The sequence below is a fragment of the Desnuesiella massiliensis genome, assembly GCF_001403615.1.
Classification (GTDB): Bacteria; Bacillota; Clostridia; order Clostridiales; family Clostridiaceae; genus Desnuesiella; species Desnuesiella massiliensis.
The window spans coordinates 747553-805223 of record NZ_LN879456.1 but is presented as its reverse complement, the minus strand read 5'-3'; the positions used below and the strand labels follow the sequence as shown (position 1 = coordinate 805223).

60 protein-coding genes and 1 pseudogene (2 of these 61 only partly in view) are annotated in these 57671 nt (G+C 31.2%); 53 read left to right on the top strand and 8 right to left on the bottom strand.

The genetic code is table 11. The annotated features are described in order from the left end of the window. The 11 genes from smc to BN2665_RS14600 form a co-directional block, all read left to right on the top strand. On the top strand, positions 1-1014 hold the final stretch of the coding sequence (gene smc / locus BN2665_RS14650) for a chromosome segregation protein SMC (protein ID WP_055667845.1). 2544 nt of this gene lie to the left of the window's left edge; the window shows 1014 of its 3558 coding nt (coding positions 2545-3558); the start codon falls outside the window, past its left edge; it ends in the stop codon at positions 1012-1014. A gap of 18 nt (positions 1015-1032) precedes the next feature. Next, positions 1033-1947, top strand: a complete 915-nt coding sequence (gene ftsY, locus BN2665_RS14645) for a signal recognition particle-docking protein FtsY (protein WP_055667844.1) — start codon at positions 1033-1035, stop codon at positions 1945-1947. 73 nt (positions 1948-2020) lie between these two features. Then, complete coding sequence (locus BN2665_RS14640; protein ID WP_055667843.1) at positions 2021-2368, top strand: putative DNA-binding protein; 348 nt, start codon at positions 2021-2023, stop codon at positions 2366-2368. Positions 2369-2386: 18 nt separating this feature from the next. Then, complete coding sequence (ffh, locus tag BN2665_RS14635; RefSeq protein WP_055667842.1) at positions 2387-3739, top strand: signal recognition particle protein; 1353 nt, start codon at positions 2387-2389, stop codon at positions 3737-3739. Positions 3740-3767: 28 nt separating this feature from the next. Continuing rightward, on the top strand, positions 3768-4025 hold the full coding sequence (rpsP, locus tag BN2665_RS14630; protein WP_055667841.1) for a 30S ribosomal protein S16: 258 nt from the start codon (positions 3768-3770) through the stop codon (positions 4023-4025). Between the two features lie 58 nt (positions 4026-4083). After that, complete coding sequence (locus BN2665_RS14625; protein ID WP_055667840.1) at positions 4084-4311, top strand: KH domain-containing protein; 228 nt, start codon at positions 4084-4086, stop codon at positions 4309-4311. A gap of 62 nt (positions 4312-4373) precedes the next feature. Further along, positions 4374-4871, top strand: a complete 498-nt coding sequence (gene rimM / locus BN2665_RS14620) for a ribosome maturation factor RimM (RefSeq protein WP_055667839.1) — start codon at positions 4374-4376, stop codon at positions 4869-4871. Then, positions 4861-5571, top strand: a complete 711-nt coding sequence (gene trmD / locus BN2665_RS14615; RefSeq protein ID WP_055667838.1) for a tRNA (guanosine(37)-N1)-methyltransferase TrmD — start codon at positions 4861-4863, stop codon at positions 5569-5571. The genes rimM and trmD overlap by 11 nt, the downstream gene beginning before the upstream one ends. A gap of 120 nt (positions 5572-5691) precedes the next feature. After that, a complete protein-coding gene (gene rplS / locus BN2665_RS14610) occupies positions 5692-6036 on the top strand; it encodes a 50S ribosomal protein L19 (RefSeq protein ID WP_055667837.1) in 345 nt (114 codons plus the stop codon). A 109-nt stretch (positions 6037-6145) separates the two neighbouring features. Further along, positions 6146-6988, top strand: a complete 843-nt coding sequence (gene ylqF, locus BN2665_RS14605; RefSeq protein WP_055667836.1) for a ribosome biogenesis GTPase YlqF — start codon at positions 6146-6148, stop codon at positions 6986-6988. A gap of 18 nt (positions 6989-7006) precedes the next feature. After that, the gene (locus BN2665_RS14600) at positions 7007-7831 is read left to right on the top strand and encodes a ribonuclease HII (RefSeq protein ID WP_423229859.1); all 825 of its coding nucleotides are present in this window, start codon (positions 7007-7009) and stop codon (positions 7829-7831) included. A gap of 99 nt (positions 7832-7930) precedes the next feature. On the opposite strand, the gene BN2665_RS14595 is transcribed toward BN2665_RS14600, so the two are convergent. After that, a complete protein-coding gene (locus BN2665_RS14595) occupies positions 7931-8299 on the bottom strand; it encodes a YraN family protein (protein WP_055667834.1) in 369 nt (122 codons plus the stop codon). A 164-nt stretch (positions 8300-8463) separates the two neighbouring features. Here BN2665_RS14595 and BN2665_RS14590 point away from each other — a divergent pair, with 164 nt between their 5' ends. The 39 genes and pseudogenes from BN2665_RS14590 (at position 8464) to BN2665_RS14400 (ending at position 48572) form a co-directional block, all read left to right on the top strand. Beyond that, positions 8464-9711 carry an MFS transporter gene (locus BN2665_RS14590; protein ID WP_055667833.1) on the top strand — a complete coding sequence of 416 codons (1248 nt, stop codon included), beginning with the start codon at positions 8464-8466 and terminating at the stop codon, positions 9709-9711. Positions 9712-9758: 47 nt separating this feature from the next. Next, on the top strand, positions 9759-11288 hold the full coding sequence (locus tag BN2665_RS14585) for a YifB family Mg chelatase-like AAA ATPase (RefSeq protein WP_055667832.1): 1530 nt from the start codon (positions 9759-9761) through the stop codon (positions 11286-11288). Positions 11289-11396: 108 nt separating this feature from the next. Further along, complete coding sequence (gene dprA / locus BN2665_RS14580; RefSeq protein ID WP_055667831.1) at positions 11397-12458, top strand: DNA-processing protein DprA; 1062 nt, start codon at positions 11397-11399, stop codon at positions 12456-12458. A gap of 56 nt (positions 12459-12514) precedes the next feature. Further along, a complete protein-coding gene (gene topA, locus BN2665_RS14575) occupies positions 12515-14590 on the top strand; it encodes a type I DNA topoisomerase (RefSeq protein ID WP_055667830.1) in 2076 nt (691 codons plus the stop codon). A 239-nt stretch (positions 14591-14829) separates the two neighbouring features. Beyond that, positions 14830-15606, top strand: coding sequence for a GTP-sensing pleiotropic transcriptional regulator CodY (codY, locus tag BN2665_RS14570; RefSeq protein WP_055667829.1), 777 nt, complete (start codon positions 14830-14832; stop codon positions 15604-15606). A gap of 211 nt (positions 15607-15817) precedes the next feature. Continuing rightward, entirely contained in the window at positions 15818-16519 is a 702-nt protein-coding gene (gene rpsB, locus BN2665_RS14565) for a 30S ribosomal protein S2 (RefSeq protein ID WP_055667828.1), read from the top strand. A 74-nt stretch (positions 16520-16593) separates the two neighbouring features. After that, positions 16594-17517: a translation elongation factor Ts gene (gene tsf / locus BN2665_RS14560; RefSeq protein ID WP_055667827.1), complete on the top strand. Its 924-nt coding sequence runs from the start codon at positions 16594-16596 to the stop codon at positions 17515-17517. Positions 17518-17590: 73 nt separating this feature from the next. Beyond that, on the top strand, positions 17591-18301 hold the full coding sequence (gene pyrH / locus BN2665_RS14555) for a UMP kinase (protein ID WP_055667826.1): 711 nt from the start codon (positions 17591-17593) through the stop codon (positions 18299-18301). Positions 18302-18320: 19 nt separating this feature from the next. Then, positions 18321-18878: a ribosome recycling factor gene (gene frr / locus BN2665_RS14550; RefSeq protein WP_055667825.1), complete on the top strand. Its 558-nt coding sequence runs from the start codon at positions 18321-18323 to the stop codon at positions 18876-18878. A gap of 71 nt (positions 18879-18949) precedes the next feature. Next, on the top strand, positions 18950-19711 hold the full coding sequence (locus tag BN2665_RS14545; protein WP_423229858.1) for an isoprenyl transferase: 762 nt from the start codon (positions 18950-18952) through the stop codon (positions 19709-19711). Positions 19712-19725: 14 nt separating this feature from the next. Then, the gene (locus BN2665_RS14540) at positions 19726-20520 is read left to right on the top strand and encodes a phosphatidate cytidylyltransferase (protein WP_055667823.1); all 795 of its coding nucleotides are present in this window, start codon (positions 19726-19728) and stop codon (positions 20518-20520) included. A gap of 325 nt (positions 20521-20845) precedes the next feature. Beyond that, positions 20846-22000: a 1-deoxy-D-xylulose-5-phosphate reductoisomerase gene (gene dxr, locus BN2665_RS14535; RefSeq protein WP_055667822.1), complete on the top strand. Its 1155-nt coding sequence runs from the start codon at positions 20846-20848 to the stop codon at positions 21998-22000. A gap of 16 nt (positions 22001-22016) precedes the next feature. Next, positions 22017-23027, top strand: a complete 1011-nt coding sequence (rseP, locus tag BN2665_RS14530; protein WP_055667821.1) for an RIP metalloprotease RseP — start codon at positions 22017-22019, stop codon at positions 23025-23027. Positions 23028-23038: 11 nt separating this feature from the next. Beyond that, positions 23039-24088, top strand: coding sequence for a flavodoxin-dependent (E)-4-hydroxy-3-methylbut-2-enyl-diphosphate synthase (ispG, locus tag BN2665_RS14525; RefSeq protein ID WP_055667820.1), 1050 nt, complete (start codon positions 23039-23041; stop codon positions 24086-24088). 22 nt (positions 24089-24110) lie between these two features. Next, positions 24111-24329 (top strand): annotated as a pseudogene (locus BN2665_RS14520) (helix-hairpin-helix domain-containing protein); the annotation flags it as partial. A 215-nt stretch (positions 24330-24544) separates the two neighbouring features. Further along, positions 24545-25003, top strand: coding sequence for a ribosome maturation factor RimP (gene rimP / locus BN2665_RS14515; RefSeq protein WP_055667818.1), 459 nt, complete (start codon positions 24545-24547; stop codon positions 25001-25003). A 26-nt stretch (positions 25004-25029) separates the two neighbouring features. After that, positions 25030-26076, top strand: a complete 1047-nt coding sequence (nusA, locus tag BN2665_RS14510; RefSeq protein ID WP_055667817.1) for a transcription termination factor NusA — start codon at positions 25030-25032, stop codon at positions 26074-26076. A gap of 24 nt (positions 26077-26100) precedes the next feature. Beyond that, on the top strand, positions 26101-26367 hold the full coding sequence (gene rnpM, locus BN2665_RS14505; RefSeq protein ID WP_055667816.1) for an RNase P modulator RnpM: 267 nt from the start codon (positions 26101-26103) through the stop codon (positions 26365-26367). After that, entirely contained in the window at positions 26360-26680 is a 321-nt protein-coding gene (locus tag BN2665_RS14500) for a ribosomal L7Ae/L30e/S12e/Gadd45 family protein (RefSeq protein ID WP_055667815.1), read from the top strand. Before rnpM ends, BN2665_RS14500 begins: the two co-directional genes overlap by 8 nt. A 15-nt stretch (positions 26681-26695) precedes the next feature. Continuing rightward, entirely contained in the window at positions 26696-28777 is a 2082-nt protein-coding gene (gene infB, locus BN2665_RS14495; RefSeq protein ID WP_055667814.1) for a translation initiation factor IF-2, read from the top strand. Positions 28778-28791: 14 nt separating this feature from the next. Beyond that, positions 28792-29154: a 30S ribosome-binding factor RbfA gene (gene rbfA / locus BN2665_RS14490; protein WP_055667813.1), complete on the top strand. Its 363-nt coding sequence runs from the start codon at positions 28792-28794 to the stop codon at positions 29152-29154. Further along, positions 29147-30106 (top strand): DHH family phosphoesterase, encoded by a 960-nt coding sequence (locus BN2665_RS14485; RefSeq protein ID WP_055667812.1) that lies wholly within the window; start codon positions 29147-29149, stop codon positions 30104-30106. The genes rbfA and BN2665_RS14485 overlap by 8 nt, the downstream gene beginning before the upstream one ends. Next, positions 30106-30978, top strand: coding sequence for a tRNA pseudouridine(55) synthase TruB (gene truB, locus BN2665_RS14480; protein WP_055667811.1), 873 nt, complete (start codon positions 30106-30108; stop codon positions 30976-30978). The genes BN2665_RS14485 and truB overlap by 1 nt, the downstream gene beginning before the upstream one ends. Positions 30979-30993: 15 nt before the next feature. After that, positions 30994-31923 carry a bifunctional riboflavin kinase/FAD synthetase gene (locus BN2665_RS14475; protein ID WP_055667810.1) on the top strand — a complete coding sequence of 310 codons (930 nt, stop codon included), beginning with the start codon at positions 30994-30996 and terminating at the stop codon, positions 31921-31923. 121 nt (positions 31924-32044) lie between these two features. Beyond that, positions 32045-32308 (top strand): 30S ribosomal protein S15, encoded by a 264-nt coding sequence (gene rpsO / locus BN2665_RS14470; protein WP_055667809.1) that lies wholly within the window; start codon positions 32045-32047, stop codon positions 32306-32308. Positions 32309-32404: 96 nt separating this feature from the next. Then, the gene (locus tag BN2665_RS14465) at positions 32405-34513 is read left to right on the top strand and encodes a polyribonucleotide nucleotidyltransferase (protein ID WP_055667808.1); all 2109 of its coding nucleotides are present in this window, start codon (positions 32405-32407) and stop codon (positions 34511-34513) included. A gap of 54 nt (positions 34514-34567) precedes the next feature. Further along, positions 34568-35866, top strand: a complete 1299-nt coding sequence (locus BN2665_RS14460; RefSeq protein WP_055667807.1) for a M16 family metallopeptidase — start codon at positions 34568-34570, stop codon at positions 35864-35866. A 90-nt stretch (positions 35867-35956) separates the two neighbouring features. Next, positions 35957-36232, top strand: a complete 276-nt coding sequence (locus tag BN2665_RS14455) for a YlmC/YmxH family sporulation protein (RefSeq protein WP_055667806.1) — start codon at positions 35957-35959, stop codon at positions 36230-36232. A gap of 40 nt (positions 36233-36272) precedes the next feature. Next, positions 36273-37472, top strand: coding sequence for an aspartate kinase (dapG, locus tag BN2665_RS14450; protein WP_055667805.1), 1200 nt, complete (start codon positions 36273-36275; stop codon positions 37470-37472). A 56-nt stretch (positions 37473-37528) separates the two neighbouring features. After that, positions 37529-38215 (top strand): ClpP family protease, encoded by a 687-nt coding sequence (locus BN2665_RS14445; RefSeq protein ID WP_055667804.1) that lies wholly within the window; start codon positions 37529-37531, stop codon positions 38213-38215. Positions 38216-38357: 142 nt separating this feature from the next. Next, on the top strand, positions 38358-40625 hold the full coding sequence (locus tag BN2665_RS14440; protein WP_055667803.1) for an FtsK/SpoIIIE family DNA translocase: 2268 nt from the start codon (positions 38358-38360) through the stop codon (positions 40623-40625). An 88-nt stretch (positions 40626-40713) separates the two neighbouring features. Next, positions 40714-42051, top strand: a complete 1338-nt coding sequence (gene rimO / locus BN2665_RS14435; RefSeq protein ID WP_055667802.1) for a 30S ribosomal protein S12 methylthiotransferase RimO — start codon at positions 40714-40716, stop codon at positions 42049-42051. Next, positions 42035-42625: a CDP-diacylglycerol--glycerol-3-phosphate 3-phosphatidyltransferase gene (gene pgsA / locus BN2665_RS14430; protein WP_055667801.1), complete on the top strand. Its 591-nt coding sequence runs from the start codon at positions 42035-42037 to the stop codon at positions 42623-42625. The genes rimO and pgsA overlap by 17 nt, the downstream gene beginning before the upstream one ends. 146 nt (positions 42626-42771) lie before the next feature. Further along, positions 42772-43833 (top strand): recombinase RecA, encoded by a 1062-nt coding sequence (gene recA, locus BN2665_RS14425; protein ID WP_055667800.1) that lies wholly within the window; start codon positions 42772-42774, stop codon positions 43831-43833. A 122-nt stretch (positions 43834-43955) separates the two neighbouring features. After that, on the top strand, positions 43956-45581 hold the full coding sequence (rny, locus tag BN2665_RS14420) for a ribonuclease Y (RefSeq protein WP_423229857.1): 1626 nt from the start codon (positions 43956-43958) through the stop codon (positions 45579-45581). A 168-nt stretch (positions 45582-45749) separates the two neighbouring features. Next, positions 45750-46010 (top strand): stage V sporulation protein S, encoded by a 261-nt coding sequence (locus BN2665_RS14415; RefSeq protein ID WP_055667798.1) that lies wholly within the window; start codon positions 45750-45752, stop codon positions 46008-46010. 131 nt (positions 46011-46141) lie between these two features. Further along, on the top strand, positions 46142-46987 hold the full coding sequence (locus tag BN2665_RS14410; RefSeq protein ID WP_055667797.1) for a PHP domain-containing protein: 846 nt from the start codon (positions 46142-46144) through the stop codon (positions 46985-46987). Next, positions 46984-48177: a pyridoxal phosphate-dependent aminotransferase gene (locus BN2665_RS14405; RefSeq protein WP_055667796.1), complete on the top strand. Its 1194-nt coding sequence runs from the start codon at positions 46984-46986 to the stop codon at positions 48175-48177. The genes BN2665_RS14410 and BN2665_RS14405 overlap by 4 nt, the downstream gene beginning before the upstream one ends. Positions 48178-48311: 134 nt before the next feature. Next, positions 48312-48572: an HPr family phosphocarrier protein gene (locus BN2665_RS14400; protein WP_055667795.1), complete on the top strand. Its 261-nt coding sequence runs from the start codon at positions 48312-48314 to the stop codon at positions 48570-48572. Between the two features lie 27 nt (positions 48573-48599). Here the strand turns inward: BN2665_RS14400 and BN2665_RS14395 are convergent, their stop codons facing one another. Then, positions 48600-48821 carry a DUF378 domain-containing protein gene (locus BN2665_RS14395; protein ID WP_055667794.1) on the bottom strand — a complete coding sequence of 74 codons (222 nt, stop codon included), beginning with the start codon at positions 48819-48821 and terminating at the stop codon, positions 48600-48602. Between the two features lie 146 nt (positions 48822-48967). Here BN2665_RS14395 and purB point away from each other — a divergent pair, with 146 nt between their 5' ends. Beyond that, on the top strand, positions 48968-50398 hold the full coding sequence (gene purB / locus BN2665_RS14390) for an adenylosuccinate lyase (protein WP_055667793.1): 1431 nt from the start codon (positions 48968-48970) through the stop codon (positions 50396-50398). Positions 50399-50894: 496 nt separating this feature from the next. Next, positions 50895-51884 (top strand): tyrosine recombinase XerC, encoded by a 990-nt coding sequence (locus BN2665_RS14385; protein WP_055667792.1) that lies wholly within the window; start codon positions 50895-50897, stop codon positions 51882-51884. 10 nt (positions 51885-51894) lie between these two features. On the opposite strand, the gene BN2665_RS14380 is transcribed toward BN2665_RS14385, so the two are convergent. Then, the gene (locus BN2665_RS14380) at positions 51895-52299 is read right to left on the bottom strand and encodes a hypothetical protein (protein ID WP_055667791.1); all 405 of its coding nucleotides are present in this window, start codon (positions 52297-52299) and stop codon (positions 51895-51897) included. Positions 52300-52437: 138 nt separating this feature from the next. Between BN2665_RS14380 and lexA the strand changes: the two genes are divergently transcribed. Continuing rightward, positions 52438-53046, top strand: coding sequence for a transcriptional repressor LexA (lexA, locus tag BN2665_RS14375; RefSeq protein WP_055667790.1), 609 nt, complete (start codon positions 52438-52440; stop codon positions 53044-53046). A 38-nt stretch (positions 53047-53084) separates the two neighbouring features. On the opposite strand, the gene BN2665_RS14370 is transcribed toward lexA, so the two are convergent. The 5 genes from BN2665_RS14370 to mutS all read right to left on the bottom strand — a co-directional run. Then, on the bottom strand, positions 53085-54368 hold the full coding sequence (locus tag BN2665_RS14370; protein WP_055667789.1) for a methionine gamma-lyase family protein: 1284 nt from the start codon (positions 54366-54368) through the stop codon (positions 53085-53087). A gap of 73 nt (positions 54369-54441) precedes the next feature. After that, complete coding sequence (gene hfq / locus BN2665_RS14365; protein WP_055667788.1) at positions 54442-54684, bottom strand: RNA chaperone Hfq; 243 nt, start codon at positions 54682-54684, stop codon at positions 54442-54444. 81 nt (positions 54685-54765) lie between these two features. Next, positions 54766-55698 carry a tRNA (adenosine(37)-N6)-dimethylallyltransferase MiaA gene (gene miaA / locus BN2665_RS14360; RefSeq protein WP_055667787.1) on the bottom strand — a complete coding sequence of 311 codons (933 nt, stop codon included), beginning with the start codon at positions 55696-55698 and terminating at the stop codon, positions 54766-54768. 45 nt (positions 55699-55743) lie between these two features. Then, positions 55744-57624 (bottom strand): DNA mismatch repair endonuclease MutL, encoded by a 1881-nt coding sequence (gene mutL, locus BN2665_RS14355; RefSeq protein ID WP_055667786.1) that lies wholly within the window; start codon positions 57622-57624, stop codon positions 55744-55746. A 12-nt stretch (positions 57625-57636) separates the two neighbouring features. Continuing rightward, positions 57637-57671, bottom strand: partial view of a DNA mismatch repair protein MutS gene (gene mutS / locus BN2665_RS14350; RefSeq protein WP_055667785.1) — the 3' portion only. The gene runs 2578 nt beyond the window's last position; 35 of the gene's 2613 nt are visible here — the last part of the coding sequence; its start codon lies beyond the right edge, outside the window; the stop codon is at positions 57637-57639.

Genomic DNA, 57671 nt, shown 5'->3' with positions numbered 1-57671 from the left:
ATTTTTACCTCAATTTCAACTACAGAAGAAAAAAATAATGCTGACATGTCTATGATAGAAGAATATACTATTAAAATAAAATCCAATGAAGAAGAAATGAAAAACATTGAAAAATTTATTGAAGACATAAAAATTAGTTTTGAAAAAAATGAGGTTATAAGGATAGCTTTGAAAGAAAGCGTAAAGAGCTTAGATAATGAAATTGAAAACTTGAGCTTGACTTCCCAGAAGAAGGATGAGGAGCTGCATAAACTCAATATTTTAAATACAAGATATGAACTGGAGAAGGAAAATAACTATGTTAAGCTAAATGAAGAGATTGGATTAACCTTTGCAGAGGCATTAGAGCTCGCTAAGCCTGTAGATAATCCAGATAAGCTTAGGCAGTATATTTCTTTACTAAAATCACAGATAAGTGCACTAGGCACTGTAAATCTAGGAGCTATAGAGGAATATAAAGAGGTTAAGGAAAAATATTATTTTATGTCTGCACAAAAGGAAGATCTTGAAAAGGCTAAGGAAGAGTTACTAGGTGTTATTGAGGAAATGACCGATAAGATGAAAAGAGTATTTAATGAAAACTTCAAGATACTTAGAGAGTACTTCAATGATACTTTTAAAGAATTATTTAAAGGAGGAAGTGCTGATTTAATTCTTTCTCAGGGAGATGAGTTAACTGCCAATATTGAAATAAATGTGCAGCCCCCTGGTAAAAAGCTTCAAAATATAAATTTGATGTCTGGTGGAGAAAAAGTTCTATCAGCTATAGCGTTGTTATTTGCTATATTAAAGATGAAGCCAACGCCCTTTTGCATACTGGATGAGATTGAGGCAGCACTAGATGATGCTAATGTATTTAGATATGCAGAATTTTTAAAGAAATTTTCTTCTAATATTCAATTTATTATAATCACTCATAGAAAAGGTACTATGGAAGCTAGTGATGTGTTATATGGAGTCACCATGGAAGAAAAAGGTGTTTCTAAAATAGTCTCTGTAGATCTTAGCGCTTAACATAAAGGGAGGTAAAAAATGTTTGGAGGATTATTTGAAAAATTAAAAAGTGGATTAGCAAAAACTAGAGATAATTTAACTGATAAGGTAAATGAAATTTTAAATTTAGCAGTTACCATTGATGAAGACCTCTATGAGGAGTTAGAGGAAATGCTGATAACCTCAGATATTGGAGTAGAGACCTCCATGGAAATCATTGAAGGATTGAGAAAGAAAATAAGAGAAGAAAAGATTAATGATCCATCTAAAATCAAGCCTGTATTAAAAAGTGTAATTACTGAAATGATGAAGGAAAATGAAAAAATTAATGAGAGAGAAGTAACCTTTCCTAAGGTTATGCTAATTATTGGAGTGAATGGTGTGGGGAAGACCACATCTATAGGTAAGATGGCTTCAAAATACAAGCAGGAGGGCCATAAGGTTCTATTAGCCGCAGCAGATACCTTTAGAGCGGCAGCCATAGATCAGTTAGAGGTATGGAGTAATAGAGCTAGCGTAGATATAGTTAGACATCAAGAGGGTTCAGACCCTGCTGCGGTGGTTTTTGATGCTATTCAAGCTTCAAAGGCTAGAAAGATAGATGTACTAATCTGCGATACTGCTGGAAGACTTCATAACAAAAAAAATCTTATGGATGAGCTAGGTAAGATTAATAGAATAATTGACAAAGAATATAATGAGGTTAAAAAGGAGACTCTTTTAGTCTTAGACGCAACTACAGGTCAAAATGCAGTGATTCAAGCAAAGCAATTTATGGAGGTATGTCCTGTAGATGGTATAATTTTAACTAAATTAGATGGCACAGCAAAAGGTGGAGTGGTTATATCTATTAACAAAGAGCTTAAAATTCCTGTAAAGTATATTGGAGTGGGAGAAGCTATTGAAGATTTACAGGAGTTTAATGCAGAAGAATTTGTTGAAGCACTTTTTTAAAAGTGTTAAGTAAAATTACTTGACAGGCTAAATTTTATTTGGTATTATAATTTTTGTAAGTCAGGTGATGATTATGGAAGAAAGAATTGAAATTTCTATTCTCCTTGATTATTATGGAGAATTACTTACTGATAAACAAATAGAAATAATGAATATGTATTATAATGAAGATCTATCTCTTGCTGAAATTGCTGAAATAAATAATACTAGTAGGCAGGCTATACATGATACTATTAAGCGATGTGGTAAAACACTTGCTTCCTATGAGTCAAAATTAAATTTATATAAAAAAGATTGTGAGTTTAATTTAATGAGGCATAGTCTATTAGAACGATTAACTAAGATAGATAGATCAAGTTTAGATAGTAAGAACAGAGATATAATAAATGACATAGAAAGTATATTAAATAAAGATATTTAATCATTTAGGAGGGTTAGCATGGCTTTCGAGGGATTAGCATCCAAACTTCAGGAAACCTTAAAAAAGTTAAAAGGCAAGGGAAAGCTTTCAGAAAAAGATATAAAAGAAGCCATGAGAGAAGTAAAGTTAGCGCTTCTAGAAGCAGACGTTAATTATAAGGTTGTAAAAGGCTTTATCAATAATGTAAGCGAAAAATGTGTGGGAAAAGAAGTGCTTGAGAGTTTGACCCCTGGTCAACAAGTCATAAAAATTGTAAATGATGAGCTAACTTCCCTTATGGGAGTGTCAGAAAGCAAACTAAACTTTTCAGATAGTGGTCTAACAGTTATTATGCTTACAGGATTGCAGGGAGCTGGAAAAACCACTATGGGAGGTAAATTAGCGCTGCAGTTAAGAAAGAAAAATAAAAAGCCGCTATTAGTAGCAGCAGATATATATAGGCCAGCGGCTATAAAGCAATTACAAGTGGTAGGGAAACAAATTGATGTACCTGTTTTTTCAATGGGAGATAAGGTGAGCCCTGTAGATATAGCTAAGGCATCCATTGAGCATGCAAAAAATGTAGGATGCAATGTAGTTATAATCGACACCGCAGGACGTTTACACATTGACGAAGAGCTTATGGAGGAATTGAGGAACATAAAAAGTTCCGTAAACCCTGAGGAAATTTTGCTGGTGGTTGATTCCATGACCGGTCAAGATGCCGTAAATGTAGCAGAAACCTTTAATAATGCTTTAGATGTAACAGGGGTTATTTTAACAAAATTAGATGGTGACACAAGAGGCGGAGCCGCTTTGTCTATAAGAGAAATCACAAAAAAGCCTATAAAGTTTGTAGGACTAGGCGAGAAAATGAGCGATTTAGAAGTATTCCACCCAGAGAGAATGGCTTCTAGAATTCTTGGTATGGGGGATATATTGTCTCTTATTGAGAAAGCTCAGCAAGCTATAGATGAAAAAGAAGCAAAAGAGCTAGGAAGCAGAATGCTTAACCAAGAGTTTAATTTTGAAGATTTTTTAGCGGCTATGAGCCAAATGAAAAAACTAGGACCTCTTAATAAGCTGTTAGAAATGTTTCCAGGAGGGAATTCCAAGGAGCTACAGGGTTTAGATCTAAGTCAAGGAGAAAAAGAACTATCCAAGACTGAAGCAATAATAAATTCTATGACCTTAAAGGAAAGAAGAAATCCTGCTCTTATAAGCGGATCTCCTTCAAGAAAACGTAGAATTGCTTTAGGTTCAGGCTGTAGTATACAAGATATTAATAAGTTAATGAAGAGTTTTGAAGGCATGAAAAAAATGATGAAACAGATGAAGGGTCTTCAAAAGAATAACAAAAAAGGTTTATTTGGAAAATTTCCATTTATGTAATAATAATTTTTTAAAGGAGGTGAAATAAATGGCAGTAAGAATAAGACTAAGAAGAATGGGTGCTAAGAAAGCTCCTTTCTACAGAGTTGTTGTAGCTGATTCAAGAAGTCCAAGAGACGGAAGATTCATAGAAGAAATAGGATACTACAATCCAGTAGCTGAGCCAGCTGTTATAAAAATAGATGAAGAAAAAGCAGCTAAATGGATGCAGAATGGAGCCCAACCATCAGATATAGTTAAAAAGCTTTTCGTTAAAGCTGGAGTATCTGAAAAACTTTCAAAGTAATATTGGGAGGTGAGTCTGCTGGAAGGCTAATATGTTTTAGTCCTTAAGCAGAAGGATTATGAAGGAATTAGTAGAAATAATAGCTAAGTCATTAGTAGATAATCCAGATTTAGTTCAAGTAAATGAAATTGCTGGAGAGCAGTCCATAATACTTGAGCTAAAAGTTGCTCCAGAAGATATGGGCAAGGTAATTGGTAAGCAAGGTAGAATTGCTAAAGCCATAAGAACTGTAGTAAAAGCGGCAGCAATTAAAGAAAATAAAAGAGTTGTTGTTGAAATACTTTAGTACATAGAGTTAGGAAACTTCCTAGCTCTTTTTAATTAAAATAATATAATGGTGGTGACATTATGAAAGAGTTTTTGACTGTTGGCCAAATAGTAAAGACTCATGGAGTTAAAGGTGAAGTTAAAGTATATCCACTAACTGATGACGTAAAGAGATTTAGAAAGCTAAAGAAGGTTTATATTGATGATGTCGAAAAAAATATTACTTGGTGTAAGCTTCAAGCAGATAGGGTTATATTAAAGATTGAGGGTATAGATACTGTAGAAGATGCTGAAAAATATAAAAACAAGTACATAAGAATAAATAGAGAAGACGCAGTAAAATTGCCTAAGGATTCCTATTTTATAACTGACCTAATAGGATGTACTGTAGTAGATTCTAATGGAAAAGATCTTGGTAAGGTGTTTGATGTAATAAAAACAGGAAGTAATGATGTATATTGGATAAAAAGTCCTAAGGAACTTCTTATCCCAGCATTAAAGGATATAGTTTTAAGTGTTGATGTGGAGAGTCAAAGTATAGTTATCAAACCTGTGGGAGAATGGCAAGATGAAGATTGATATTTTGACATTATTTCCTGAAATGTTTGATGTTTTTAATTATAGCATTATCGGAAAAGCCCAGAAAAATAATTTAGTTCAAATATCTCTTCATAATATAAGAGACTACTCATTGAACAAACATAAGAAAGTAGATGATTATCCCTATGGAGGAGGAGCTGGTATGGTGCTTTGCCCTCAGCCCATAGTGGATGCTATAAAAAGTATAAAAACAAATAATGAGGGCTTGGTGGTTTTCTTAGGACCAAGAGGAGAAACCTTTAATCAACAAAGAGCTAAAGAATTAAGTAAACATAAAGAGATCATATTTCTATGTGGTCATTATGAGGGCATAGATGAAAGAATTTATGATTATATAGATTTGGAGCTGTCTTTAGGTGATTTTGTTTTAACAGGGGGAGAAATGGCTTGTATACCTATGGTAGATAGTATTTGTAGGCTTATTCCTGGAGTGCTTTCCAGTGAAGAGAGTTTTACAGAAGAATCTTTTTATAGTGGATTATTAGAGTACCCTCAATACACAAGGCCTGAGGTTTTTGAGAATAGAAGAGTACCTGAGGTCTTACTTTCTGGTCATCACGAAAACGTGAGAAAATGGAGAAAGCAACAGTCTTTAAAGATTACTAAAGAAAGAAGATTGGATTTGTTTTCAAAATATACCTTAACAGAAGAAGACAAAAAATTGCTAAAAAATAAGTAAATAATAAATTTTTTATTGAATTAGTATAATAAATATGATAAAATATCATTTGTGCTAGTACGGGCGTTCCTCTATCATACTTTTGGTAAGAACGTCAATTTAATCGAGGAGGGAATGCACATGAACGAATTATTAAGAGCTATAGAAGCTGAACAAATCAGAAATGATTTACCTCAATTTAATGTTGGAGATACTGTAAAAGTACACGTTAAAGTTAAAGAAGGTAACAGAGAAAGAATTCAAGTTTTTGAAGGTACTGTTATTAAAAGACAAAACGGTGGATTAAGAGAAACTTTCACAGTAAGAAGAATAGCTTACAATGTTGGAGTTGAAAGAACTTTCCCAGTAAACGCGCCAATCATTGAAAAAATTGAAGTAACAAGAAGAGGTAAGGTAAGAAGAGCTAAATTATTCTACTTAAGAGATAGAGTAGGTAAGGCTGCTAAGGTTAAGGAATTAATCTAATATAACCTTACATAGAATTGAATTTAAATCCATTTATGTGGATGAAAACGGGGACTTTCTAAGTCCCATTTTTTATTATATAGGAAATTATTAAGAAGAGGTGATAGCCTTGAGTATAAATTGGTTTCCAGGTCATATGACTAAAACGAGAAGGGAAATAAAAGAAAGCTTAAAATTAGTTGATCTAGTTATTGAAATTAGAGATGCTAGAATAGTAAAGTCTAGTGCTAATCCAGAAATTGAATCTATCTGTAAGGATAAGCCAAGGATAATCTTACTAAATAAAAGTGATTTAAGTGAGCAAAGTATTACGAAAGCATGGATAAATAATTTAACTAATGAAAACATAAGGGTGCTTCAGATAAATAGCCTAAATGGAGAGGGTTTAAAAGATATTAAACCAATGATTGAAGATTTGCTTAGAGAAAAGATAGATAGATGGAAAGCAAAAGGACTGAAAAACTTTGTGATAAGAGGGATGGTAGTAGGTATCCCTAATGTAGGAAAATCTTCTTTTATAAATAAGATGGCTAAAAATAATATTGCTAAAACTGGAGATAGGCCTGGGGTTACTAAGAGTAAACAATGGATAAAGACAAAACTAGGTATAGAATTATTAGATACACCAGGAATTTTATGGCCAAAATTTGAAGATGAAGAGGTTGCTTTAAATTTAGCTTTTACTGGAGCTATTAAAGATGAAATAATGAATACTGAGGATCTTGCTTTGAAGTTAGTGGAGAGACTTCAAAAGGATTATGGCGACAGGATAAAAGAAAGATATAAAATAGACGACTTAGATGAAGAACCAATAAATAATTTGGACTTAATTGCTAAAAAAAGAGGTGCTATAGCTTCAGGAGGCAGTATTGACTATAATAGAGTATCTATCATGCTATTAGATGAGTTTAGAGGCGGAAAATTAGGAAAAATTTCTTTAGAAAAGCCTTAAGTTATTAGGAGGAAGATCTTGACTGATTCAGTGATAAAATTAAAGAATTTAGTTACTAAAGATAATAGTTTTAATGATATTAAAACTATTTTTGCAGGCTTAGATTTGTTTAATATTAATGAAGAAGAACTAATGGTAGCTTTAGATACCCTAAATAGGGATGCAAGAAAGAATGTAAATAGTTTAGGAGATAGAATTAAAAAAAGATATGAAAAAATTCAAATGGAAAAACATAGAGTAAGAAATATGTACTCCTTTGATAGAAGCTATTTAACCCAGGGGTTTTTGGCAGGAGTTGACGAGGTGGGAAGAGGTCCTTTAGCAGGCCCTATTGTAGGTGCTGCAGTGATTTTAAGCTTAGAGGATAAAGAAGATATTATCTGGGAGATAAATGATTCAAAAGCTCTTAGCCATGAAAAAAGAGAAGAACTAGCAAAAATTATAGAAAAAAAGGCATTAAGCATAAATATTTCTATATATAGTAATGATGACATAGATAAAAAGGGAATTTCTTATTGCAATAATCAAGTTTTAAAAGAAGCTAGTGAAAACTTAAAAGTTAAACCTAGCATTATTTTATCAGACGGTTATGCTATTAGAGGATCAAATATACATAACGAATTTGTAATTAAAGGAGATTCTAAGAGTGCTAGTATAGCATGTGCCTCTATAATTGCTAAGGTTTATAGAGATAACTTAATGAAAGTTTTTGGCGATGAATTTCCTCAATATGATTTTGAAAATAATGTGGGATATGGCACACAAAAACATGTAGAAGCTATAAAAACTTATGGAATAACCAAGATACATAGAAAAAGCTTTTTAAAAAGCATTTTAGAGTAGTATTTAATAGAGTTTTCATTAGCCTAAGGATATAGTGTATTTTATCTATATCCCTAGGCTATTTTATTTAATAAAAGTTAATTATTTTATTTATGATGTCTAAAGTCTAAAAGCATCTTGAAGTAAGTTTATTTTATAATTATGAATATCTTTTAAGAAGGTTATTTCAATAACATCATATCTTATGAAAAAGTTAAATAATCTATTTTTTTGTAAATAAAGTTTTGAGGCTTTAATAATTCTATTCTTTTTAATATAATTAATAGATTCTAAAGGTTTGCCAAAATAAGAGCTTAATCTACTTTTAACTTCAATGAATGCTAAAACTTCTCCTTGCTTTGCAATAATATCAATTTCTCCTACTGCGCATTTATAATTTTTATCTAGTACCTCATATCCTTTATGTAATATATGTTCTATAGCCAAACTCTCCCCGTATGTGCCCAAATCTCTATTATATTTTTTCATAAAACCCTCCTGTATAATAATATTCTTGACTTAAGGATAAAATATGATACAGATTTTAAGGCATAATAAATCACTTTTATTTAAAAAGTTAAGTTTATGTAAATTAAATATGATATATTATAAAGAGATTATTAAAAATGTGTTAAATAATAGGGGGAATTATTTTGAACTTGAAAAGTGTAAAATACAAAATGAACGATGCGTTTCCAGCTTTAACACATAGTAATTTTAGGTATTTTTGGACGGGACAATGTATTTCTTTAATTGGAAGCTGGATGCAGAATACAACTCAAGGGTGGCTTGTATTAAAAATTACACAAGAAAATTCATCCTTTCTACTAGGGCTAGTAAACGCAGTACAATTTACTCCCATCATGATTTTTTCTCTTTTTGCTGGAGTTATTATAGATAAACTCCCTAAAAAAAAGATACTGTTATTTACTCAAACCTCACTTATGATCATAGCTATCATTCAGAGCCTTTTGGTATGGACAAATTCCATTAAATATTGGCACCTAATTATTTTATCCTTATGTATTGGTATAATAAACACTATAGATCTTCCTACCAGGCAGTCTTTCGTAATTGAGATGGTAGGAAAAAAAGATTTAATGAATGCTATTGCTTTAAATTCCTCAATCTTTAATGCAGCTAGAGTGTTGGGGCCATCAATAGCTGGGGTGGTAATAGCATATTTTGGAATGGAATTTTGTTTCTTTGTAAATGCTATAAGTTTTATTCCTGTAATTTATGGCATTACTAAGATTAAAATAGAGAATAAAAATACGATTTTACAAAAGAAAAATGTATTTTTTGAGATAAAAGAGGGATTAACTTATATATCTAAGAGTTTTACTTTGATCAGTACTCTTACCCTAATAACCGTTCTTGGTATATTTGCTTTTAACTATAACATATTAATACCAGTTTTTTCAGTTAATGTTTTAGGACTATCTAGCAAAGAATATGGGCTTTTAATGTCTAGTTTAGGTATTGGTTCTTTAATTGGAGCACTTTCCATGGCTACTAAAAGTAAAAATGGTCCTAAAAAATTAATATTGTACATAAGCTCCTTTATGGTGTGCATATTACTTATGGTTATAGGTTTAACTAAAGTTTATTATACTACAGCTATTTTTTTGGCTATAATAGGAGCCTTTAACGTTATTTTTTCTACTACAGCAAACTCTACCATTCAACTTAATGCAAAAGATGAGTTTAGAGGCAGGGTAATGAGTGTGTACACTTTACTTTTTGCAGGGGTAACTCCTTTTGGTAGTCTTTTTACTGGCTTTATTGCAGAAAGCTTCGGAGCAGCAAAAGGTTTTATCTATAGTGGGATGTTAGCTTTGTTTTTGGTAATAAATATAATTTTGGTTCAGACTTATTTTTCTAAGAAAAGAAAGCTTTAATTATATTATATATTTTTATTGTCAATAATCTTTAATGAGGTGATAATATGACAATAAAAATAAAAAGTGCTACCTTTACTGGTATAAATGGATTTATTATAAATGTTGAAGTACATATATCTAGAGGACTACCTAGCTTTAGTATAGTTGGACTTCCTAATGCCTCTGTTAAAGAGTCAAAAGAGAGAGTAAGATCTGCTATTATTAATTCTGGTTATGAATTTCCTCTGGGAAGAATAACAGTGAATTTAGCCCCAGCAGATATTAGAAAAGAAGGGGCTCTCTTAGATTTACCAATAGCTATAGGTATATTAATGGCCTCAAATCAAATACAAATAGATGAATTAGACAGTTTCTTATTTATAGGAGAACTATCCTTAAATGGAGAAATAAAGCCAATAAAGGGTATTCTTCCAGTACTAATTGAAGCAGCCAATGAAAAAATTAAAAACTTGGTATTTCCATTAGAAAACATTAAGGAAGCTTCTTTGGTTAAAAATTGCTATTTATATCCTTTTGCTGACTTAAAAGAAGTAGTTTCATTTATATTATATAAAGACGTTTTACCTCATAGCAAAAGATACTTTAAGGATAATTGTAAACTCCAGTATAAGATTGATTTTTCAGAGGTGAATGGTCAACAAAGCTCTAAGAGAGCCTTAGAAGTAGCCGCTGCTGGGGGACATAATATAATACTCTACGGACCGCCAGGCTCAGGAAAGACCATGCTAGCTAATAGGTTAGCTACTATATTACCTTCTCTTACCTATGAAGAAGCTATTGAAGTAACCAAGATATATAGTGCTTCTGGATATTTAGACGGCAGCGAGCTTTTTAATCAGAGACCTTTTAGAAATCCTCATCATACAAGTTCAAAGACAGCATTAATTGGAGGAGGAAATGAGTTAAGAGCCGGAGAGATAACCTTAGCACATAACGGAGTATTGTTCTTAGATGAAATACTAGAGTTTAAAAAGCCGGTGTTAGAGGTTTTAAGACAACCTTTAGAGGATAAAAAAATTAAGATAAGTAGGGCTACAGGAAGTGTAGTTTATCCTGCTAATTTTATGCTAGTTGGAGCCCTTAATCCCTGTCCCTGCGGAAACTTTATGAACAATTCTAATATTAGAAATTGTATTTGTTCAGAATATGATAGGAGAAAGTACTTGAGTAAATTATCAGGACCTTTATTAGATAGAATTGATTTATTTTCTTATGTCCCCTCTATGACTTACAATGATTTTAATGATACTAAAGTTAAAGAATCTTCAAAAGAAGTACGAAATAGAGTAGAACAAGCAAGAACTATACAAAGATATCGCTATAAGAAAGAAGGTATCTACTGTAATAGTCAAATGACAAAAACCATGCTAAAGAAATATTGCAATTTAAATCAAAGCTGTAATAATTTAATGGAGAGGATATATAATAAATTTGAAATAAGCCCTAGAGTTTATGATAAAATACTTAAGTTAGCTAGAACTATTGCAGACTTAAACAATAGTGATTATATATATGAGCAGCATTTAATCGAAGCTATAAACTATAGAAAATTTATGGATAAAGAAATTATATAATTTTTAGAGAAAAGAATATTTATTCTTTTCTCTTTTTTAGTATAGTCATAGTATTTAGTGGATATAATTTTTAAATAATATTTAAAATATAAATATAAGGAGAGTTTTATGAATAACTATGAACTTTGGTTTATACTGAGTAATATACCCAATAAATTAAAAATAGAATTATTAAATTTATATGAAACTGAACATAATATATGGGAACACTGCATAAAAAATGATAAACTATTAGAAGTAAAGCCAGAATATAGTAATAAACTAAAGTGCTGTTGGAGTGAAGGTAACATAGAAAAATTTAATAACTTTATGGTAAAAAATAAAATAAACTTATGTAGATATGGAGATAAAGATTATCCAAAGGCTCTATTAGACATAGATGAGCCTCCCTTCAATTTATTCTATAAGGGTGATCTGGAGTGGATTAGCAAGAATAATATTGTAGCTATAGTAGGATCAAGGAATTGTACACCTTATGGAGTAGAAATGACAAAATTAATAGTTAAAGATCTATGCAAAAAAGGCATAGGCATAATAAGTGGAGGGGCTAGAGGTATAGATACTGTGGCTCATAAGGAAGCCTTAAACAATGATGGAAAAACCGTTTCAGTTCTAGGAAATGGCATTGATATAGTATATCCAAGAGAAAATTATAATTTATTCAATTTAATTAGTAATAAAGGGTGTTTAATGTCTGAATTTTTGCCTGGAACGCCTCCTAATAGCTATAATTTCCCTAGAAGAAATAGAATAATTAGTGCCTTAAGTGATTTAGTAATAGTTATTGAGGCTGGTGAAAAGAGTGGAAGTTTAATTACTGCAAACTGTGCTTTAAATCAAGGAAAAGATGTGGCAGTAGTTCCAGGAGCTATGCTATGGAAACAAAGTAAGGGATGTAACAAGCTCATAAAGGATGGAGCAACTCCTATCACAGATATGGGGGATATATATGAGCTGTTAAAGCTAAACTGGTCAAACAGCATTAAAGTTCATACAAATGAGATAAAAAATAATATTTTAAATAGAATTAGTGATACACCAATGCATATAGATGATATTATAAAACATACTAATATTGACATAAGGGCATTATATGAGTTATTATTTGAAATGCAACTGGAAGATGAAATAATTTGTCTTCCAGGTAATTTTTATGTTAAAGTGTGCTAATTATTTATATATTTAAGGGGGTGAATTCTCCGGTATATTTTTATTCGGAGTAATATATGGGTCAAAACTTAGTAATTGTTGAGTCACCAGCCAAAGCTAAAACCATAGGAAAGTATCTAGGCAAAAATTATGTAGTAGAAGCATCTATGGGACATGTAAGAGATCTACCTAAAAGCCAACTAGGAGTAAATATAGAAGATGATTATAAACCTAAATATATAACTATAAGGGGAAAAGGAGATCTTCTTGATAAATTAAAAAAGCTAGCTAAAAAGAGCGATAAAGTATTTTTAGCAACAGACCCTGATAGAGAGGGCGAAGCTATATCTTGGCATTTGGCAAATGTATTGAATATAGGTGAAGATGAAAATTGTAGAATTGAATTTAATGAAATTACAAAAAATGCAGTTAAAAATTCTATAAAGAATGCAAGGAAGATAAATAATTGTTTAGTAGATGCCCAACAAGCTAGAAGAATCCTCGATAGACTGGTAGGTTATGAAATAAGTCCTATATTATGGAAGAATGTAAAGTGGGGCTTAAGTGCTGGAAGGGTTCAATCTGCGGCCTTAAAAATAATCTGTGATAGGGAGCAAGAGATTGAAACCTTTAAACCAAAGGAATATTGGACTATTGAATGTATATTAGAAAAAAATAAGTCTAAATTTCTTGTTAAATTGTACAGCGTGGATGGTAAGAAGATAGAAGTTAGTACTGAGGAGCAAAGCAATGAAATAGTTGAGGAATTAAAGAATGGAGATTTTATAGTAAACAATATTAAAAAGTCTACAAAGAATAAAAATCCTCTTCCACCTTTTACAACAAGTACTCTTCAACAGGATGCTTACAAAAAATTAAATTTTCAAACTAAAAGGACTATGTCAATAGCACAACAGCTCTATGAAGGAGTAGATATTAAAGGACATGGTACAGTGGGTTTAATTACCTATATGAGAACGGATTCAGTTAGAATATCTGATGAGGCTCAAAATGCTGCAAAAGAGTTTTTGATCTCCTCCATGGGGAAGGAATATGTGCCTGAAAGCCCTAGAGTGTATAAAAGTAAAAAAAATATACAAGATGCTCATGAAGCTATAAGGCCTACCTATGTAGAATTAACGCCTGAAATAGTGAAAGCAAGTTTGAAAGATGAACAATATAAGTTGTATGAATTGATATGGAACAGATTTATTGCCAGTCAAATGACTTCTTGTGTGTTAAATACAAACACTATTGAAATAAAAAATGGTAAATATATGTTAAGAGCTAGCGGCTCAAGTATAAAGTTTGATGGGTTCATGAAAGTATATGATTATACCACAGAGGAAGAAGAAGATTCTATTAAAATACCAGAGCTTAGCAAAGAAGAAACACTTAAAGCTTCTAAAGTTGATGGAAAGCAGCATTTTACACAACCACCTGCAAGATTTTCAGAAGCTAGTTTTGTTAAAATTATGGAGGAAAATGGTATAGGAAGACCAAGTACTTATGTTCCTACCATAAGCACTTTACTAGATAGAAAATATATAGAACGTGAAAAAAAGACTTTAATACCTACGGAGCTAGGTAAAATTGTTAATGACATCATGGAAAAGTACTTTAATCAAATTGTGGATGTAGATTTCACCGCAGATATGGAATTAAAGCTAGACAATATAGAAGGTGGAGAGGAAAACTGGAGCAAAGTTGTGGATGAGTTTTTTAAACCTCTTAAAAGTGCTCTAGAAATTGCAGAAAAAGAAATTTCTAAAATAACTATAGAGGACAAAGTTAGTGATGTTCCTTGTGACAAGTGTGGAAGACTTATGGTGATTAAACACGGAAGGTTCGGAGATTTTCTAGCTTGCCCTGGATATCCAGATTGTAAAAATACAAAGCCTTTGGTAGAACAGATAGATGTACCTTGCCCAAACTGTGGTGGGAATGTGGTTGTTAAAAGAAGTAAAAAAGGAAGAAAATTCTACGGATGCTCTAACTATCCTCAGTGCAACTTTGTTAGCTGGTTTGAGCCTTCTAAAGAAAAATGTGATAAGTGTGGAGCTTTTATGGTAAAAAAATACAGTAAATCTAAAGGCGAATACTTACAATGTTCTAACAATGAATGTAAGAATATAGTGTCTTCCCAAAAATAAGACAAAGCAAATATTTGAAAATATAGACAATTGTTAATTTTATTTAAATAATAGAACAATATGTCGAAATTGATGAAAATATAGTTGAAATAACCAGTATGTTATGTTATTATAGTAAAGTGAGAAGAAACAATTCTAAATATTTATATTGTTTAAAAAATTTTGAATTATTTAATTAAATGACTATGCTAAAGCTGAGTTTATAATTTAAAAGTACAATTATTTAAGGAGGAAATTAAATGTCCACGTTATTAAACAAAACAAGAATGCTTAATAAAATATTACAAAAATCTGGTGCGGAGCCAGTAGTATTTGATGATATATGTAAATTGTTAAGCGATGTTCTTATGTGTAATGTATATATTGTAAGCAGAAAAGGTAAGATACTAGGTTTTAACTTTTCTAGCGGCTTTGAATGTGATACTGTAAAAAATAAAATATTAACCGATAAGAGATTCCCAGATGACTATAATACTAGATTATTAAATATCCATGATACATTAGCTAATATGCCTAATAAAGGACTATGTGTCTTTGAAGAAGAGTGTAGTTGTGACATGCCTGGAAAATTATCAACTATTGTGCCTATAGTTGGAAATAGGGAAAGGTTAGGAACCTTGCTATTAGCTAGATTTGGAGAACCTTTTGAAGATGAGGATTTAGTACTAGTGGAATATAGTGCTACTATAGTAGGAATGGAAATGCTAAGAGCTAAGCAAGATGAAATAGAAGAAGAAGCTAGAAAGAAAGCAGTGGTACAATTAGCTATAGGTACCCTATCTTATTCAGAACTAGAGGCTGTTGAACATATATTTAATGAACTAGATGGTAATGAAGGATTATTAGTTGCTTCTAAGATTGCTGATAAAGTCGGCATAACAAGATCAGTTATTGTTAATGCTTTAAGAAAATTCGAAAGTGCTGGTGTTATTGAATCCAGATCTTTAGGAATGAAAGGAACTCATATTAGAATTCTGAATGAGAAATTATTGGATGAACTTAAGAAGATAAAGTAAAAAGGATGGTTTCATCCTTTTTACTTTTTATGTAGAAAAATATGTATAAAAAATATGATAAAATATGAAAATAAATATTGATACATATTTCTCCTTGTGTTATACTACATAAGGAGAAAATACGCACACAATCTAATTTATAGAAAGGTGCCCAAATTGGGAGTTTTATAAATATGAAGATTGTGGAGGAAAAACCAAGGAGGTATATTAAATGTCAGTTATATCAATGAAACAATTATTAGAAGCAGGTGTTCACTTTGGACATCAAACAAGAAGATGGAATCCTAAAATGGCTCCATACATATTCACAGAAAGAAACGGGATCTATATAATAGATCTTCAAAAGACCGTTAAAAAAGTTGAGGAAGCTTATGACTTTGTAAAGAGTGTTGCAGCTGAAGGAAAAGATATATTATTCGTAGGAACTAAAAAGCAAGCTCAAGAAGCTATTGAAGAAGAATCAGTAAGAGCAGGAATGCATTTTGTAAACAATAGATGGTTAGGTGGAATGCTAACTAACTTCAAAACAATAAAAGCAAGAATCAGAAGATTAGAAGAGCTAGATCAAATGGAGCAAGACGGAACTTTTGATGTTTTACCTAAGAAAGAAGTAATTAAGTTAAGAAATGAAAGAGAAAAACTTCATAACAACCTAGGTGGAATTAGAGAGATGGATGCTACAAACATAGGAGCTTTATTTGTAGTAGACCCAAGAAAAGAAAAGAATGCAGTGTCAGAAGCTAAAATATTGGGTATTCCAGTAGTAGCTATAGTTGATACAAATTGCGACCCAGATGAAGTAGACTATGTAATCCCAGGAAACGATGATGCAATCAGAGCAGTAAAATTAATAACTGCTAAAATTTCTGATGCTATTATCGAAGCAAGACAAGGCGAACAATTAGCTGAATAAGTTTGCTATAAAAGGGTAGGTGAAGAACTTCTTCATTTACCTTTTAAATTAACTATCTTAAGGAGGAATAATCGATGATAACTGCACAATCAGTTAAAGAGCTAAGAGAAAGAACTGGAGCAGGCATGATGGACTGCAAAAAAGCTTTAAATGAAACTAATGGCGATATGGAAAAAGCTATTGAATTATTAAGAGAAAAAGGATTAGCAGCAGCAGCTAAGAAAGCTGGAAGAGTAGCAGCAGAAGGAATAATTGAAACTTATGTTTCTGAAGACAAGAAATCAGCAGGTATAATCGAGTTAAACTGTGAAACAGATTTCGTTGCCGCTAATGAAGATTTCGTAGCGTTAGCTAAAAACCTAGCAAAAATGGCTTCAACTACAACTGTTGATAGTGTTGAAGCTTTCTTAGAAGAAAAATACATAGATGATGAAGCATTAACAGTTAAAGAAGCTGTAACTGCTTTAATTGCTAAACTAGGCGAGAACATGAACTTTAGAAGATTTGAAAAATTTGCAGTTGAAAATGGTGTAATTGCAAGTTATATTCATGGAGGCGGAAGAATCGGTGTTCTTGCACAATTAGAATGTAGTACTGAGAATTCTGTAGTAGCAGAAGTAGCTAAAGATGTAGCTATGCACGTAGCAGCTGCAAATCCACTATTCTTAAACAAAGAAAGTGTTGATAATGAAGCTGTTGAAAAAGAAAAAGAAATATACAGAGTTCAAGCTTTAAATGAAGGCAAACCAGAAAAAATAGTTGATAAAATGGTAGAGGGTAGAGTTCAAAAGTACTATAAAGAAGTATGCTTAGTTGAACAAGTATGGGTTAGAAATCCAGACTATACTATTACTAAATATCTACAAGAAAAATCAAAAGAAGTTGGAGCTCCAATAACTATAACTAAGTTTGCTAGATTTGAAAGAGGAGAAGGAATAGAAAAGAAAGAAGAGAACTTTGCTGAAGAAGTACAAAAACAAATGCAGCAGGGAAAATAGAAAAAGAGAACACTGCGTGTTCTCTTTTTTTAAAGGAATAATTTAAATAAAATTAAATTTTGGAGGTTTTTATATGGAAGTTTGCAAATATAAGAGAATTATCCTTAAACTATCAGGTGAGGCTCTATGCGGAGAAAATGGATTTGGTATAGACTTTAATGTTGCTAAGAGAATTGCAATAGAGATAAAAGAATTGGTAGATATGGGCATTGAAATAGGAGCAGTAGTTGGTGGAGGCAATATTTGGAGAGGCAGAAGTGGTGAAGGCATGGATAGGACCACTGCTGATTACATGGGCATGTTAGCTACATGTATTAATGCTTTAGCTCTTCAAGATTCACTTGAGAGTGTTGGGGTAAATACTAGAGTGCAAACAGCTATAGAAATGAGAGAAATCGCAGAACCTTTCATAAGAAGAAGGGCTATGAGACATTTAGAAAAAGGTCGTGTTGTAATTTTTGCAGCAGGTACAGGTAATCCATACTTCTCTACAGATACAACAGCAGCTCTAAGAGCAGCGGAAATCGAAGCAGATGTCATATTATTAGCTAAAAAAGTTGATGGAGTTTATGATAAAGATCCTCATAAATTTACGGATGCTAAAAAGTATGATAAACTATCATACATAGAGGTGTTAGAGCAAGGATTACAAGTTATGGATTCTACTGCCACTTCTTTATGCATGGATAATAATATTCCTATATTAGTTTTTGGACTTGATGAACCAGGAAATATAAGAAAAGCTATTATGGGAAGCGAAATAGGAACTTTGGTATCAAAATAATTTTTAAGGAGGTTTTTTTATGATTAAGGACATAATTTTAAAAGCAGAGGAAAAAATGAAGAAGACTATAGCAGTATTAAAGAGTGATTTAGCTACCATGAAAGCAGGAAGAGCCAATCCTACTATGTTAGATAGGATAGAGGTTGAATATTATGGAAGCATGGTTCCAATTAGTCAAGTAGCTAATGTATCCGCTCCTGAACCTAGAATTTTATTAATACAACCTTGGGAGAAAAGTTCACTAAAGACTATAGAAAAAGCTATATTAAAATCAGATTTAGGAATAAATCCTTCTAATGATGGCTCTGTTATCAGACTAGTAGTTCCGGAATTGACGGAGGAAACAAGAAAAAATTTAGTTAAAAACATTAAGAAGACTGGTGAGGACGCAAAAGTAGCTATAAGATCCATTAGAAGAGAAGCCAATGATAAAATAAAAACCTTAAAAAAAGAAAATGAAGTTTCTGAAGATCAAATTAAAAAAGGCGAAGAGGATATTCAAAAGAAAACAGACAACTTTATAAAAGAAGTTGATGCTATGGTTGAAGCAAAAGAAAAAGAAATAATGTCAATTTAATTCCTTAGATTATTATAAAACCTGCATTAGCAGGTTTTATTTAATAAAATAAAATGGAGGTTAGATTACAATTGATATTTTTTAATAAGAAGAAAAAGATTGAAAAAGAACAGAAAATTAATATAGATAGAAGTAGAGTGCCTCAACATGTAGCTATTATTATGGACGGTAATGGTAGATGGGCCAAGGAAAGAAATCTGCCTAGAGCAATGGGACATAAAGCTGGTGTAGAGACTATAAGAGAAGTAGTTAAGGAATGTAATAGATTGGGGATTAAATACTTGACCTTATATGCTTTTTCTACAGAAAATTGGAAACGACCATCAGAAGAGGTTAATTCTCTTATGCGTCTATTGGTAGAATATTTACGCAACGAATTTGAAGAACTAAACTCTAATAATGTAGTTATAAATCATATAGGGGATATAAGTAAGCTTCCTAAAACGTGTGAAGATGAATTAATAAGTGCCTATGAACGAACTAAAAATAATACAGGTGTTGTCATGAATTTGGCATTAAATTATGGAGGTAGAGCAGAAATAATAACTGCTATAAAAAATATTGTTGATGATTCAAAAAATGGTAAGATAACCTCAAAGGACATCGATGAACAAATAATTAGCAAGTATTTATTTACAGCCAATATGCCTGATCCAGATTTAATTATAAGACCAAGTGGGGAGCAAAGAATAAGTAACTTTTTATTATGGCAATGCGCTTATTCAGAGTTTTGGTATTCAAATATAAATTGGCCTGACTTCAAGCCAGAGCATTTACATAGGGCAATTTATGACTATCAAAATAGAGATAGAAGATTTGGCGGCATTAAATAAGAGGGGGGATAATTATGAAACAAAATAGTAGATACTTAGGAGCCATTATAATTTCTCCTCTAATAATATTTTTATTTTTAGGTGGAGTCTATTTAAAGGCTTTAGTATTAATCATGTCCTTAATTGGTATGAATGAATTCTTTAATATAATGAAAAATAAAAACATAAATCCATTAAAATATTTTGCTTTTGCCACCTGTATTATTTATTATGTTTTTAATTTATCTTTGGGCAACCTGTTCTATATACTCATGTTACTCTTGTTTATTTTGCTATGTATACCTGTAATTGATACTAAATATAACTTTATTGATATTGCTGTTACTTTTTTAGGATTATTATATGTAGGTGTATTATTTAGTTTTATTCCTCAATTATATACAAAGGACTACGGAAGTTTATTAATTTGGATAATATTTATATCTTCTTGGCTCTGTGATACCACTGCATATTATACTGGAAGATTCTTTGGAAAAAGAAAATTATGTCCTAAAGTTAGTCCTAAAAAAACTATTGAAGGCTCTATAGGTGGATTACTAGGCAGTGCTATTGCCTGTGGGTTATATGGAATTTTTCTAACAAGATATATTCCTAATATAGCAATCTATCATTATTTTATTATAGGTGCAATCTGTGGAGTGTTTTGTCAATTTGGTGATTTATTTGCATCTTCTGTAAAAAGATTTGTAGGGGTAAAGGATTATAGTAATTTAATACCTGGTCATGGAGGTATATTGGATAGATTTGACAGTATTTTATTTGCTTCTATGGTGACTTACTATTATGTAACTTTTATATTAGGCATTTAAAAATATTAGGTAGCTTTTAATCATAACAATAAATGTAAAGATAGAGTAAAACTCTTTATATTTATTGTTATGATTTTTTTATGCAGAAATAACCTAGGATAAATAGTATATAAGGCTTCATTGGTGAGTAAGCTAAAGATATTTCTTTAGCATTAACAAATGTTGGTTAATCATTACTTTATATTAAGTAGTAAATATGATATATTAAATTTATAAATTTTTTTGCTTATGGTAAAAGTTTTGGTATAATATAAACCTGGTTATAAATATTTATATATAGGCATAAATTTTTTACTAATCTACATAATACTTAGGAGGATTTATAATGAAAAACATTTCAATAATAGGAGCCACTGGCTCTATTGGAACGCAAGCTCTAGATATAATAAGACAGGAAAAGGATAGCTTTATATTGATGGCTTTTTCAGTACATTCTAATTATAAAAAGGCCATAGAGATTATTAATGAATTTAGTCCTAAATACGTTACAGTAACTGATATTAATGCCTATGAACCATTAAAGGAATATTGCAATAAAAACAATATAAAAACCGAATTGCTGTATGGAATGGATGGATTAAACACCATAGCTTCTTTAAATGAAGTAGATATGGTTTTAACCTCTGTAGTAGGAATGATTGGATTAGAACCAACATTAAAGGCTATTAAGGCAAAAAAAGATATAGCCTTGGCTAATAAGGAAACCTTGGTTGTTGCAGGAGAATTGGTGATGAAAGAGGCACAGAAAAATGGTGTGCATATTTTGCCCGTAGATTCAGAGCATAATGCAATTTTTCAGTGCTTGCAAGGAAATAAAAGAGAGGATTTGGATAAAATAATATTGACAGCTTCAGGGGGACCCTTTAGAGGGAGGAAGTTATTAGAGCTTCAAGATGTAAAAGTAGAGGAGGCTTTAAAGCATCCTAATTGGAGTATGGGCAAAAAGATAACTATAGATTCAGCAACTCTAATGAACAAAGGATTAGAAGTTATAGAAGCTAAGTGGCTTTTTGATACAGATTATGAAAATATTGAAGTAGTAGTTCATCCACAAAGTGTAATACATTCTATGGTTCAATATAAGGATGGAAGTATAATAGCCGAATTAGGTTCTGCGGATATGAGATTGCCTATTCAATATGCATTGAACTATCCTTTTAGAAAAAAAGCCATAGTGGAAAAATTAGATTTTTCAAAAATCAGCAGCTTAACTTTTGAAAAGCCTGATTTGGAAACCTTCAAATGCTTAAAGTTAGCTTATGAAGCTGGTAAGGCTGGCGGATTAATGCCAACAATAATGAATGCAGCTAATGAAGTTTGTGTAGATTTATTTTTAAGAGGTAGAATAAAATTTCTAGATATATCCAATATTATTGAAGAATCCATGGATGAATTAAGCTATAATGAAGAAATAACCTTAGAGAATATTTTTATAAAGGATAAGGAAACTAGGCAATTTATAATAAATAAGTGCTTATAAATAAGGAGGAAATAAAGTGTATATTATTTTAGCGATACTAGCATTTAGTATTTTGATTGTTGGTCATGAATTAGGGCATTTTACCTTAGCAAAAATAAATGGAGTTAAGGTTGAAGAGTTTTCACTAGGTATGGGACCTAAAATAATAGGTATTAAGGGTAAAGAAACAGAATATCTAATTAAAGCCTTGCCTATAGGTGGGTATGTTAAGATGTTAGGAGAAGAAGAATCTACTTCTGATCATAGAGCCTTCTCTAATAAATCCCCTTTAAGAAGGATTAGTGTTATAGCTGCTGGCCCAATTATGAATTTTATATTAGCAATTATTTTATTTGCTATTATTTCATTTAATAATGGTTTTGTAGTAAATAAAATATCCGAAATAATAGATAATTCTCCTGCTCAAAAAGTTGGATTAAAAGCTGGGGATGAAATAACCAAGGTTAATAATAAAAAGATAACCACTTGGGAGGATTTCACAACTGAGATTTACACTGCTAATGGTAATAGTTTATCTTTAGAAATAAACAGAGAAGGAAAAAAACAAACCATATCTATAACTCCAGAAAAGAGTGCTGAGGATAATCGATATATTATAGGTATAAGACCTTCTAAGGTTGAAAGTCCAAGCATAGGTGAAAGTATAAAATATGGATTTAATGAGTCTATATCCTTAATTAAACAAACCTTTGTAGCTTTAAAAACGTTATTTTCAGGAAAGGCTTCCATAAATGATGTAGGAGGTCCAGTAACTATTATTAAGGCTACAGGAACAGCTGCAAAGGCTGGAATCGACAGTTTGATGTGGTTCTCTGCTTATTTAAGTGTACAATTAGCTGTGTTTAATCTACTGCCTTTCCCTGCTTTAGATGGAGGATGGATATTACTACTTTTCATAGAGTTTATATCAAGAAGAAAGATTAGTGACAAAGTGGTATCTACTTTAAATTATATAGGCTTTTCATTGCTTATTGGATTAATGGTCATTGTTACTATAAAAGATATTTTATTTCCCATTAAATTTTAGGAGTGAAACTAATGAATAGAGTAAATACCAGAAAAATAAAAGTTGGAGATATTTTTGTTGGTGGAGATTCTAGGATAACTGTTCAATCCATGACCAATACAGACACTAGAAATATTGAAGCAACAGTGAATCAAATATTAGCCTTAGAAAAAGAAGGTTGTGATATAGTAAGGTGTGCTGTATTAGATATGGAAGCTGCAGAAGCTTTAGGTTCCATAATAAAACGAATAAATATTCCTCTAGTAGCGGATATACATTTTGATTATAGGTTAGCTCTTGCATCTATAAAAAACGGAGTTTCTGCCCTAAGAATAAATCCTGGAAATATTGGAGATTCAGAAAGAGTAAGATTAGTAGCAGAGAGTGCTGAAGAAAAAAATATTCCTATCAGAATAGGTGTAAATGGAGGCTCTTTAGAAAAGGACTTGCTTGAAAAGTACAAGAAAGTAACAGCAGAGGCTTTGGTAGAAAGTGCCTTAAGGCATGTAGACATATTAAATAAATTTAATTTTGAAGATATTGTAATTTCTATAAAATCCTCTGAAGTGATAACTATGATAGAAAGCTATAGAAAGATTTCAAAAATAGTAGACTATCCATTGCACTTAGGGGTAACAGAAGCGGGAACCTTATGGAGCGGTACTATAAAGTCTAGTATAGGCGTTGGTACCTTATTATGTGAAGGTATAGGAGATACTATAAGAGTATCCTTAACCGGTGATCCTATAGAAGAAGTAAGAGTAGGGAAAGAAATTTTGAAATCCATTGGATATATAGAGGAAGGGATAAAATTTATCTCTTGCCCTACCTGTGGCAGAACCCAAATTAATTTGATAAAAATTGCAAATGAAGTTGAAGAAAAATTAAAAAACTGCCATAAAAAGATTAAGGTTGCAGTTATGGGCTGTGTAGTTAATGGCCCTGGTGAAGCTCGTGAAGCTGATATAGGAATAGCTGGTGGCAAAAATGAAGGCTTAATTTTTAAAAAGGGTCAAATAATAAAAAAAGTTAGTGAAGATAAATTAGTGGAAGAATTATTAAAGGAAATTGAAAATATGTAGGTCGAGCCTACATATTTTTATTATTATAGAAGAAGAGGGAATCAGGCCTCCAATTAAGGCGCTTCAAGGTGCAGGAGAGAATGCTGCAAAAAGTATTGCTGAAAGCAGAAAAGATGGAGAGTTCATTTCCAAAGAGGATTTAAGACTTAGAACTAAGGTAAGTAAAACTGTTATAGAGACTTTAGATAAGCATGGATGGTTAAGAGATTTACCAGAAACAAATCAGTTAAGCTTATTTTAAATAATAAATACTAATTTTAATATATACTTGTAATTAATTACTTAATATGCTAAGATGTTTATAAGGATAATTTTCAAAATTTCTAGCTTATATGAGAGTGGGCTTATAACCCGCTCTTTCTCTTTGTAAACGCAACATAAATGTTGCGTTTTTAATTAAATCTGTAATATATTAAGCTAAAATACAAAATATAATACTAAGAAGGAGGCGATTAAATGAATAATAATGTTTTAATTGATAAATTATCAAGGATCATATCTCCCGTTGTTGAGTCTCTGAATTATGAGTTCTATCATTTAGAATATGTAAAAGAAAATGGAGAAAACTACTTAAGAATATATATAGATAACGAAAATGGGATATCCCTTGAAGATTGTGAAAAGGTAAGTAGAAGAATCAGTGATCTTTTAGACGAAGAAGATCCCATTACAGACCCTTATTATTTAGAAGTTTCTTCTCCTGGCATTAATAGATTTTTATATACAGATAAGCATTTTCAAAGGAGTATAGGACAATTAGTTCTTTTAAAATTAGTTAAAGCTGTAAACGGTAAAAAAGCTATTAAAGGACAATTAATAGATTTTAATGAAAGTGAAGTAGTAATAAAAGAGGGAAATGAAAATATTACTATTGATAGGGAAAAAATAAAGTCTATTAATTTAGAAGTAATTTAGAAGGGGAGATATAAGGAGGTTATGACATGAATGAAGAATTTATAATAGCTTTGAAAGAAATAGTAAAGGAAAAAGGTATAAGTGAAGATTTACTCTTTACCACTATAGAAGATGCATTAGTTGCTGCTTATAAAAAGAATTATGCTAATGTAGGAAATTCAGCTCAAAACGTTAGGGTCAGCATGAATAGAGAAACAGGAGAAATTCACGTATATGCACAAAAAACTGTGGTAGAAGATGTAGTAGATTCTATTATTCAAATTGACCTAGAAGAAGCTAGAAAGATAAGCCCAAGGTACGCTGTGGATGACATTGCTGAGATAGAAGTAACTCCAAGAACTTTTGGAAGGGTAGCAGCGCAACTAGCTAAACAAGTAGTAGTTCAAAGAATAAAAGAGGCTGAAAGAAACATTATCTATAATGAATTTGTAGAAAAAGAATTTGACATATTAACAGGGACAGTTTTAAGAAAAGATAAAGGAAATGTTTTTGTAAATTTAGGCAGAATTGAAGCTGTGCTTGGACCCAATGAACAAATGCCTGGTGAGGAATATATTTTTAATGAACGATTAAAGCTATACATCGTGGAAGTAAAGAATACCACCAAAGGGGCACAGGTTGTAGTGTCAAGGACTCATCCAGGGTTGGTAAAAAGGCTTTTTGAATTAGAAGTGCCTGAAATATATGATGGCATAGTTGAAATTAAAAGCATTGCTAGAGAAGCTGGTTCGAGAACTAAAATAGCTGTACATTCTAACGATGAAAATGTAGACGCTATGGGTGCCTGTGTAGGTCCCAAAGGAGTAAGAGTTCAAAACATTGTTAATGAATTAAAGAATGAGAAAATTGACATCATAAAATGGAGTAAGCTACCTGAAGAATATATAGCTAATTCATTAAGTCCAGCGAAAGTTTTAGATGTGACTATGGATGAAGAAAATAAATCTGCAAGAGTAGTAGTAGATGATAATCAGTTATCTCTAGCAATAGGTAAAGAAGGTCAAAATGTTAGATTAGCTGCTAAATTAACAGGATGGAAAATCGATATAAAAAGCAAATCTCAAATAGGGTAAGTGCTCTAAAGAGAGGTGATATTTATGAAGGTAAAAAAGATTCCAATGAGAATGTGCAATGGCTGCATGGAGATGAAACCCAAAAAAGAACTTATTAGAATAGTAAAGAGTCCTGAGGGCATAGTATCAGTAGATTTAGTAGGAAAGAAGCCAGGAAGAGGCGCTTATATTTGTAAAAATAAAGAATGCTTAGAAAAGGCTTATAAAAGTAAAAGACTAAATAAGAATTTAGAAACGAACATTAATGAAGAGATTTATATTCAATTGAGAGAAGAGATAATTAATGATTGATAATAAAGTTATCCAATTCATAAGGCTAATTAAAAAGTCTGGTAATCTATTAGAAGGATATAATAGATGCGAAGAGGCATTAAAAAATAATAAAACACAATTGATTATAATTTCTGAGGATGTTTCTGAAAATACTAAAAGAAAATTTATAAACTACTGCAATAGATATGAAGTCCAATATATTAATAGGTTCTCTAAGTACGATTTGGGAGAGATTGTAAGTAAAGATTTTGTAAGTATTATAGGAGTTACCAATAAATCTATGGCTGAAAATCTTTATAAGCTCATAAATGACCAAAATAGTATAAATTAATCGGGGGTGAAGAATTTGTCAAAAATAAGAGTTTATGAATTAGCAAAAGAGTTAGATATTTCAAGCAAAGAGCTAATCAACTTGTTGATGGACGAATTTGGAATAGAAGTAAAAAACCACATGAGTGTTATAGAAAATGAAGATGCAGATTTAATTAAGGAATTAATGTTAGATAAAGCCAAACAACAAGCAGGGGATGCGGAAGAGAAAAAAGGGCTAGTAGAAGAATATGAAGATATGGTTGCGGAAGAAGTAAATCGCAATGGTAAGAAAAACAAGAATAAAAATAAAAGATTCGCTCAAGGTAAAGAGTATACTGGAGATGAAGAACAAGAGGGTGACGATATAGATAGTATAGAAATAGGTAACACTATAACAGTTAAAGAATTATCAGAAAAATTAAAAAAACCAAGCTCAGAAGTAATAAAGGCATTAATATTTAGTGGAGTTATGGCTGCGCTAAATCAAGAGATTGATTTTAAAACTGCTGAAAAGGTAGCAGAAAAATTTGAGGTTATGCTATCACTGAAAGAGGAAAGTGTGGAAGAAGTAGAGGAAATCGAAGAAGGGGAAGAGGATTCTTTTGTAGAAAAGAGACCACCTATAGTTACAGTTATGGGACACGTTGACCATGGTAAAACTTCTTTGCTTGATGCTATTAGGAAATCAAAAGTAACTGAAAAAGAAGCCGGTGGTATTACACAACATATTGGTGCGTATACTGTAAATTTAAACGGAGAAAAGATAACATTTTTAGATACGCCTGGTCATGAAGCCTTTACTTCCATGAGAGCAAGAGGAGCACAAATTACTGATATAGTAATTCTTGTAGTTGCTGCAGACGATGGAATTATGCCTCAAACAGAGGAAGCTATAAATCACTGTAAAGCAGCGGATGTTCCGATGATAGTGGCCATAAACAAAATAGATAGGCCAGCAGCTAATATCGATAAGGTTAAGCAAGAATTAACTGAGTTTGGTTTGTTAGCTGAAGATTGGGGCGGAGATACTATTTGTGTTCCAGTTTCAGCAAAATCAAAAGAAGGTTTAGACAGCTTACTAGAGATGGTACTTTTAACTGCGGAAATGCAAGAGTTAAAAGCAAATTCTTCTAGAAAAGCTAAAGGTACCGTAGTAGAGGCTAAATTAGATAAAGGAAGAGGTCCTGTAGCTACTTTATTAGTGCAAAATGGTACTTTGCATGTAGGAGATTCTATATTAGTTGGTACTACTTATGGAAGAATAAGAGCTATGTTTGATGATAAAGGTAAAAATATTAAAGCAGCAGGCCCTTCTATTCCAGTTGAAATATTAGGATTATCTGAAGTGCCTTCCGCGGGAGATAAGTTTAATGTAGTAAAAGATGAAAAAACTGCAAGAGAAATGGCTAATTCAAGAAAAGATAAATTTAAGGATCAATATTTACAATCTAATAGAGTTTCCTTAGAAGATTTGTATAATCAAATTCAAGAAGGAAAGGTAAAAGAATTAGCATTAATAGTTAAAGCTGACGTGCAAGGATCTGTTGAAGCTTTAAAACAATCTTTAGAGAAACTATCTACAGATTTGGTTAAAGTTCGTGTTATACATGATGGCGTAGGTGCTATTACTGAAACTGATGTAACCTTGGCCACAGCGTCAAACGCTATAATTATAGGATTTAATGTTAGACCTGATAATAATGCTATAACCTTAAGCGAAAAAGAGAAAGTAGATATAAAAACATATAGAATCATATATGATGCTATAGAAGATATAAAATCAGCCATGATAGGTATGCTTGAGCCCGATTTCAAGGAAGTAGTGCTTGGAAGAGCAGAAGCAAGACAAATATATAAAATATCTAGCATAGGTACTATAGCTGGTTGTTATGTTTTAGATGGTAAAATAGTACGTAATAGCGATATTAGACTAATAAGAAACGGAATAGTTATATTAGAATCAAAGCTAGCATCCTTAAAGAGGTTCAAGGATGATGCAAAAGAGGTAAATACTGGCTATGAATGTGGTTTAAGCATTGAGAAATTTAATGATATAAAAGAAGGCGATATTATAGAATCCTATACAATGCAGGAAGTTAAGAGAAAAGAACTATAAAAGGAGAGATTGCATTGGCTAATTACAGAAGTGGCAGAATAAATGAAGAAATTAAGAGAGAAGTTAGCAGCATTATTCGAAATAATTTGAAGGATCCAAGAATAACTGCTATGATAAGCGTTACTGATGTAAATGTAACAAAGGATTTAAAATATGCAAAAGTTTATGTGAGCATTTTCGGTAGTGAAGAGGCTAAAGCCAATACTATGGAAGCTTTAAAAAGCTCTAGTGGGTTTTTAAGAAAAGAGATTGGAAGTAGGGTTAAATTAAGGCATACTCCTGAGATACTTATTGAATTAGATAGTTCTATTGAAAGAGGAATGTATATAGACTCATTAATAGAGAAAATAAAGGAGAATGAATCATCAAATGAATGATTTGAAAGAAATTGTTGAAATTATTAACTCCCATGAAGAGATTGGAATAACCTTTCATCAATCACCAGATGGAGATTCATTAGGGAGTGCTTTAGCTCTAATGCAATGTTTAAAAAGTATAGGTAAAAAATGCTATATACTATCAAAGGATGCTATTCCTTCTACCTATACTTTTCTTCCCTATGCTTCCAAAATAGAGGATGAAGCTAGAGAAAAACATCAAGGGATAACTTGTATAATAGCTTTAGATTGTGGTAATTACGAAAGGATATCTGGAGATGTAAGCAATAAAGAAATCACTCTAATTAACATAGACCATCATTTAAGCAATGATAAGTATGGCCATTATAATTTTATTGACACAAAAGCAGCAGCAACAGCAGAAATAGTTTTTAATATAATTAATTTATTAAATGTATCTATAGATAAGGATATTGCTATATGCCTATATACTTCTTTATTAACTGATACAGGTGGCTTCAAACATTCAAATACCACAGAAAGAACTCATGAAATAGCAGGTGCTTTAACAAAGACTGGCTTTAATTTTTCTGAGGTACATAGAGTTATATTTGAGGAAACGAGTTTAGAGCGTCTAAGGCTATATTCTAGAGTATTTGATAGTATTGATTTAAGACATGGCTCCAAGGTATGTTTTATGTATTTAACTAAGGATATGTTAGCAAAGTGTAATATAGAGCCAGGAGATACCTCTGACATAATTTCTTATGGCGTTAACATTAAAGAAGTAGAGGTAGCAGTTTTAATTAAAGAAACGGACTCTGGATATAAAATTAGTTTAAGAGGTAAAAACTATTTTGATGTTAGAAAAATAGCAGAATTCTATGGAGGCGGAGGACATACTAAAGCCGCAGGTTTTACAGTTCAGGGCAAGAGTTTAGAGGAGATTAAGCAGGATTTGCTAATTCAGATTGAAAAAGAGTTGATATGATGGATGGAGTAATAAATATATGTAAACCTAAAGGAATTACTTCCTTTGATGTAGTATATAAGATTAAAAAGTTGCTTAATACAGGAAAGGTAGGTCATGCTGGAACTTTAGATCCTATGGCCACAGGAGTACTGCCAGTTTGTGTTGGAAAAGCTACAAAGATTATTGATTATATTATGCATAATGAAAAAACTTATGGAGTATCTTTAAAGTTAGGCATGGTCACTGATACCTACGATCTTGAAGGTAAAATAATAGAGGAAAAAGAATGCTTAAGCATAAGCGATAACCTAATACTAGATACTATCAATAGCTTTGTAGGAATACAAAAACAGATTCCTCCAATGTATTCTGCTATAAAAGTGAATGGTAAAAAACTATATGAGCTGGCTAGAAAGGGAATAACTATAGAAAGAGAAGCAAGAGAAATAACAATATATTCTATAGACAATATTTTAATAAATAAGCCTAGCATAAGTTTTGATGTTAAGTGCTCTAAGGGAACCTATATAAGAAGTCTTTGTTATGACATTGGAAATAGGCTTAATTGTGGAGCAACTATGACTGAACTAACTAGAAAAAATAATGGAAGCTTTTCTATAGAAGATTCTATTAATATTGATGAATTAAACAATGATAATATTTCAAACTTTATTATTCCTATGGAGCGGGCATTAGGTTCATATAAAAAATTCATTATTGAAGATAAGTTTTGCAATCTTTTAATAAACGGAGTATGCATTGCAGATCCACAATTATTAAACAAGGTTATAGATGATAATATTTATAGGGTATTTTCTAAGGAAGATGAGTTAATTGGATTGGGTCAAAAAAATATAAAGGGCTTTAAATTATTAAAGCTGCTAATATAGAGGTAGATTATTGATATGATTATGTTAGATTCTAAGTTTGAAAAAGCCTTTGATTTTAATACTTATGTTGCCCTTGGAAGCTTTGATGGATTACATATAGGTCATATGAGCTTAATTAATAAAGCTATAGAAAAAGCAAAACTAAATAATGCCAAAAGTATGGTTTATACTTTTAAAAATCACCCTTTAACAGTGGTTAATAAAGCTTTAGCTCCTAAATTATTATTAGACAATAATGCTAAAATAAAACTGCTAGAAAAAAGCCATGTTGATGTTACTTGTATGGTAGAATTCAATGAAGACTTTATGAAAATATTGCCTGAGGATTTTATAATGAAACTATGTACCACATATAATGTTAAAGGTATAGTAGTAGGATTTAATTATAGATTTGGTTATAAGAATTCAGGGGACATAAACTTATTAAAAGAATTAAGTGTTAAATATAATTTTGAGCTTATTATAATGGAGGCTCTTAGTTATGAAAATGAAGTTGTAAGCAGTACTAAGATAAGAAACCTTATAAGTAATGGTGAGGTAAAAGAGGCTAATGAAATGCTTATAGAACCCTATATGTTAAGTGGCAAAGTGATTGTAGGAAAAGGGTTAGGAAAGAAAATAGGATTTCCTACAGCCAATTTGGAAATAAATAAAAACTTCGTTATTCCTGGAATAGGTGTGTATTATACAAATGTATTATACAATTTTAAAACTTATAGGGGTATTACTAGTGTAGGATATAATCCTACAGTTCAAGGAACTGACCTTACTGTAGAAACCTATATTTTAGATTTTAATGAAGATATTTATGGTAAAGAAATTGAGTTGTACTTTATTGAAAAAACTAGGGAGGAAATTAAGTTTTCTTCTTTAGATGCTTTGATAGAGCAGTTAAAAATAGATAAAGAAGAAGCTTTAACCAAAGAAATAAGTATAAATATTTAAAAAAATAATTTACAACAAGGAATAAATTTGCTATAATTACCGTTGAGAACCTGATTCTAAGATAAAAGATTGCCAACTTTTTTCTTGGATTTAGGGGATAATTACATGGAGGTGTTTACTAATGGATAAGGCAAAAAAACAAGAAATAATAGTAAAGCATGCAAGGCATGAAGGTGATACAGGATCACCAGAGGTGCAAATAGCTTTATTAACAGAAAGAATCAATTCATTAACAGATCATTTAAAAGCTCATAAGAAAGATCACCATTCAAGAAGAGGTCTTTTAATGATGGTTGGACAAAGAAGAGGTCTTTTAAATTATCTTATGGCTCAAGATATCACAAGATATCGTTCAATAGTTGAAAAACTAGGATTAAGAAGATAAGTTAGAGCGGGTTTTACCGCTCTATTATTTTAAAAAACTTATAATTTGAAAAATTATGTTAATACTACTAATAGATTTGGAAGGAGGGTATAAATTATGCAACATACTATAGAAACCATTGTAGCAGGAAGAAAACTTAAATTAGAATATGGCAAAATTGGAATGTTATCTAATGCAGCTATATTAATGAGTTATGGTGATACTGTGGTTTTAACTAATGTTAATGCTTCAGCTTCTCCAAGAGAAGGAATAGATTTTTTTCCACTAAGTGTTGAATATGAGGAAAGATTATATGCAGTAGGAAAAATTCCAGGAGGTTTTATTAAAAGAGAAGGTAAACCTTCTGAAAAAGCTATATTGAGCGGAAGAGCTATAGACAGACCTTTAAGGCCTTTATTTCCTAAGGGCTATAGAAATGACGTTCAAGTAGTTTGTACAGTTGTATCTGTAGAAAATGATAATTTGCCAGAGATATTAGCAATTAATGCTGCTTCCGCTGCACTATGTATTTCAAGTATTCCATTTGCAGCCCCAGTGGCAGCAGTTTCCGTGGGTATAATTGATGGAAATTTTGTATTAAATCCAACTTCAAAGGAAAGAGAACAAAGCTCTATGGCACTTACGGTTTGTGCTACAAAGGAAAGAGTAACCATGATTGAGGCTGGTGGTCAAGAGATACCAGAAGAGGTTATGTATGATGCTATTATGTTTGGATTTGACGCATGTAAGCAAATTGTTGCATTCCAAGAGGATGCTATGAAGCAATTTGGTAAAGAGAAAGCCATACCAGTATTATATAAGGTAGAGGAAGCCTTAGAAAATGAAGTAAGAGAATTCTGCTTTGATATAATAAAGGAAGCCATGTATATAACAGATAAAGATTTAAGAAATGAAGCTATGGACAAAGCAAAAGAAAAAATATCTGAGGAATTTGGCGAAAAGTATCCAGATAACAAAGCAGATATATCCGATATAGTTTATAGAGTACAAAAAGATATCGTAAGAAATATGATACTTAATGAAAAGAGAAGACCTGATGGAAGAGGTTTTAATGACATAAGACCTATTAACTGTGAGGTATCTTTACTGCCAAGAACACATGGTACAGGTTTATTTACAAGGGGACTAACTCAAGTTTTAACTGTAGCAACTCTTGGAGCTTTAGGAGATGTTCAGATTTTAGATGGTATAGGGGAAGAAGAGTTTAAAAGATATATGCATCACTACAATTTCCCTTCTTACAGTGTAGGTGAAGTTAAACCTTTAAGAGGTCCTGGAAGAAGAGAAATAGGGCATGGTGCTCTTGCTGAAAAAGCTCTTGAGCCATTAATTCCATCAGAGGAAGAATTCCCATATACCATAAGATTAGTATCAGAAGTGTTGAGCTCCAATGGATCTACTTCTCAGGCTAGTGTATGTGGAAGTACTTTAGCATTACTTGACGCAGGGGTTCCAATTAAGAGACCAGCAGCAGGTATAGCTATGGGATTAGTGACCAGTGAAGATTTAACAGAAGAAGAAATATTAACAGATATTCAAGGTATCGAAGATTTCTTTGGAGATATGGACTTTAAAGTAGCTGGAACTGAAAAAGGAATTACGGCTATTCAAGTAGATACCAAAATAAAAGGTCTTTCTAATGAATGTATAAAAAAGAGTATGGAAGAGGCTAGAAAAGCAAGACTACATATTCTTGAAAAAATAAATGGATGTATACCAACTCATAGATCTGATGTTTCTGTATATGCACCTAAAACTTATACCACAACTATTGATACTGAAAAGATTAGAGATGTAATAGGACCAGGTGGAAAAGTAATAAATAATATAATTGCTGAAACCGGTGCTAAAATAGATATTAAAGAAGATGGAAAGATATTTGTATCCTGCAGTGATCCAGTTGGTGGTAAACTTGCTATAAAGATGATAGAAGATTTAACAAGAGAAGTAAAAGCAGGGGAAATATATCTTGGTAAAGTTACAAAGATTGCTGCTTTCGGAGCCTTTGTTGAAATTCTGCCTAAAAAAGAAGGATTAGTCCATATTTCAAAGCTTGATGTGAATAGAGTTAATAAGGTAGAAGATGTAGTATCTGTAGGAGATGAAATTTTAGTTAAGGTAACTGAGATAGATAATCAGGGAAGGATTAATCTTTCAAGAAAAGATGCTATAAAGGAAAATGAGCAGGAAGAAGAAGAAAAATAGTATTTAAAAATAGAAGGGCATCAATGCCTTTTTATTTTTTACTGGAGGTTACTTATGTATAAGGTATATAGACTAAATAACGGCTTAAGAGTGATAACAGAGTATATAGATTATGTAAATTCTGTTAGTGTTGGACTATGGGTAGAAAACGGATCAAGAAATGAAGCTCCATTAAATAATGGTATTTCACACTTTATAGAACATATGTTTTTTAAAGGTACTCGTAAAAGATCTGCCAAGGATATAGCTGAAAGTATTGAGAATGTTGGTGGGCAAATAAATGCCTTCACTGGGAAAGAAGCTACTTGTTTCTATATAAAAACCTTGAGCAGCCACTTAGATTTAAGTCTTGATATACTTTCTGATATGTTGTTTAATAGTAAGTTTGAGAGCGAAGACATTGATAAGGAAAAGGGAGTAGTAATTGAAGAAATTAGTATGAATGAAGACTCTCCTGAAGATGTTTTAGCTGATTTACACTGTAAGTCTGTTTGGGGAGAAGATCCTATCTCATTGCCCATATTAGGTACTGCTAAAAATGTTAAAAGCTTTTCCAGAAATGATCTATTAGAATATATAGAAGAGTATTATATTCCTGAGAATTCAGTGATTTCTATTTGTGGAAAATTTGATGTTAATAATATAAATAAAATAGTAGAAGAGTATTTTGGACAATGGAGCAGTAATAAGAAAAGAATTACTAATTATTCTACCCCTGCAATTCTTACTAATCATCTATATAAACAGAAAGCCATAGAGCAGCTTCACATTTGCTTAGGACTTCAAGGAATACCTTTAGGAAATGATGATGTATATACTTTATTGTTATTAAATAACATTTTTGGCGGCGGTGTGTCTTCAATTTTATTTCAAAATATAAGAGAAGAAAGGGGATTGTGTTATACAATTTACTCCTATGCATCCTCTTATAATAATACAGGAAGCTTAAACATATATACTAGCCTTAACCCAAGTTGCGCCTATGATGCTGTAAATTATATAAATGAAGAAATTTATAATTATTATAAGCAGGGAATATCACGAGAGAAGTTAAAGATTGCAAAAGAACAAATAAAAGGTAGTTATATTTTAGGTCTAGAGAGCACAAGCAGCAGAATGTTTAGCAATGGAAAAGCAATGCTATTTTTAAATAAGATCAACACTCCAGAAGAAGTAATGAAGAAAATTGATAATATAGATAGTGATTCAGTAAATAAAATCCTCGAAAAATGTTTTAAGCCTGGAATATTAAACTCAGCTTTTGTAGGAAGTAATGTAGATTTTCTTAAATTTGAGAATTATTTAAGTAAAAATACTTTTGCCAATAGAGAAATAGCTCCTAAATTGCTTTAACAAAAATTTCATTTAAGCATAATTATGTAATATGCCCTCTACTAAGTACATAGAATTATAAAAGGATATTATTAAGGAGGGAAATTTGTGATGAATGAAAGCGTAAAGCTATATAGCGAAATGGAAAGATATGAAATCATCAACGTTAATGATGGAGAGAAGTATAATTTTTTAGGTAATAATGATATAGTTATAGATAATGAAGGAAATTTTAAATTACTAATAGTGAATAATAATCAAAGTAAATTCAATTTTTTTAGTAATAATGAATTCTTAGAGATACCTTGGGAATATGTAAAAAAAATTGGTGCTAAAACCATAATTGTAGACATAGAGGATAGCTTAATCAAAAGGAGCAAGCTTTAATAAACATAATTAAAAAATCTCCATAAGAGGGGGACGGTTTATGAAGATATTAGTACAAAAATTTGGCGGTACTTCTGTTTCTAGTAATGAAAGAAGAAATTCAGTGGTAAATAAAATTTTACAATCAAAGCAAGATGGCTATAGTCCTGTAGTGGTTGTTTCTGCTATGGGGAGAAAAGGCGAGCCCTATGCCACAGATACTTTATTATCCTTAGTATCAAATAGATTTAAAAGCAGTAACGCTCAATCTGCAGATTTATTAATGAGTTGTGGAGAAATTATAAGTACTGTAGTTCTATGCAATCATTTATGGGAAAAAGGCATAAAGTGCTTACCTATTACTGGTGGTCAAGCAGGAATAATAACTGATGATAATTATAGTGATGCAAAAGTGCTAGAGGTAGATAATAAAAAGTTAGTATGTTTATTAGAAGAAGGTATTGTACCTATAGTATCAGGATTCCAAGGAGTAAGTAGAGAGGGATATATAACCACTCTAGGTAGAGGTGGCAGTGATGTTACAGCAGCTTTGCTGGGTGTTGCATTAAAGGCTGAAGAAATTCAAATATATACTGATGTAGATGGAATAATGACTGCAGATCCTCGCATTGTAAAAGATGCATGTCTAATAAATAAAATAAGCTATAATGAAGTATTTCAATTTGCAGACCAAGGAGCTAAAGTAATACATCCAAGAGCTGTAGAAATTGCGATGAGAGGCAATATTCCTTTAACTATTAAAAATACTATGAGTGAATGTGAAGGAACTATTATAGATAACTATGGTGAGTTTACTAACGATAGTTTGATAACAGGAATCACTCATATGAGTAATAGGCTTCAAGTAAATATTGAATTTGAAAATAATAAGCATAATGAAAACTATGATAGTATATTGGATATTTTAGCGGATCATTGTATAAGTATTGACTTAATAAATATATTTCCTGATAAAAAGACTTTTACAGTAGATTCGAAGGATAAATTTAAAATAGAAACAGTTCTTAAAGACTTACAAATTAAGTATGAATCTATAGAAGATTGTAGCAAAATTGCAATCATAGGTTCACGGATAAGAGGTATACCTGGCGTAATGGCTAAGATACTAAAGGTGCTTAGAAATGAAAATATAAAAGTATTGCAAACTGCAGATTCTCATACCACTATTTGGTGTCTTGTGGAAGGAAAATCTACAGGGCAAGCAATTAATGCACTGCATCGCGCTTTTAAGCTAGGATAATTAATGAATATTAAATCTTCTTAATGAACAAAATAAGTTCATAGGAGGAGAGAAATATGTTCAACGAAGAAAAAGATAATAAAAAAAATGAATCTATAGAGTCTATTAAAGAGTTAGGGATTCAAGCAGTACAAAATGAAGATAATAATCAAAGAATACAAGTAGTGCCAATAATAGGTCAGATTGAGGGCCATGGAGTCTTGTCACCACAAACAAAAACAACAAAATATGAACACATAATACCTCAATTAATATCTATGGAACAAAATGATAAGGTAAAAGGTATTTTTATTATTTTAAATACTATGGGTGGAGATGTGGAGGCGGGATTAGCTATATCTGAAATGATTAGAAGCCTTAGCAAACCAACAGTTTCTTTAGTAATTGGAGGCGGTCATTCCATTGGAGTTCCTTTAGCTACTTCTGCTGACTATTCTTTTATTTCTCCTTCAGCTACCATGATAATACATCCAATAAGAATGAATGGGTTAGTTATAGGAGTACCTCAGACCTTCGAATATTTTAACAAAATGCAAGAAAGAATAAATGAATTTATCATTAGAACATCTAAAATTGAAAAAGCTACACTTCAAAAATTAATGCTTCAGACAGATGAATTGCTAAATGATATGGGAACTATTTTAATTGGAGAACAAGCAGTAAAATATGGACTCATTGATGAAGTGGGAGGAGTCAAAGAAGCTATTGGAAAATTAAATTCTTTAATAGATAATAAACCATAGGTTTTTCCTATGGTTTATTTATAGTAGTAGATATACCATTTATCTCATCTAATGTATTAATTAGTTATTTTATTTTACATACTTAAATAAAAGGAAATATAGCAGGTTGTGTAGAAATAATCTTAAAGCGAGGTGAAAAATAATGGGTAGAAGTAAAAAAACTAAAAATAATTTATCCTATAATAATGAAATTATAGGGGTAATTCTTATAACCTTTGGCATTTTAATAGGTATTAGCGTATATAGCAAGTCAAACGCAATTTTATTTTCTTTTTTACGCAGGATTATAATTTCCTTGGTTGGAGTAGGGGCCTTTTTTGTTCCTTTTATAATAATATTTCTTGGTACGCTTTATATAGCAAATAAAAAACTCAGCAAATTAAATACAAGATTTTATGGACTAGTTCTATTAGCTGTAATCAGTGTTTTATTTATTCAGATTATAACTATTGAAGATTTTTATAATGGAATATTACTTGATGCTTTAAAAAATATTGTTAATAGCAATGAAGTAATGCATGGTGGAATTCTATTTTTATTAATAGATATTCCTCTATACAAGCTACTTGGTGCAGCAGGATCTATTATAGTATTTATTTCATTATTAATAATAGCTCTTATGATGATATTTAAATTTTCTTTATACGATTTTGGGTTAGCAATAAAAAGTTTAATTACTACTGATATACCAAAGCGAAAAAAGATTGTAGAAGAAAAACCGCAATTGGCAAATGTTCCTCAAGAGTTTTCCTTAGTTGAAGAAAGCTCCGCTGCTAAAGACAAAGATAATTTTATAAAAGGACTAAACAGTAAGATAAAAATTTTAGATTTCATGAGAGAGAGTGCCTTAGAACAAGATACTAATGCAGATAATAAGGATACTATAGTTGAATCTAATAACAAAAAAAATACCTCTTTAGATAATGAAGTAAAAGAAATGATTAATAAAGAGCTGTCTCAGAAAATTGAAGAGAAAAATTCGTATAATGATTGTGAATATATATTCCCCTCAACGGAACTTTTAAATCCTAATATGGCTTTAAAAATGAATAAAGAGGATAAAAAGGATTTACTTAATAATGCTAATAAATTAGAAGAAACTTTAAGTAGCTTTGGGGTGGAAGCTAAAGTAATTCAAGTTACTAAGGGGCCTTCTGTTACCAGATTTGAACTTCAGCCTAATGCTGGGGTAAAGGTTAGCAAAATAGTAAATTTATCTGATGACATAGCACTAAGCTTGGCTTCTAATGGTGTTAGGATAGAAGCTCCTATTCCTGGAAAGTCTGCAGTGGGCATAGAGGTTCCTAATAGGGATTTAATGCCTGTATTTTTAAGAGAAGTACTGGACTCAGAAGAATTTAAAAACAGTAACAAGAATTTAGCTTTTTCATTAGGTAAAGATATTTCAGGAAATTGTGTGGTTTCGGATTTAACTAAAATGCCTCATCTACTTATAGCGGGGGCTACAGGTTCAGGTAAAAGTGTATGTATAAATACTTTAATAATAAGCTTGTTATTTAAATATTCACCGGATAATGTTAAGTTGCTTATGATAGATCCTAAGGTAGTAGAGTTAAATGTATATAATGGGATACCTCATTTATTAATACCTGTAGTAACTGATCCAAAGAAAGCAGCAGCAGCTTTAAACTGGGCTGTAAATGAAATGACAAGAAGATATAAGCTTTTTGCAGACAATGGAGTTAGAAATATAGAAGGCTTTAATGAGTTATTTAATAAAGGAAAAATACAAGAAAAATTGCCTTGGATCGTTATAATAGTTGATGAATTAGCAGACTTAATGATGGTTTGCCCCCACGATGTAGAAGACTATATAGGAAGATTAGCACAGATGGCTAGAGCTGCTGGTATGCATTTAGTAATAGCAACTCAAAGACCTTCTGTAGATGTAATTACAGGAGTTATTAAAGCTAACATTCCTTCAAGAATTTCTTTTGCAGTATCAAGTCAAGTGGATTCAAGAACTATACTAGATTCATCTGGGGCAGAGAAGCTCCTAGGTAAAGGAGATATGCTTTTTTACCCAGTAGGAGAATCGAAACCTTTAAGAGTTCAAGGAGCCTTTATTTCGGAAGAAGAAGTGGAACGTGTAGTTTCTTTCATTAAAAATCAAAAGGGAGAAATAAATTATGAATCTCAAATAATAGAACACATTAATAACGAAGCTAGTGATAGTACTGATACTGATGAAGAGGATGAATTATTAGAAGAAGCAATAAAGATTGTAGTTGAATGTGGGCAAGCTTCTACTTCTCTAATTCAAAGGAGATTAAGGATAGGTTATAATAGAGCTGCAAGGATTATGGAGCAATTAGAAGAAAGGAGAATAATATCTCCTAAAGATGGTAGTAAGCCAAGGCAAATACTAGTATCTAAAGAAGAAATATAGTATACTAATATTTATTAAAAAATACTTGTTTAATTGATGAAAGAGATTTAAAATTAATTTGTATATTTTAAATTTGGGAGGAAATAAATTGACTAGATACAAAGTAGGGATAATAAGTTTAGGTTGTGACAAAAATAGAGTGGATTCAGAAATAATGCTGGGAAACATTAAGAGAAATTACGAGATAACTAATAATCCTAAAGAAGCAGATATTATAATAGTGAATACTTGTGGCTTCATAGAAAAATCTAAACAAGAATCTATAGATACCATTCTTGAAATGGCTGCATATAAGAAGAATTATAATTGCAAACTGTTAATAGCTACTGGATGCTTAACTCAAAGATATGGTAAGGATTTAATAGAGTTAATGCCAGAAATAGATGTTTTACTCGGTGTAAATGATTATAAGAAAATTAATGATTATATAGAAGAATTTATATCTAATAAAGAAAAAATAATACAGTGCAATTACAGTAATGATAATATTAATGATGGAGAAAGAATAATCACTACAGATAAACAAGTAGCCTATATAAGAATAGCAGAGGGATGTAATAATCATTGTACCTATTGCATAATTCCTAAGATAAGAGGTAAATATAGAAGTCGTACTATAGAGTCAATAATTAATGAATCTATTGCTTTAGTTAAAGGTGGCGTTAGTGAAATAATACTAATAGCACAAGATACTACTAGATATGGAGAAGATGTTTATGGAAAGAAAATGCTCGTAGAACTTCTACAGGAACTAGGCAAAATTGAAAAACTAAAGTGGATAAGGGTTCTCTATGCATACCCAGAAGAGTTAACGGATGATATGATTTTAGAATTTAAGAATAATGATAAGATATGTAAATATATTGATATTCCAATTCAGCATGTAAGTGATTCTATCCTTAAAAGAATGGGGAGAAGAACGAATAAAGCTTCAATAGAAGAACTATTAAAGAAGCTACGAAATGAAGTGGAAGATATAGTTATTAGGACCTCTATAATAGTCGGTTTTCCTGGTGAGACTGAAGATGACTTTAATGAGCTAAAAAGATTTTTAACAGAACATAAATTGGATAAAGTAGGGGTATTTACTTACTCACAAGAAGAAGATACACCAGCAGCTACAATGGAAGATCAAATCCAAGAAGATATTAAGCTATTTAGAGAGAAAGAATTAATGTTACTTCAACAAAATATATCTGCTGAAATAAATAAGAAGAAGATAGGTAAGATATACGATGTATTAGTAGAAGGATTTAATAATGAGCATTTTATATGTAGGTCACAAGAAATGGCGCCAGAAATAGATGGATACATTTTAGTAGAGAATAATTCAAATATCAAAATAGGTGATTTTATTAAGGTAAGGATAAGTGAGTCCTTGGAATACGATTTATTGGGAGTTGTTTATAATGAATCTTGCGAATAAATTAACCATAATTAGAATTTTTTTAGTACCCATTTTCTTAATCTTTATCGCGGTAAAGGATATACCTTATGGAACAACATTAGCTACTTTAGTGTTTGTTATAGCGGCTTTGACAGATAAGTTAGATGGATACATAGCTAGAAGCAGAAATCAAATAACCAACTTTGGAAAATTCATGGATCCTTTAGCGGACAAATTGTTAGTTACTGCTGCACTAGTATCTTTAGTAGAATTTCACATAATACCAAGTTGGGCCGCAATAATTATCATTGCAAGGGAATTTGCAGTGACTGGCCTTAGAACTGTGGCAGCTTCTGATGGGGTGGTTATAGCAGCTAGCTGGTGGGGAAAATTAAAAACAGTAATTCAAATAATAGCAATTATTTTATTACTATTAAAGTTCAATATACAATCTCAGAATGAACTTACTAATATAATATCAAATACTACTTTACTTAATAATTTATTTAATTTTCTTCCTGAACTATTTTTATATCTTGCGGTTATAATTACTATAATCTCTGGTATAGATTATTTTATAAAAAATAGAAATGCTATTAAAATTGATAAATAATGATTATTTATTTAGTTGAAGGGTAATAATTTAAATATAAAAGTTCCTAAGTTTTAGGAACTTTTATATTTAATGTTGACTTATAAGCAAAGTTAACTTATAATTTATATATAAGAACTAATGTTCGTGAGAGGATGGTGACCCATATGGGTAATATAGACATGGAAAAGATAAAGGCTATTGAGGCTGCTATAGGACAAATTGAAAAGCAGTTTGGAAAAGGTTCAATAATGAAACTTGGAGAAAATAGTGTATTAAATTTAGATTCTGTTTCTACAGGATGCTTAGATTTAGACATTGCTTTAGGTATAGGTGGAGTGCCTAGAGGAAGAATAATCGAAATATATGGACCTGAATCCTCAGGTAAGACCACCGTAGCATTGCATATAATAGCAGAAGCTCAAAAAAAAGGTGGAGCAGCAGCTTTTATAGATGCTGAGCATGCCTTAGATCCTAGCTATGCAAGAAATTTAGGTGTTGATATTGAAAATTTAATTGTATCTCAACCAGATACTGGAGAACAAGCTTTAGAGATAGCTGAAGCCCTAGTTAGATCGGGTGCTATTGATATAATAGTAGTAGACTCTGTTGCAGCTCTTGTACCTCGTGCTGAAATAGAAGGTGAAATGGGAGATGCTCATGTAGGTTTACAGGCAAGGTTAATGTCACAGGCGTTAAGAAAACTAGCTGGAAGCATAAGCAAATCAAAATGTGTGGCTATATTTATAAATCAGCTTAGAGAAAAAGTAGGGGTTATGTTTGGGAATCCTGAAACTACCCCAGGTGGTAGAGCTTTAAAATTCTATGCTTCAGTAAGAATGGATGTTAGAAGAATAGACTCCATTAAGCAAGGTGAAGATGTAATAGGTAATAGAACAAGAGTTAAGGTTATAAAGAATAAAGTTGCTCCTCCTTTTAGGCAAGCAGAATTCGATATAATGTACAATTGTGGTATTTCAAAAGAGGGAAATGTTTTAGATGTAGGAGTAAAGGAAGAAATAGTACAAAAGAGCGGTGCTTGGTTCTCATATAAGGATACTAGATTAGGACAGGGAAGAGAAAATGCTAAGCAATATTTAAAAGAGAATCCTGAAACAATGTTAGAAATAGATAATATGATTAGAGAAAAGTATAATCTTCCTATAACTAAAAACATAGAAGAAGATAAGACCAAAAATTCTAAAGAGAAGCAATTAACAGAAAAATAAAAGTTAACTCATTTGAGTTAGCTTTTTTATTTCATTATATAATCTTGACAGATATAATAAACTAAGATAAAATTAATACAAATACTGGTTTATCATATTCAAGATATTACAGTGAGAATAATATGACACCTTTTCTAAGCTTTCATGTTAACTTAAGGTATAGATCACAAAAAAGCGAAGGAGGTGTTAATATGGGAACAACAATTGAAATCGGAATAGCAATTTCTTTAATAGTATTAATTGTAGTTGCTATTGTTGTATACATTCAGTTGGTTAAAAAGATACGTATATCTAAAAGTGAAGTATTAAAAGCAGAACAAGAAAGTAAATCATTAATGGAAGAAGCCAAAAAAGAAGCAGAAGCGTCCAAAAAGGAAGCGTTGCTAGAGGCTAAGGAAGAGGTTCATAAACTAAGGACTGATTTTGAAAAAGAATCTCGTGAAAGAAGAAATGAAGTTCAAAGATTAGAAAGAAGAATTATCCAAAGAGAAGAGTCTCTTGATAAAAAGAGCGATTCTCTAGAGAAAAGAGAAGAAAGTATTAATAAAAAGTTGCAAGAAATTGAAGAGTTAGAAGGCAACATACAAGAACTATATTCAAAGCAGAGAAATGAGCTTGAAAGAATATCTGGATTAACATCAGAGGAAGCAAAACAAATTTTGTTAGATGAGATTAATCGAGAAGTAAAGCATGAAGCTGCTATGATGATAAAAGAAGTTGAAACAAAAGCAAAAGAGGAAGCTGACAAAAGAGCAAGAGAAATAATAACTTGCGCAATTCAAAGATGTGCAGCAGATCATGTTTCAGAATCTACAGTTCATGTTGTAGCTTTACCTAATGATGAAATGAAAGGAAGAATAATTGGTAGAGAGGGAAGAAATATCAGAACTCTAGAAACTTTAACAGGAGTTGATTTAATTATAGACGATACTCCTGAGGCTGTTATTCTTTCAAGTTTTGATCCAATCAGAAGAGAAGTAGCTAGGATTGCTCTTGAAAAACTAATAATAGATGGTAGAATCCATCCTGCGAGAATTGAAGAGATGGTAGAAAGAGCTAAAAAAGATGTAGAAAACGAAATTAAAGAAGAGGGAGAACAAGCTACCTTTGAAACTGGTGTTCATGGTCTTCATATAGAATTAATTAAGCTATTAGGAAGATTAAAGTATAGAACAAGTTATGGTCAAAATGTATTAAAGCATTCTATGGAAGTAGCATATTTGGCAGGGTTAATGGCATCTGAATTAGGATTAGATCCTACTATTGCTAAAAGAGCAGGTTTATTGCATGATATAGGAAAGGCTTTAGACCACGAGGTAGAGGGCCCTCATGCACTTATAGGTGCAGAGATTGCTAAAAGGTATCATGAAACTCAAATTGTAGTTAATGCTATAGGTGCTCATCACGGCGATGTGGAAATGCTATCATTAGAAGCTGTGCTTGTGCAAGCTGCCGACGCTATTTCAGCTGCTAGACCTGGTGCTAGAAGAGAAACGTTAGAAGCTTACATAAAGAGACTAGAGAAACTTGAAGAAATTGCAAATTCGTATGAAGGCGTAGAAAAGTCATATGCCATTCAAGCTGGAAGAGAAATTAGAATTATGGTTAAACCAGATCATGTTGATGATGCAGGGGCTATTGAAATGGCAAGAAATATAGTTAAAAGGATTGAAAATGAATTAGAATATCCTGGACAAATTAAAATTAATGTTATAAGAGAGACCCGTGCAGTTGATTACGCTAAGTAATTCAGATAAAATACATTTTGTGTATGCAGAATGTATTTTATTTTTTGTTTTTGTATACATTTACAGAAGGTTTTTTTTGAATTCCGTCGAATATATAATATTGGAGTTAATTTATATTATATATAAAATTATACAAAGCAAAAATTATAATATTGGGGGGTTAAATCCATGGAAGTATTAAAAGTTTCAACAAAATCCAATCCAAATTCTGTAGCAGGTGCTCTAGCTGCTATTCTAAAAGAAAAAAATATAGTAGAAATTCAAGCAATAGGTGCAGGAGCCATTAACCAAGCAGTTAAAGCTGTAGCCATAGCAAGAGGATTTGTTGCTCCAAGTGGAAAAGATATAGTTTGTGTTCCGGCTTTTACAGATATTGAAATAGATGGAGAAGAAAGAACTGCTATAAAATTAATAGTACAACCTAGATAGGAGGACTTGCATTTGCAAGTCTTTTTTACATAAAAATCACTTTTTATTAGGTATTTACAATTATTTAATATAGTGATATATTTTAAATATGTGAATATTTTCTTTCATTTTTTAGAAAATAGGTGTTGTAAATGCAATATGCGGATTTACATATTCATTCTTGTTACTCAGATGGAAACGTTTCTCCTGAAGGTATCTTGGAAATAGCAAAAAATAATAATGTTAAATGTATTTCAATTACTGATCATGATAATATAAGTGCTCAAAAAATTTTGCAAAGCAGCTGTAATAGCTCTGACATAGAAGTCATATCGGGGGTAGAACTTAGCACCGAGTATGAAGACTATGAAGTGCATATATTGGGTTACTTTATTGATATTAACAATCTTCCTTTAAATAGATTGTTAGACCATATAAAAGAAGTAAGAATGAATAGAACTTTTGAAATTTTATCAAAATTACAAAAAATGGGTGTAGATATTAACGTAAATGATTTGGAAATGAATAATAATTTTCAGTCTATTGGAAGGGCACATATAGCAAAAATTCTTGTAGATAAAGGATATGCTTCAAGTTTCAAGGGTGCTTTTCATAATTATTTAGCAAAGGATAAGTCTGCTTATGTTGATAGATTCAAGGTATCCTATAAAGATGTCCTTAAAATTATAAAAGATTGTGGTGGGATATCAGTATTAGCCCATCCTGGAAAAACCTATAAGAGTATTTTTATAGACAAATTAATTAAAGATTTAAAAGTATATGGTTTAATGGGAATAGAAGTGTTTCATCCTTCGCATAATATTAATCAAGTAAGTCAATTCTATAATTTAGCTAAAAAATATAATCTTGCAATAACAGGAGGTAGTGATTTTCACTGTCTTAATTCCAATAACAATATAAATATTGGATCCTGTGGTCTTAACCAAGATTTACTAAATAAATTTATCAAATATAATAAACTGGGGGAGATAAAATGATATTTTCAGAAAAAGTTGAACAAATGTTACCATCTTTGACTTTAGCAATTACAGCTAAAGCAAAGAAAATGAAAGCAGAAGGTATTGATGTAATAGGATTTGGAGCAGGTGAACCAGATTTCAATACTCCATTAAATATTCAAGATGCAGCTATTGATGCCATGAGAAAAGGTTTAACAAGGTATACTCCTTCTTCCGGAATACCTGAATTAAAGAAGGCAATAGTTAAAAAGTTTAAAGATGATAATGGGTTAGATTATGCTGAGAATCAGATAATTATATCTACAGGCGCAAAGCAATGCCTATCAAACGTATTCCAGGCTATATTAAATCCTGGGGATGAAATACTAGTACCAACACCTTATTGGGTAAGTTATCCTGAATTAATAAAATTGTATTATGGGGTTCCTGTATTTGTGGAGTGCAAAAAAGAAGATAATTTTAAATACAACTTGGAGGCTTTAAAAAAGGCTCTCACTGATAAAACAAAAGCAATTTTAATTAATAGCCCTAATAATCCTACTGGAGTTATATACAATAAAGAAGAATTAACTAGTATTGCAGAATTTGCAAAAGAACATAATATCCTAATAATTTCTGATGAGATATACGAAAAACTAATTTACGGACATAATGAACATATTAGCATAGCATCCATTTCAGAGGACGCTTATAAAAGAACTATAGTTATAAATGGAGTATCAAAAGCTTATGCTATGACTGGTTGGAGAATTGGATACGCTGCTGGCGATGAAAAGCTAATAAAGCTTATGACTAATATACAAAGCCATACTACTTCTAATCCAACTTCTATAGCTCAATATGCTTCATTGGAGGCATTAAATGGAGAACAAAACACTGTAGCTAACATGGTTAAAGAATTTAGCAAAAGAAAAGATTATATGGTAGAAAGAATATCCAAAATAAAGGGGTTAGACTGTATAAAACCAGAAGGTGCATTCTATGTTATGATAGATATATCAAACTATATTGGTAAGAATTATAGTAATGTTGAGATAAAAGGATCTATGGAATTCTCAGACTTACTATTAGGACATTCTAAGGTAGCTGTAATTCCTGGTATTGCTTTTGGAATAGATAATTATATAAGACTTTCTTATGCAACTTCTATGGATAACATAGAAGAAGGTTTGAACAGATTAGAAAGCTTCGTTAATAGCATGAATTAAATTTTATAAATGTAAAAAACAAGGAAGTATAAAATTAAAATAAATAATTTAATGAAAAATTATTGCACAATATGCGAAAATGTTATAATATAGTATTTAGTTGTTAATAAAATTTCATGTAAGAGGTGAATGTAATGGTATCTAAAGAAGTTGTGGTAAAAAATGGAACAGGTTTACATGCTAGACCTGCAACTTTATTAGTAAAGAAGGCTTCATCATTTAAATCCGATGTAAGTATTGAATTTAACGGAAAGAAAGCTAATGTTAAAAGCTTAATAGGAGTTTTATCCTTAGGAGTAACAAAGGATTCTAAAATCACTGTTATTGCTTCTGGTGACGATGAAACTTTAGCTGTTGAAGAAATAGTAAAATTAATATCTTCTTTAGAAGACTAAAAAAGAAGCCCTCAAGGGTTTCTTTTTTTATCTTTTAAATGTGAAGATTTTGCTTTTAAATAATAATACTAATAAATCTATAGCTGCAATTCCTACTGCTATATAAATTATTCTTTGAAGTATTTGAGATATACTGCCGAATAAAGCTGCAACTAAGTCAAAGTTTGAAACACCAATAAGACCCCAATTGATTGCGCCGATTATCACTAGTAAAAAGGATATTTTATCGATTAAATTTAATTTATACATACGATTCCATCTCCTTATATAAATTCATAGTAAATTATATTATAAAATATTTGAATTAGAACTGATTTTTATTAATAATTTGTGGTATAATACGAATTATAGCAAGTAAAGTATAAATTTTATTCGTAAATTTCTAGGAGGTAAAAATGAGAACACTTTATAACACCCCTTTAAACTCGAGATATGCATCTAAGGAAATGAGCTACTTATTTTCTGATGAAATGAAGTTTGTTACCTGGAGAAAATTGTGGGTAGCCTTAGCTGAAAGTGAAAAGGAATTAGGGTTAAACATCACAGAAGAACAAGTTAAAGAATTGAAGGAAAATATATATAATGTTAATTATGAAGATGCTGAATTAAAAGAAAAAGAAATTAGGCATGATGTTATGAGCCATGTATATGCTTATGGTCTGCAATGTCCTAAGGCCAAGGGGATTATACATTTAGGAGCTACTAGCTGTTATGTCGGAGATAATACAGATTTAATTATTATGAGAGAAGCAATGATACTTGTGAAGAAGAAAGTAATAAATGTTATTAATGCTTTAAGTAGATTCGCATTAGAGTATAAGTCTTTACCTACTTTAGGGTTTACTCATCTTCAACCTGCACAGCTAACCACTGTTGGTAAAAGAGCTACTCTTTGGATTCAAGAACTGTTGCTAGATTTAGAAAATCTTGATTTTGTAATAAATAAAATGAGATTTAGAGGAGTGAAAGGAACCACAGGAACTCAGGCGAGTTTCATGACTCTATTTAATAATGATGAGGAAAAAGTGATAAAGCTAGATAAAATGGTAGCTGAAAAGTTTGGCTTTGTAGAAAGTTTTCCTGTAACAGGTCAAACTTATACAAGAAAGTTAGATTCTATTATTTTAAATACTTTATCTGAAATAGCTCAAAGCGCCTATAAGTTTAGCAATGATTTAAGGTTACTACAAAGCATGAAGGAAGTCGAAGAACCTTTTGAAAAAAATCAAATAGGATCTTCTGCTATGGCTTATAAAAGAAATCCGATGAGATCGGAGAGGATAGGGGCGCTAGCTAGATTTGTTATTGTAGACTCCTTGAATCCTGCAATAACCGCTTCAACTCAATGGTTTGAAAGGACGTTAGATGATTCAGCTAATAAACGAATAGCCATATCAGAAGCTTTTTTAGCGCTAGATGGAGTTTTGAATTTATATTTAAATGTGGCTGAAAATCTAGTGGTTTATGATAAGGTGATATCATCTCATGTAGATAGGGAATTACCTTTTATGGCAACAGAAAATATACTAATGGAAGCTGTTAAAAAAGGCGGGGATAGACAAGAGCTACATGAGAGAATAAGAGTGCATTCTATGGAGGCGGCTAGAAAAGTTAAAGAATTTGGAGAAGAAAATGATCTAATACATAGAATAATAGCAGATGATTCTTTTGGCTTATCTAAGGAAGAGATATTAAATGTTATAGATCCGGCTAATTTTATAGGTAGAGCACCAGGTCAGGTGGATTACTTTATAAGTAATTATGTTAATCCTATACTAGAAGAAAATAAAGATCTCTTAGGTCAAAAATCTGAAATAAATGTTTAGTATGGAAATGTAAATATTTTACTTTTATTAGCATCAAAAGTTTTGAACGTTCTTAAAATTTTTGATGCTAATTTTATTTTATCTTATACCATATACTTCTATATAAAAAACATTAAGAATTAAAAAAGTAAAGTGTAAAACCAAGTACATAAGAAAAGTTAAAATGAAATTTTTATTATAATGGACATGCTGTAAAATAATTCCTTAGGGGTTCTTTTATAAATTATTTTCAGTTAAAATCTTAATGAGATTTTGTGGTTCTAGCTATAAACTTTGAATCAGTTGATATAAGTATTTTAATTATAATATAGCTTTAAACGGCTATTTCGATGTAAAAAATGGTAAACATGCTTAATTTTGCACCTAAATCGGTACAAAAAACCCATATACCATTTCGCTAAATGTATATTTAGCGAAATCATATGTACTAAAATTAATATTTAAGGTATAATATAACCTGTAAGTATATTTTTTAGAACTAGAAAGGAAAAGTTACATGCGTTATGATATTGCGATCTCCGATAATTATACAATTATACCTGAAAGATTAGCTGAATTCTTAAATTATTTAAGTATCATTAGGGGTAAGTCTAATAATACTGTTGATGGGTATAGAATAGATTTAACGATGCTTTTTAGATTTTTAAAATTATATAAGGGGTTATGTCCTAGAAACATTGAATTTGAGGATATTTCCATAAATGAAATTGATGATAATTTTATAAGAAGCATAAAGTTGTCGGATTTGTATGCGTTTTTATCCTTTCTCGAAAAGCAAAGGAATAATAGTGCCTATGCTAGGGCGCGAAAAGTTGCGTCCATAAAGTCCTTTTTTAAATATCTTAATACAAAGACAAGGATTTTGGACGAAAATCCAGCTTCAGATCTAGAAACTCCAAAGATAAATAAAAGAAATCCGGTTTATCTCACTTTAGAGGAAAGCAAGGGATTACTAAGGTCTATGGATGAAAATCACAAGCATTATAAAAGAAACGTGTGCATTATAACTCTATTTTTAAATTGTGGCCTTAGACTTTCTGAATTATGCAGCATAAATATTTCTAGAATTAAAGGTGATACATTAACTATAGTTGGTAAGGGTAATAAAGAGCGCACAGTTTATTTAAACAAAGCTTGCTTAAAGGTTATTTTTGAATATATGGAAGAAAGAAGCTTGATAGATATACCTGTCGAACACAAGGACGCTCTGTTTATAAGCGAAAGGAAATCAAGAATAAATAAGCGGACTGTAGAGATACTTGTAAAAAAATATATAGAAATGGCAGGATTAGATAAATCTAAATATACCCCTCACAAACTGCGTCACACCGCAGCTACTTTAATGTATAAGCATGGTAATGTTGATATAAGAAGTTTACAAAAGATTTTAGGTCACGAAAATATATCTACTACTCAAATATATACACATGTGGATGACGAAAGATTAAGAGAAGCAGTAAGTTCAAATCCCCTAAATGAAGAATAGACACAAGAAATTATTTTTTTCTTGTGTCTATTCTAATTAGTCCAGGATATGCCTCTAAAGAACTATCTTCATATTCTCCTACTTCCTCAAGGTCATCAATTAAAATCCACTCTTCTAAATTTTCGTAATCCCCCTCTCCTTCTTCTTCATTGCTATAGCTATCATTATAATCATCCTCTAAGTTTTCAATTGAATAGTCAACAGTTTCTTCTAGATTGGCTTCTATCCCCTCCTCCTTTTCAGCTTTGGTATTTAATAATGTATTAATGTTGATTGAGCGCATTTCTGAATCAGATAAATTAAGGCACTTTCCGCAGTTATCACAAAGCTTTGAGGTATTTAATTCGCATATGTCACAATCTCCGCAATTATCACATACTTTTGATGTATTAAAAACACATATTTCATTTATCATTTAATCCCTCTTTTCTTAATAAATATACTTGTATATTATAGCAAACCTTAATCTCATTATCAAACAAAATAATAGAACATAAGTTTGATATTATAAGAATATTGTGATATAATTTTTATAGATTGAGAGGTGAGCTATATGTCAGAAGTAAAAGTTGATAAGCAAAAAGAGATATATGAATTTCTAAAAAATTATACAGAAGAAAAAGGATATCCACCTTCAGTAAGAGAAATATGTGAGGCGGTATCTTTAAGATCCACTTCTACTGTACATGGCCATTTAAAGAGATTGGAAAAGAAAGGTTTAATTAAAAGAGATCCAACGAAACCAAGAGCTTTAGAAATTTCAGAGCTATTTAATAGTAAAAAGGAATTAATTGATATACCTGTTGTAGGTAAGGTTACTGCAGGGGAACCTATTCTTGCCTTAGAAAATATTGAAGAATTTTTTTCTTTACCTATTAATTATGTAAAACACGATAAAGAGCTATTTATATTAAAGGTTAGCGGGGAAAGCATGATAGAAGCCGGTATTCATCACGGAGACTTTGCTATAATCGAAAAGAATAACACAGCTATTAACGGAGATATTGTGGTGGCTTTGATTGAAAATGAGGCTACAATAAAAAGATTCTTTAGAAGTGAAGATCATATAAGATTGCAACCTGAAAACAAAACAATGAATCCTATTATTGTTTCAGATTGCACTATCTTAGGTAAGCTAGTGGGGATATATAGAAGATATTAAAGGAGTAGAGACTACTCCTTTTTAATTTAAAAGTTTATTTAATTTAAAACTTTAGATAATGCTATAAGCACTCCTATTTTAGCATGATCAAAAGTCAGTCCACCTTGCAAATAAGCAATATAAGGCTCTCTTATAGGAGCATCTGCAGATAATTCTATAGAAGACCCCTGAATAAAGGCTCCAGCAGCCATAATAACTTGATCTTTATATCCTGGCATATCCCAAGGTTCGCATTCTACAAAAGAGTCAATAGGAGATCCTTTCTGAATACCCTTGCAGAATTTAATTAACTTTTCTTTATCATTAAATTTTATAGCTTGTATAATATCGCTTCTTTTGTCTGTAAACTTCGGTAGCACCTCAAAACCTGCTAGTTCCATTATTCTAGAGCAAAATATTGCGGATTTTACAGCTTCCATAGTAATGTGAGGAGCTAAAAAGAGACCTTGAAATAATAATCGCATTACTCCAAAAGTAGAACCGCATTCCCCGCCTATACCTGGTATAGTTAATCTATAGGCGGCTTGCTCTACATACTCTTTTTTTCCAGCTATATAGCCACCGGTGGGTGCTATTCCCCCTCCTATGTTTTTAATTAAAGAACCAGCTACCAAATCGGCACCTACATCTGTAGGCTCATAGATATCTAAGAATTCACCATAGCAGTTATCTACAAAAATAATCAAATCCTCATTGATATTCTTAATAACATCTATAGATTTCTTTATATCTTCAATTAAAAGAGATTTTCTCCATCCATATCCCGTGGAACGCTGAATATGAATTATTTTTATACTCTTATCCTGATTTATTGTTGACTTTACAAGATCTATGTCGATATTCCCTTCTGTTGTTAGCTCGATTTGCTTGTAGTTTATATTGTATTCCCTAAGGGATCCTATGGAATCTTGTCCACTTATTCCTATTATATTATGTAAAGTATCATAGGGGGTTCCGCATATAGATAGCATAGTGTCTCCGGGACGCAGGTTTCCAAAAAGAGCAGCACCTATAGCGTGAGTACCATTTACAAAGTGAGGTCTCACAATGGCAGCTTCTGTATTAAATATTTTTGCATAAACTCTATCTAGTGCATCCCTACCCATATCTCCATAACCATAGCCGGAAGAATTAGTAAAGTGGCTATCACTTATATTTTCAGATTGAAAGGCATGCAATACTTTTAATTGATTGAATTCTCTGATTTCATCATAGAATTTAAATTCATTCTTCACATCCTCTATTGCCTTCTCATATAGGTCAATTACATTTTCACTAATCTTATAATTCTTTATTAATAATTCTTTAGTTATATCTAACATTTAAAAAGCCTCCTGTTTGTGTCATCATATAATAAGGAATAGGTTTATGATCACCTATTCCTCCTTATAATATTTAAGCATTATCATCATTAGCTGTGTTGAATAATATAGGTTTTAATGGGGTAATTGTACTTATAGCATGCTTATAAATTAACATTTGTTTCCCATCACAATCAAGAACTACTGTAAAACTATCAAAACCCTTAACCATTCCTTTTAATTGAAATCCATTTGTAAGATATATAGTAACAGGAACTTTATTCTTTCGTGCACTGTTTAAAAAGATATCTTGCAAATTATTAGTTGACTTATTCATTTCTTCACCCTCCAAATATTTATATTAAATTAATTCTATAAAAAGCTCTAAAATCCTTTTGATATAAATTATATTATACTATTATAAATTATTTATGTCATCAATAATGTGCTGTACTATGTCATCCTCTGATTCAAAAGTGTCCTTATCTATAAATTTAACCCTAGGATCTTTTCTGAACCATGTTAATTGACGTTTAGCATAGTTTCTACTGCCCTGCTTAATTATATCAATGGCATCTTCTAAAGCCATCTTATTTTCTAAATAATATAGAATTTCTTTATATCCTATGCCTTGCATGGACTGCATTTCACTAGTAAATCCTAACTGTTTTAAATTTATAACTTCTTGAATTAACCCCTTTTCAAGCATTATATCTACTCGCTTATTTATTCTGTCATAGAGCCTAGCTCTATTCATAGTGAGTACGTAGTAATTTATATTATAGGGTATATTATAATAGTTAGATTTATCTTCAAAGGAGCTGAACGTTTTTCCAGTGAGTTTATGTACCTCCAGAGCCCTTATAACCCTTTTAACATTATTAGGGTGTATTCTTTCATAGCTTTCTAGGTCAATTTCCCTTAACATATTATGAAGAAATAAATTCCCATTTTCCTGTGCTAAATTTTCTAAATAGGTTCTATATTCAGGATCCTTATCTCCTTCTGTGAAATTTAAATTACATATGATTGAGTCTATATATAAGCCAGTTCCACCTACTAGTATAGGATACTTATTTCTTGATAAGACTTCACTTATAATTTCTGTGGCCTTTTGCTTATAGTCAGAAACAGTGAAAGGCTCCTCGGGAGAAATAATATCTATCATATGATGTGGGATTCCTTGCATCTCATCTTTGCTAATTTTAGCTGAGCCTATATCCATTAGCTTGTATATTTGCATAGAATCTGCTGATATTATTTCTCCATTTAAGGATTTTGCCAATTTTATAGATAATTCAGTTTTTCCTACCCCTGTAGGTCCTGTTATTACCAATATATTATTATTCATTATTTACACCTAACCCAATTTAGTTTACATAATATTTATTATGTATTATTGTATTCTCTTGAATTTTTTATCCATCTCATAGGATGTGATTTTAATTATTACTGGTCTACCGTGAGGACAATTAAAAGGATCATCAATATACCTTAACTCATTTAGTAAATGTCTCATTTCAGCAACATCTAGTGAATCTTGGGCTTTAATAGCAGCTTTACAAGCAAGCTTAGCTATTGCAGCATATTTTACATCCTCAGTTTTACCGCTGCCCATATTCTTTAAATTGTCTAAAATGCTAATAAAAAAATTATTAAAGTCTAGCTTACCAAGGATATAAGGAGCTTCTTTTATACATATGGTATTATTGCCAAAGTCCTCAATTTGGAATCCAATTTTGTCAAAAATTGTTATATTCTCGCTGTAATAGAAATAATCTTCTAGAGATAATTCTACTACAGAAGGCACTAATAAAGGTTGAATAACAACACTGCTCTTTATTATTTGATTTCTGTATTTTTCAAATAATATTTTTTCGTGGGCAGCATGTTGGTCAATAATATATAAGTCTCCTTCTTTCTCGCATAGTATATAAGTCTTATTATATTGGCCTATTACATTTAATTCAGGTATTTTAGCTATTTTAACCTCTTCAGGTATTGATAAGGTTTCATGTCTACTTGAACAAGATATTGTATCTGATTTGTCAGCATAAGCTTCTTTTATTACAGATTCATTCACTTTATAGAAGTTTTCTTTAACGACGTTTGTATCCTCTTTATCTACGCCTTCATTTAAAGTTTTTTCATATAAAGCTTTCTCATAGTTAAACATAGGGTTAATAGGTTCTTGCTTATTTGACTTTAAGGTATCAAAATTTAATATCTCAAAATTATCCTGCGGTACATAAGAAGAATCAGACTCCGGTATGGTAAAACTATCTTTAAGATACTCTCGTAAAGCTTCATGTACCCCTTCAAATACAATCTTATATATTATTTTTTCGTCGTTAAACTTTATCTCAGATTTAGTTGGATGTATATTAACATCTACAAATTCCGGAAAAATATCAATATTAATAACAAAAAAAGGATACTTATTTATAGTAATAAAAGATTTAAATGCATTTTCTATAGCCACAGATATTAATTTATTTTTTATATATCTATTATTAACAAATATAGTTTGATTATTTCTACTTCCTCTACTTATCTCTGCATTACCAATATAACCATGCACTGATACAATATCATAATGCTTCTCAAAATATATTAAATTTTCGGAAACCTGCTTACCATATATGCTTCTTATTACATCCGAAACCTTTCCATTACCATAGGTATGTATTATATTTTTTCCATTATTATAGAGCTTAAAACTCAAATCTGGATTAGATAGAGCTATTCTACTTACGATATCACTTATGGCGCCAGCTTCTCTCATAGGGGATTTCATAAACTTCTTTCTAGCAGGCACATTATAGAATAAGTCTCTAACTTCTATCTGAGTACCTTTATTTAATCCAACGGATATTAGGTGTTTAATTTCCCCACCCTCTATGTATATCTCTCTTCCATCATAATTATCTTCTACTTTGCTTTTCAAAGTTACTTTAGATACTGACGCTATGCTCGCTAAGGCCTCTCCCCTAAAACCCAAGGTAGATATTTTATATATGTCTTCGATAGTACTTATTTTACTAGTGGCATGAGGATAAAATGCTTTTTCAACATCCTCAGGATGAATTCCGTTACCATCATCTATAACCTTAATGAGAGATTCTCCTCCATCCTGTATTTCTACAATAATATTTTTAGCTTCTGCATCAATGCTGTTTTCTATTAATTCTTTAGCTACAGAAGAAGGTCTTTCTACTACCTCTCCAGCAGCAATTTTGTTTGTAGTTTCAATATCCAATAAATTTATTCTTTTCATTTAGCATCACCTTTATAACAATCCTTTAGCCTTATTTATGACCTCGT

Coding starts and splice junctions, on each gene's coding strand:
- ftsY (WP_055667844.1), top strand. CDS start 1,033: ATGTTTGGAGGATTATTTGAAAAATTAAAAAGTGGATTAGCAAAAACT.
- BN2665_RS14640 (WP_055667843.1), top strand. CDS start 2,021: ATGGAAGAAAGAATTGAAATTTCTATTCTCCTTGATTATTATGGAGAA.
- ffh (WP_055667842.1), top strand. CDS start 2,387: ATGGCTTTCGAGGGATTAGCATCCAAACTTCAGGAAACCTTAAAAAAG.
- rpsP (WP_055667841.1), top strand. CDS start 3,768: ATGGCAGTAAGAATAAGACTAAGAAGAATGGGTGCTAAGAAAGCTCCT.
- BN2665_RS14625 (WP_055667840.1), top strand. CDS start 4,084: ATGAAGGAATTAGTAGAAATAATAGCTAAGTCATTAGTAGATAATCCA.
- rimM (WP_055667839.1), top strand. CDS start 4,374: ATGAAAGAGTTTTTGACTGTTGGCCAAATAGTAAAGACTCATGGAGTT.
- trmD (WP_055667838.1), top strand. CDS start 4,861: ATGAAGATTGATATTTTGACATTATTTCCTGAAATGTTTGATGTTTTT.
- rplS (WP_055667837.1), top strand. CDS start 5,692: ATGAACGAATTATTAAGAGCTATAGAAGCTGAACAAATCAGAAATGAT.
- BN2665_RS14595 (WP_055667834.1), bottom strand. CDS start 8,299: ATGAAAAAATATAATAGAGATTTGGGCACATACGGGGAGAGTTTGGCT.
- BN2665_RS14585 (WP_055667832.1), top strand. CDS start 9,759: ATGACAATAAAAATAAAAAGTGCTACCTTTACTGGTATAAATGGATTT.
- dprA (WP_055667831.1), top strand. CDS start 11,397: ATGAATAACTATGAACTTTGGTTTATACTGAGTAATATACCCAATAAA.
- topA (WP_055667830.1), top strand. CDS start 12,515: ATGGGTCAAAACTTAGTAATTGTTGAGTCACCAGCCAAAGCTAAAACC.
- codY (WP_055667829.1), top strand. CDS start 14,830: ATGTCCACGTTATTAAACAAAACAAGAATGCTTAATAAAATATTACAA.
- rpsB (WP_055667828.1), top strand. CDS start 15,818: ATGTCAGTTATATCAATGAAACAATTATTAGAAGCAGGTGTTCACTTT.
- tsf (WP_055667827.1), top strand. CDS start 16,594: ATGATAACTGCACAATCAGTTAAAGAGCTAAGAGAAAGAACTGGAGCA.
- pyrH (WP_055667826.1), top strand. CDS start 17,591: ATGGAAGTTTGCAAATATAAGAGAATTATCCTTAAACTATCAGGTGAG.
- frr (WP_055667825.1), top strand. CDS start 18,321: ATGATTAAGGACATAATTTTAAAAGCAGAGGAAAAAATGAAGAAGACT.
- BN2665_RS14540 (WP_055667823.1), top strand. CDS start 19,726: ATGAAACAAAATAGTAGATACTTAGGAGCCATTATAATTTCTCCTCTA.
- dxr (WP_055667822.1), top strand. CDS start 20,846: ATGAAAAACATTTCAATAATAGGAGCCACTGGCTCTATTGGAACGCAA.
- ispG (WP_055667820.1), top strand. CDS start 23,039: ATGAATAGAGTAAATACCAGAAAAATAAAAGTTGGAGATATTTTTGTT.
- rimP (WP_055667818.1), top strand. CDS start 24,545: ATGAATAATAATGTTTTAATTGATAAATTATCAAGGATCATATCTCCC.
- nusA (WP_055667817.1), top strand. CDS start 25,030: ATGAATGAAGAATTTATAATAGCTTTGAAAGAAATAGTAAAGGAAAAA.
- rnpM (WP_055667816.1), top strand. CDS start 26,101: ATGAAGGTAAAAAAGATTCCAATGAGAATGTGCAATGGCTGCATGGAG.
- BN2665_RS14500 (WP_055667815.1), top strand. CDS start 26,360: ATGATTGATAATAAAGTTATCCAATTCATAAGGCTAATTAAAAAGTCT.
- BN2665_RS14485 (WP_055667812.1), top strand. CDS start 29,147: ATGAATGATTTGAAAGAAATTGTTGAAATTATTAACTCCCATGAAGAG.
- truB (WP_055667811.1), top strand. CDS start 30,106: ATGGATGGAGTAATAAATATATGTAAACCTAAAGGAATTACTTCCTTT.
- BN2665_RS14475 (WP_055667810.1), top strand. CDS start 30,994: ATGATTATGTTAGATTCTAAGTTTGAAAAAGCCTTTGATTTTAATACT.
- rpsO (WP_055667809.1), top strand. CDS start 32,045: ATGGATAAGGCAAAAAAACAAGAAATAATAGTAAAGCATGCAAGGCAT.
- BN2665_RS14465 (WP_055667808.1), top strand. CDS start 32,405: ATGCAACATACTATAGAAACCATTGTAGCAGGAAGAAAACTTAAATTA.
- BN2665_RS14460 (WP_055667807.1), top strand. CDS start 34,568: ATGTATAAGGTATATAGACTAAATAACGGCTTAAGAGTGATAACAGAG.
- BN2665_RS14455 (WP_055667806.1), top strand. CDS start 35,957: ATGAATGAAAGCGTAAAGCTATATAGCGAAATGGAAAGATATGAAATC.
- dapG (WP_055667805.1), top strand. CDS start 36,273: ATGAAGATATTAGTACAAAAATTTGGCGGTACTTCTGTTTCTAGTAAT.
- BN2665_RS14445 (WP_055667804.1), top strand. CDS start 37,529: ATGTTCAACGAAGAAAAAGATAATAAAAAAAATGAATCTATAGAGTCT.
- BN2665_RS14440 (WP_055667803.1), top strand. CDS start 38,358: ATGGGTAGAAGTAAAAAAACTAAAAATAATTTATCCTATAATAATGAA.
- pgsA (WP_055667801.1), top strand. CDS start 42,035: ATGAATCTTGCGAATAAATTAACCATAATTAGAATTTTTTTAGTACCC.
- recA (WP_055667800.1), top strand. CDS start 42,772: ATGGGTAATATAGACATGGAAAAGATAAAGGCTATTGAGGCTGCTATA.
- rny (WP_423229857.1), top strand. CDS start 43,956: ATGACACCTTTTCTAAGCTTTCATGTTAACTTAAGGTATAGATCACAA.
- BN2665_RS14415 (WP_055667798.1), top strand. CDS start 45,750: ATGGAAGTATTAAAAGTTTCAACAAAATCCAATCCAAATTCTGTAGCA.
- BN2665_RS14410 (WP_055667797.1), top strand. CDS start 46,142: ATGCAATATGCGGATTTACATATTCATTCTTGTTACTCAGATGGAAAC.
- BN2665_RS14405 (WP_055667796.1), top strand. CDS start 46,984: ATGATATTTTCAGAAAAAGTTGAACAAATGTTACCATCTTTGACTTTA.
- BN2665_RS14400 (WP_055667795.1), top strand. CDS start 48,312: ATGGTATCTAAAGAAGTTGTGGTAAAAAATGGAACAGGTTTACATGCT.
- BN2665_RS14395 (WP_055667794.1), bottom strand. CDS start 48,821: ATGTATAAATTAAATTTAATCGATAAAATATCCTTTTTACTAGTGATA.
- purB (WP_055667793.1), top strand. CDS start 48,968: ATGAGAACACTTTATAACACCCCTTTAAACTCGAGATATGCATCTAAG.
- BN2665_RS14385 (WP_055667792.1), top strand. CDS start 50,895: ATGCGTTATGATATTGCGATCTCCGATAATTATACAATTATACCTGAA.
- BN2665_RS14380 (WP_055667791.1), bottom strand. CDS start 52,299: ATGATAAATGAAATATGTGTTTTTAATACATCAAAAGTATGTGATAAT.
- lexA (WP_055667790.1), top strand. CDS start 52,438: ATGTCAGAAGTAAAAGTTGATAAGCAAAAAGAGATATATGAATTTCTA.
- BN2665_RS14370 (WP_055667789.1), bottom strand. CDS start 54,368: ATGTTAGATATAACTAAAGAATTATTAATAAAGAATTATAAGATTAGT.
- hfq (WP_055667788.1), bottom strand. CDS start 54,684: ATGAATAAGTCAACTAATAATTTGCAAGATATCTTTTTAAACAGTGCA.
- miaA (WP_055667787.1), bottom strand. CDS start 55,698: ATGAATAATAATATATTGGTAATAACAGGACCTACAGGGGTAGGAAAA.
- mutL (WP_055667786.1), bottom strand. CDS start 57,624: ATGAAAAGAATAAATTTATTGGATATTGAAACTACAAACAAAATTGCT.